Here is a 56,028-nt window from a genome sequence, read left to right on the forward strand (position 1 = left end):
CGGTCCCACGCCGGCGGTGTCGGCGATGCGCTCGGCCGCCACCCCTGCGGCGTACGCCACCGGCGCCATGGCGACGGTGACCCGCTCGCAGGTGGCACACGCCGCTCCCCCGGCGGCCTCCGGCAGCCCGCCGTCGATTCCTCCCCTGGCCGCTCCACCCGCGCCCACCCCGGACCGGGTGTCGGCCGCTCCCGGCTCCGTCCCACCCGCCCGGATCCCGGCGCCCCGCCAGCACCTGTCCGGTGCCATGCAGGTCGTCGACCCCGGCTATCGCCGGACGAACCATCCGATCCTGCCCGCGCTCCGGGTGGCGGTCTCCGAACTGCTGCGCGACTATCCCCATGTGCACCACGTATGGATCTCCGAGGCCCGGACGGTCTCCGGGTCCTGGGGGCTCATGCTGCTCGTCAAGGTGCACACGGCGACGGGCGAGGACATCGTCCGGGACGTGCACCGCCGGGTCCGCGCCCGGCTGCCACAGCTCGCGGCAAGCGGGGCTCCGGTGCTCATGGCCCGGATCACGGACGCGCACACAGAACGCCGGATGATCGAGATCGGCGCCCACGTGGTCTGCCCGGACGCCGGGGACTGACGCTTGGAGAGCTGAGCGGGGAGGAACCGGCGGTCCTCGGCCGCGCCCCCGCTCAGCTCCCACGGGCGCCGACGGGCTGGGCCGCCGGCGTGAGCCTGCCCCCGGTTCCGCCGGGGACGCGTGCGCTGACACGGTCGGACCGAAATCTCGGATGCGGACCTTCCACCCGAACACTTGCTCGGCTTGAATGTCGGCATGGTCTCCTCGGCGGCGACGCCCCCCGCGACCGTCTCCCACGGTGTACGCCTCGGATATGCGGTCGGCTCGTTCTGCACGGCCAACTTCACGGCCATCCCCGGCCTCCTCCTGCTGTACTACATGACGAACGTGCTGGCAGTGCCCGCCGTGCTCGCCGGCCTCGTCCTGTTCCTGCCGAAGGCGTGGGACCTCCTCGTCAACCCCCTGGTCGGCCGTTGGTCGGACCGCACCTCCTCACGCTGGGGGCCGCGCCGGCCCTGGCTGCTGGCCGGGGCCGCCGTGCTCCCGGTGTCCTTCGCCGCGATGTTCAGCGGGCCGCCGCTCACCGGCATCCCCGCCGCCGTCTTCGTGGGTGTCGCGTTCCTGTTCGCCTCCACCGGATACGCCCTGTACGAGGTTCCGTACAAGGCGATGCCGGCCGAGATGACGGGCGACTACCACGAACGGACCTCCTTGCTGCAGTGGCGGATGATCTTCGTCGCGGTCTCGGTGGCACTGAGCGGAGTCGTCGCGCCGATGCTCGCCGGTGACTCGGCCGACGGCTATCGCCTGATGGGCATCACCTTCGCGGCAATCCTGCTCACCGCGATGATCGGGTCGTTCCTGGGTACGGCTCGCGCCCCGTTCATCGGGCGGCAGCGATCGGACGGTAGCCTCCGGTCCCAGCTCGCCGCCGTCAGGACGAGCAGGCCGTTCCTGTGGCTGCTCGGCCTCAGCTCGGCCCAGAACCTCGCCGCGGGGGTCCTGCTCGCCGGAGCCCCCTATTTCGCGGCCTACGTCCTGCACGACACCGCCGCCACGAGCACGCTCTTCGCCGCGCTCGTCGGGCCGATGCTGGTCACCATGCCGCTGTGGGTGCGGCTGGCCCGCAGGCTCGACAAGCGCGGCGCGATGATCCTGGCCGGGTCGCTGTTCCTGGTCGGCGCTTCGCTGCTCATCGCCACCCCCATGTTCGGCTCCCTCTATGCCCATCTCGCCGTCGTGTCGATCGGGCTCGGATACGCGGGCCTGCAACTTCTGCAGTTCTCCATGCTCGCCGACGTGATCGCCCACGACAGCACGGTGAGCGGCGAGCGCCGCGGAGGCGTCTTCACCGGACTGTGGACGGCCGTCGAGAACGCCGTGTCCGCCTTGGGCGCCACCGTCTACGGCGCGGTGCTCGCCACAGGCGGCTTCATCTCCTCGAATCCGGAGAACCCGGTGGCGCAGCCGGACAGCGCGCACACGGCGGTCATCCTCGGCGTGACCTTCGTGCCCGCCCTCATGTCGCTGGCCGCGGTGCTGATGACGCTGAGATACGACCTCACCGCCGACCGGCTCGCGGCCCTGGCCGACGACGACACGGCCTCCGGCGGTACGGCGCCCGGCGACACGTCCGAAGCCGGGGGCACCACCGCCTGACACGGCTACGGACGGTGCTGCAGCGTTCGCAGGGAGGCATTGGAACGTAGGTATTTTCGTGACTTTTGTGATTTTTTCGGACAATAGAGGTTGAAGACACCATAATGCGGTTTCCAACCAGCCTTCGGGCCGCGCACCTCGGACCTTGTCCTGATGAGGGCGCGGCTCAGGGAGTGTCGCGCAGGTCTCGCCTCGAGGAGCGCCCGCAGCAGTCGACGAGATCCCGCGACCCGACCTGTCCCCTCAACTGGAGGAAAGATCGTGAACAGAGCGCTCGGAGCGGCCCTGTGCCTCGGTAGCCTCACCGTGATCAGCCTGCCGGTCGGCGCCGCCCAGGCGACGACCGAGCATCTCGGCTGCCGGGTCGCCGCCGCCAAGCCGTACGTCACGGAGAGCGGGAAGATCAGCGCCGCCGGTTACCGGATCGGATGCACCGGCCCGGCGAAGGTCCGGGTCAGGCTCTGGAAGGCCGTGACAGGCCCGGACCGTGCGGTGAAGAGCGGCGCCAAGGTCACCGAGAGCGGGCGCCTCACGCTGACCGTGCGCTGTGCGAACGGCGTGTTCTACACGACCGTCACCGACTTCCGCGGCAACACGTCACGGTCGAGGGCCACCCGGGTGAACTGCGCATCGACGCCGCCCAACGAGAACGGCGGAGCCTCGACGAGCAGCGGTTCGACGGGCAGCGGTTCGACAGGCGGCACCCAGAACGGGGGCACTACCAACGGCGGCTCCACCGGCAGCGGACCGGCGGGCAGCGGTCCGACGACGGGGCCGGGTGACGTGGGCACCGATCTCGAGAACGAGGTGGTGCGCCTCACCAACGTCGAGCGGGCCAAGGTCGGCTGCGGACCGCTGACGCACGACGCCAAGCTGCACACGGCGGCCTACGGCCACTCGGCCGACATGTCCGCCAAGAACTACTTCAGTCACACCTCTCAGGACGGCAGTTCCTTCGCCGATCGCATCAGGGCGACGGGGTACTCCTACACCGCGATCGCCGAGAACATCGCCAAGGGCTACCAGACCCCGGAGGCGGTGGTCCAGGGCTGGATGAACAGCTCCGGCCACCGCACCAACATGCTCAACTGCAACTACACGGACATCGGCGTCGGCTACGCCAAGACCGGCGGCCCGTACTGGACCCAGGACTTCGGCAAACACTAGCCCCCCAGCCGTGGCGGGTGGAGGTGGACACGCTCATGGTGGGGGGGACACGCTCACGGTGGTTGTGAAGTCTGGGCGCTGGAATGAGGTGGAATGCGAGGGTCTTCTGGACACTGTGCCCGGCCAAGTCGGATACTCCAGTCATGAGCTCTCCCCCGGTTCGCGCCTCGGACGGGGACCGCGACCGCGCCCTCGACGAGCTCCGCAGCCGTGCCGCCGAAGGCCGTCTGTCCATGGACACCTTCATCGGCCGCGTCGACATGGCGCTGCGTGCACAGAGCCGCGGTGAGCTCGATGAGCTGGTCGCGGATCTCCCGCAGCGCGGGCGTTGGCGTAGGCGGATCACGGAGGCCGTGGCCGCGGTGTCGGATCTCAGCCATCGGGTCGAGTCCGCCTGGCGGCGTCCTCGCCTGCCCAAGCTGGCGCTGCCCACCGACGACCGTACTCGGTACGTGGTGGGCCGCGGGCCCGCCTGCGACCTGGTGCTGGCGGATCTCACGGTCTCCCGGGCGCATGCCGAACTACGCCGTGACGGCGGCTCGTGGCTGCTGGTCGATCTCGGCTCGATGAACGGCACCCGGCTGAACGGCTGGCGCCTGGTCGGACCGGCCCGGGTACGGGCGGGCGACGAGATCGCCTTCGGCGACTCCGCGTTCCTCGTGTCCGCTGCCGCCTGAGCGCACGACGATGAGAGCGGCGCCGCCCGGAAGGACGACGCCGCTCTCGCGCGTCAGACCGAATCGATCAGCTCGGTCAGGACTGCTCGCCGCCCTTGAGCCAGCTCATCATCGGGCGGAGATTGGCACCGGTCTGCTCGATCGGGTGCCCGGCCAGCTCCTCGCGGTAGCGCTTGAAGTTGGTCTGGCCCGAGTCGAACTCCTCGACCAGCTCACGGGCGAAGCGGCCGTCCTGGATCTCGTCCAGGATGCGGCGCATCTCCTTCTTGGTCTCCGCGTTGACCACGCGCGGGCCGCGGCTGTAGCCGCCGTACTCCGCGGTGTCGGACACCGACCAGTACATCTTCGAGACGCCGCCCTCGTACATCAGGTCCACGATCAGCTTCATCTCGTGAAGGCACTCGAAGTAGGCGACCTCGGGCTGGTAGCCCGCCTCGATCAGCGTCTCGAAGCCGGCCTTGATCAGCTCGGAGACGCCGCCGCACAGCACGGCCTGCTCACCGAACAGGTCGGTCTCGGTCTCCTCGGTGAAGGTCGTCTTCAGCGCGCCGGCCCGGGTGCCGCCGATGCCCTTGGCGTACGACAGCACGAGCGGCCAGGCGTTGCCGGTGGCGTCGCGCTCGACGGCGACGAGACACGGCACGCCGCGTCCCGCGGTGTACTGGCGGCGGACGAGGTGGCCGGGGCCCTTGGGCGCGACCATCGCGACGTCCACACCCTCGGGGGCCTCGATGAGGCCGTAGCGGATGTTGAGGCCGTGGCCGAAGAACAGCGCGTCGCCCTCGACGAGGTTCGGTGCGACGTGCTCGGCGTAGAGGTGCCGCTGGACGTGGTCCGGGGCGAGGATCATCGTGAGATCGGCCTCTTCGACGGCCTCCGACGGCGTGAGCACGCGCAGCCCGTCGGCCTCGGCCTTCTCCCGGCTCTTGGAGCCCGCCGGCAGACCGACCCGCACGTCCACGCCGGAGTCGCGCAGGCTCAGTGCGTGGGCGTGGCCCTGGCTGCCGTATCCCAGTACGGCGACGTGCCGACCCTGGATGACCGACAGGTCGGCGTCGTCGTCGTAGAAGATCTCAGTCACATGCTTGCCTTTCCGAATGATGGTCGCGACAGACGTCGCCGGTCGCGACACGTGCTTTCGACTCCGACAGCGGCGCAGCGCTCACGCGCTGCGCTCAAGCGCCCGGAGCGAGCGGTCGGTGATGGAACGGGCACCGCGGCCGATGGCCACCATGCCCGACTGCACGAGCTCCTTGATGCCGTACGGCTCCAGGACCCGGACGAACGCCTTCAGCTTGTCACTCGTGCCGGTGACCTCGATGGTCACCGCGTCAGGGGCCACGTCGACGCACCGGGCCCGGAAGAGGTTGACCACTTCCAGGACGTGGGAGCGGCTCTCGGCGTCGGTCCTGACCTTGAGCAGCATGAGCTCGCGCTGCACCGATTGGGCGCTGTCGAGCTCAACGATCTTGATGACGTTGACCAGCTTGTTGAGCTGCTTGGTGACCTGCTCGAGCGGCAGGGCCTCAACGTTGACGACGATCGTCATGCGGGAGATGTCGTCGTGCTCGGTGGGCCCGACGGCCAGCGATTCGATGTTGAAACCGCGGCGACTGAACAGCGCGGCCACGCGCGCGAGCACGCCCGGCTTGTTCTCGACCAGGACGGACAGCGTGTGAAGGCTCATGCCGCCCCTCCTTCGGCGCAGGTCTGGTTGCCCCGCTCGCTCATTCTTCGCTCTCCCACTTCGGCGCCATGTCACGGGCGTACTTGATGTCGTCGTTGCTGGTCCCGGCGGCGACCATCGGCCAGACCATCGCGTCCCGGTGGACGACGAAGTCGACCACGACCGGCACGTCGTTGATCTCCATCGCCTTGCGGATGGTCGCGTCGACGTCCTCGGGCCGCTCGCAGCGCAGGCCCACACAACCGTACGCCTCCGCGAGCTTCACGAAGTCGGGAATCCGCCTGACCTGCTGCAGGTCGGTGTTGGAGTACCGCTCGTCGTAGAACAGCGTCTGCCACTGTCTGACCATGCCGAGGCTACCGTTGTCGATGACCGCGACCTTGATCGGCACGCCCTCGATCGCGCACGTCGCCAGCTCCTGGTTGGTCATCTGGAAGCAGCCGTCGCCGTCGACGGCCCACACGGTCGCGTCCGGCCGGCCCATCTTCGCGCCCATCGCGGCCGGAACGGCGAAGCCCATCGTGCCGGCCCCACCCGAGTTGATGAACGTGCCCGGGTTCTCGTAGCCGACGAACTGGGCGGCCCACATCTGGTGCTGGCCGACGCCCGCGACATAGTACGCCTCGGGGCCGACGATGGCGCTCAACCGCTCCATGACGTACTGCGGGGCGAGCGAGCCGTCCGCGAACTGCTCGTAGCCCAGCGGGTAGGTCTCCTTGTAGCCGTTGAGTATCCGCCACCACTCGCTGTAGTCGCCCTTGCGGCCCGCGGCCTGCTCGCCCCGCACCGCCGCGATCAGGTCTCCGATGACCTCGCGGCAGTCACCGACGATCGGCACGTCCGCGTGGCGGTTCTTGGAGATCTCCGCCGGGTCGATGTCGGCGTGGATGACCTTCGCGTTGGGCGCGAAGCTGGCGAGCCGGCCGGTCACCCGGTCGTCGAACCTGGTGCCGAGCGCGATCAGGAGGTCCGACTGCTGGAGCGCGCCGACCGCCGAGACCGTGCCGTGCATGCCGGGCATGCCCATGTGCTGGGGGTGGCTGTCGGGGAACGTGCCACGCGCCATGAGCGTGGTGACGACGGGGATGCCCGTGAGTTCGGCGAGCTCACGCAGCTCGGCCGAGGCACCGGCCTTGTGCACGCCGCCGCCGACGTAGAGGACCGGCCGGCGGGCCTCCGTCATCAGCCTCGCCGCCTCGCGGATCTGCTTCGAGTGCGGCCGGGTCACCGGGCGGTAGCCCGGGAGTTGCATGACCGGCGGCCAGGAGAAGGTCGTCGTGGCCTGGAGCGCGTCCTTGGCGATGTCCACCAGCACCGGCCCCGGACGGCCGGTGGAGGCGATGTGGAATGCCTCCGCGATGGTCCGGGGGATGTCCTCGGCCTGGGTGACCAGGAAATTGTGCTTGGTGATCGGCATGGTGATGCCGGAGATGTCCGCTTCCTGGAAGGCGTCGGTCCCGATCATCGGGGAGGCCACCTGTCCGGTGATCGCCACGATCGGCACCGAGTCCATATAGGCGTCGGCGATCGGGGTGACCAGGTTGGTCGCCCCGGGGCCGCTGGTCGCCATGCAGACGCCGACCCGCCCGGTCGCCTGCGCGTATCCCTCAGCGGCGTGGCCCGCGCCCTGCTCGTGCCGTACAAGGACGTGCCGGACCTTGGTGGAATCGTAGAGGGGATCGTAGGCGGGGAGGATGGCGCCGCCCGGGATCCCGAACACCGTGTCGACCCCGACGTGTTCCAGTGCCCGCACGAGGGCCTGAGCACCTGTCATTTGTTCGGTCATCGGCTCGTTCCTTGTGGAGAGCTTGTGGCTGGTGGTGTCTGCTGGCACAAAAAACGCCCCATCCGCTGTGCGGAGTTGGGGCGCGCGCAGGACCGAGGGCTTCGTCAGGCTGCGCGCCTGCGAAGTACTACGAGGATCCCACCGCTATGCATGCCTCCACGATGTCCGATCGACCCTGGCGGAGTCAAATCATGTGGAATACCCGTCTCGCCATCCGAGATGCGGGCGGCAGGCCCCGGTGGGGGGCGTCAGCCGGTGTTCTGCAAGGTGGTGCGTTTGAGAGAGTCGATGCGGCGGGCCGCCGTGGGGCGGCCGACCAGGTAGCCTTGGCCGCGCGTGCAGCCCATCTCACGCAGCAGATCCAGCTGCTCGGGGCGCTCGATGCCCTCCGCTACGACGATCAGTCCCAGGTCGTGCCCGAGCCGCACGATCGTACGGGTCAGCAGCGTGAGGGTCTCGTCGCGGCCGAGTCCTGAGACGAACGACGGGTCAATCTTGATCATGTCTACGGGGACCTGGCGGAGGAACGCGAGCGAGGCGTAACCGGTGCCGAAGTCGTCGATCGCCAACCGCACACCGAGGGCGCGCAGCTGCGACAGCCTGCCGATGGTGTCCTCGGCGTTCTCGACCAGCATCTCCTCGATGACCTCGAGGGTCAGCGCGTCGGCGGGCAGCCCGCTGTCGGCCAGCGCCTCCGACACCGTCTCGACGAACCGCGGAGCGGTGATCTGGCGGACCGACAGGTTGAGCGACAGGCCGATCTCCCATCCCTCGGCCCGCCACGCGGCGACCTCGCGGCACGCCTCGCGCAGGATCCATTCGCTCAGCGGCACGATGAGCCCGGTGTCCTCGGCGGGCCCGAGGAACTGCTCCGGCGGCACGAATGTGCCGCCACGGCACCACCGGACCAGCGCCTCGACCGCCATGACCCGTGCCGAGGCCAGGTCGACCACGGGCTGGTACTCGATCGCGAACTGGTTCTCCAGCAGCGCCCGCTGCAGGTCGGAGGCGATTTCCAGGCGGCGCAGGACGTCGGCGTGCATATGGGTGGCGAAGACCTCCACCCGCCGCCCGCCGAGCCCCTTGGCCCTCGACATCGCCACGTCGGCGTTGCGCAGCAGGTCCCCCGCGGTCAGCCCGTCCTCGGCGAAGGCCACGCCGACGCTCGCGGTCAGCGCCATGTCCCGGTCGGCGACCCGGAACGGCTCCGACGACACCGTGCGGAGAAGCCGCTCCGCCAGGTCGACCGCGGTCTGGGCGTCGCTGCCCGACATACCACTGCCGGCCATCCCGCCCTCCAGCAGCACGGCGAACTCGTCGCCGCCCCATCGGACCAGCGTGCCGTCCGACCGTACGGCTGAGCGCAGCCGCCGGGCGGCCTGACCGAGCAGGTAGTCGCCGCTGGCATGGCCGACGGAGTCGTTCACGGCGGTGAACCCGTCGAGGTCCAGGAAGATCACGGCGGCGCCGCCGGCGCCGCGATGGGTGAGGACCTCCCTGACACGCTCCTCGAAGTAGGCCCGGTTGGGCAGCCCGGTCACCCCGTCGTGGAAGGTGAGGTGGGCCACCTGGTTGCGCAGCGCGACCTGGTCGCTCATGTCGCGTACGGTGACCAGGATCAGCTCGTTGTTCCGGACATGTGGGGTGGCGACCGACTCGGTCGGCCGCCAGGTGCCGTCTGCCGCCCTGATCCGGCAGGCGATGCGGCAGATCTCCTGAGAACGCGCGCCGCCGTCCTCGTCGGCGCCGGCCAGGCGGCGCAGCAGTGCCTGGAGGCCCGGTACGTCCTCCGGATGGATGTAGTCGAAGATCGAACGGCCGGTCAGCTCGTCCGGGCGGTAGCCGTACATCGCCTCGACGTCCCGGCCGATCTCGTCGATCAGGCCGTCGTGGTCGCAGACCAGCACGACATCGCCCGTGTTCTCGGCGAGCCGGCGCAGTTGCCGTTCGCCCACGTCGACCAGGCGGCGCATTCCCGCGGTCTCGACAAGCAGCACGAACAGCCGGCCGAGCAGCACCAGCACGGTGGAGCCGGCCGCCACCGCGAGCGTCCCGTCCGGGACGGCCACGCCGTACAGGGCCACCACGACGGTGGCGACGGCCACGAGGACGAGCGGAGTCGCCGCGGCCAGCACACGGGGGGGCACGGCGGCCAGCGTGGGGGGCGGCTTGCGCGGCCGCTCGCGCTGCGTCCAGGGGGCGGCGGCGAGGACCAGGAAGGCGGCCGGAGCGACGAGGCCGGCCGCCAGCGGCGGCACGTCCCCCTGCAGCCGGGCGAGCGCCGTGGCCAGCTCGGAGACGGTGACGGCTCCCAGCACGCCGATGCCGGTGAGCCCCACGACACGGTTGCCCGAGCGGGACGCGACGACGGCCGGCGCCACGGCACATGCCGCGAGAAGGCAGACCACGGGAAGCGCCATCGTGAAGAAGAAGGCACCGGCGTCCTGCGCCTCGCGGAATGCCGGCCCGAGGAGGGCCACCCAGCCGACCGCGAAGATCGACGCCGCGCTCAGGTAGGCGTCGGTGCCCTGTCTGAGGACCCCGCGGCTGTACGCGGGCGGTTTCACGGACAGGCCGGTCCCGATCGCCAGCAGCAGCGATCCGGCCAGCATCAGCAGGTCGGCGAAGGTGAGCACGAACGGGGTGCCGTCGGCGGCCGGCCGCACCCCGACGCCGAGCAGCCAGGTCAGCGAGCCGGCGGCGAGCCAGCGCCAGGCGGCGGGCTGCCGCCGGTGGGCGGGCGCGACCCGGGCCGCGGCCGTGATGAGCGAGCCCGCCGCGAGAAGACCCGTGACGACCCCGGCGACGGCCACTATCAGGGTGGACGCTCCCCCTGTGATCAGGGCGGCGACGATGCCCGCCATGCCGATCCCGCTCGCGGCGGCGACCGCGGCCCAGGGATGACGCATGCCGTTCACGCGTGTCGCCTCCGCTCCTGTCGGATCCGCGGCGGAATACTCCGCGGCGGGTCCGGGGAACGTCGTGTCGTCCGCCGTCTCGCGGGTGGGGGATGGAGCCGCGCCTGGGTCGTCATCTCCGGTGGGGTGCGATGTCACTGCCCCTCCCGTTCCTAGAGACTCGGCCGTCCCTCGATTCGGCCGTCCTCGACTCGGCTTTACTCTCCCTGTCACAGGATCAGTGTGCGCACAGCCACTGATCGAGAGCGGGACAACACCCGAGTCGTCACCGATCTGATAACCAGCCGTACACGATGGAGTTCACGCTACGCACCCAAGGTCACGGGGTAGGCACGTTCCGGAATCCTTTGAACCGATGCCGTGTTCGGCGCCTGATCAGTACTGACCGGTGATCACGTTGGCGAGCGGGTGGCCGGTCAGGTAACGGATGATCTGCTCCCTGACCAGTTTCCGGGTGCGCCGGGCCGAGGCGGGGGTGCTGCCGGCGACGTGCGGAGTGATGAAGACGCCGGGGGCGGTCCACAGCGGATGCTCCGGCGGCAGCGGCTCCTCGGGAGTCACGTCGAGGACGGCCCGCAGCCGCCCGGCGAGCAACTCCGGCAGCAGCGCGTCGGCGTCGACGACGGAGCCGCGCGCGGCGTTCACCAGGACCGCTCCGTCCTTCATCGCGGCCAGGAACTCGGCATCCACCATTCCCGCGGTCGCGGGGGTGGCGGGCACCAGCAGCACGACCACGTCGGCCGCCGGGAGCAGCCCGGCCAGTTCGTCCTGGCCGTGCACGTCACCGTTCCCGTTCTGTCTGGCGGTCCGCGCCACCCGGATGACGTCCACCTCGAACCCGGCCAGGCGCCGCTCCACCGCCTCGCCGATCGAGCCGTACCCGACGATGAGCACGGTCGAGTCGGCCAGCGCCGCGGTGTGGTGGTAGTCCCATTCGCACCGCTGCTGCGCGAGGGCGAAGCCGGGCAACTCCCGCAGGATGGCGATCATCGCGCCGACCACCCACTCCGCCGTGCCCGCGTCGTGTACGCCCCGGGCGTTGCAGAGCACCGCGTGCTCGGGCAGATGCGGCAGGTACGCCTCGACGCCCGCGGTCACGGTCTGCAGGAGGCCCAGCTTGCCCATGCGGCCGAGCAGGTCCGGAATTCCGGGTAGCCAGCCGAGCCGCGGCACCCAGATCTCGACCTCCTCCGGCGCACCGGGCAGGGTTCCGTTACCGTCGTAGATCGAGCAGTCCAGCCTCGGGAGGCCCTCCGGAAGATCGGCCAGCGCGTCCATGATGTCCTGCGAGGGAACCCAGACCTTCATGGCATAAACCTTAGATCAATGCCGCGGGGAACCTTCCGTACCGGTCACGAGTATGGGTGGAGAAGGAGGTTCGAATCATGGTCGCAAGGGGCAGGGCGAAGGCCGGTTCCGAACATGCGGTGAGGCGGGCCACCGCGCCGCGCACCGCCATCACGATGGTGGTGATCGCCGTGCTCGGTACGGCACTGGCCGCGTGCTCGGGGACGGGCGGCGGATCGGCGCCTCCCACGTCGAGGGTCGCGACCGCGCAGCCGTCGGCGGACGGGAGCGATCCGGCCTCGGTCGACGGACCGCGCACCCTGGTCACAGGGCTCTCCGTGCCCTGGGCCATCGCATTCCTCCCAGGTGGGGACGCGCTGGTGACCGAACGGGACTCGGCGCGGCTGCTTCGGGTGACGCCGCGGGGCCAGGTGCGGCAGGTCGACGTGATCGAAGGCGTGTCCCCGAGCGGGGAGGGCGGCCTCCTCGGAGTGGCCGTGTCCCCCGCGCACTCCACCGATCACTACGTTTTCCTCTATTTCACGGCTGATGACGACAACCGGGTCGTCCGGTACCGCTACGGCGACCGCGGACTGTCCGACCCGGTGGCGATCGTGACCGGCATCCCGAAGGGGGGGATCCACAACGGTGGCCGCCTTGCCTTCGGACCCGATGGGCACCTCTACGCGTCGACCGGTGAGACCGGCGACAAGGGCCAGGCCCAGGACCGGGACTCCCTCGCCGGCAAGATCCTCCGGATGACACTCGATGGCAGGCCCGCCCCCGGCAACCCCTTCGGCAGCCTCGTCTGGACGTACGGCCACCGCAACGTCCAGGGCCTCGCCTGGGACGGCGACGGCAGGATGTACGCCACCGAGTTCGGCCAGAACACCTACGACGAGATCAACCTGATCGAGAAGGGCCGCGACTACGGCTGGCCCGACGTCGAGGGCGTGGGCGGCAAGCCCGGGTTCACCGACCCGCTGCTCACCTGGTCCACCGACGAGGCGTCCCCGTCCGGCCTCGCGTACGCCGAGGGCTCGCTGTGGGCGGCGGCCCTGCGCGGACGGCGACTGTGGCGCGTTCCGCTGGGCGGCTCTGGCCGGCCGGGCCGTCCCGTCGCCCTCTACTCCGGGGAGTACGGCAGGCTGCGCGCGGTGGCCACGGCCCCCGACGGGACGCTGTGGGTGAGCACCAGCAACCGGGACGGCCGGGGAGACCCACGTGACGGCGACGACCGGATCCTGGTCATCCCGCCATCGAGGTCAACGGGCTGACCCGGGCCAGGTCGTGTTCAGCAGATCACCTCGGCGCGGGGCTCGTACACGGTCCGGAACTCCTGCCGGCGCACGATGGTGCCGTTCTGCCGCAGGACACGCGTCACCTGGGCGGTGAATCCGTCCTGGCCGGGGGTGGGAACGCAGGCGCCGCCTGCTCCGCTGACGGGGGTGAGATGCGTGGTGGCACCGGTGACCGGTCCCTGGAGTTCCACATCGAACCGTTTGGTGCTCCAGAGCACGATCCGCAACGCGCGTTTGGTGACGTACGCCTGGACCAGCACGCCGTGGGGCGAGTCGTTCCGCCACTTCAGGTCCGGCAGCGGGGAGGAGACGGCGGCCTCCAGACCGACTGGAGCCCCCGGCTGATGGACATCCGGCGGCACGTAGTCGACCACCTCCAATCCCGCGCGCACCACGGCGTTCAGCATCGCCGTGGCGAACGAGGAGATCCCGGGCACGTCCGTTCCGCTCTGCCCGCGGATCATCGTCGCACTCGCCACGCCGCCGAACCCCGACGCGGCGTCCCGCCTGCCGAGGACCTGGTTCAGCGAGAACGTCTCCCCCGGCCCGACCAGGCGGTTGTTCACGAGCCGGGCGGCGGCGCCGACGTTGTCGGTGCTCGGCGAGCAGCAGGCATTGGGAACGGTGAACCTGGCGATCTCCTCCTTGATCCCCGTCTTCGACGCGTCCTCATCCGAGACGAGGGGCGGCCCATAGGCCGTCGGCACTCGGACAGTGCGGCTGCCGCCGCCGTCGAGGGCACTGATCACGTCGGCGGCCAACCGCTCGGTGTCGATGCGTTTGCCCGGCCGGGCGTGAACGAGTCGCGGCCCGCCGCCGGCGATCACGAAGGTCGCGTCCCTGGCCGCCTCCCTCCGATCGATGAACCACCGCCCCGCGGCTTGCCGTTCCAGTCCGGCGAGCGCATGTCGCGCGTCGAACGCCGGACGCAGGGCGCCGTGATCGGGCACGAAGGTGAGGTGGTCCGCGATCATGGCGGGCGGAAGCTGGACGGAGGTCACCCCGTCGGTGAGCGTGAGCGGCGCGGCGACCGCCTGCCTGGCCCAGTCCAGCGCGCGTCGCACCTCGGCTCTGGAGATCTTCGGCCGGTCCACCTGGGTCACCACGGAAACCGTGACCTCCGGGGCGAGGTAGGCCTTCTCGATCTGCCGGGCGACCGTCTCCCGGTCGATCCGATAGCCGACCCTCGGATACACGGGAACCGGGGTGAGTCCCCGGAACTCGACGCCCCCTTCCCGGCCCGGGCTCTCCACGACCGAGACGATCTCCTCGTTCACCGCGGCGGCCAGGGTCGGCCGGTGAACCGAGGTCACCGGCCGGATCTCCCGGCCGCCGGTCAGCGCGTTCCAGACCTCCACCGGGCTGGGGAACCCCGTCTTCACCCGCGCCAGCGTGGCCCCCACGTCGAGGCTCAGGCCGGCGTCCTGCGGATTGACCGTGAGCCGCCGGGTGCCCTGCCGTACGGTGATCGGCGTTCTGGTCTGGGCGTACAGCCTCTCACGCAGATCCTTGGCCGCCTGATCCCTGGTCTGCCCGCCGATGTCGACGCCGAGGACGGTGGTGCCGGGCAGGATCCGCCCCGTCATCACGAAGGCCGGCACCAGATAGGCGAGAAGAAGCAGGCCGATCACGCCGACCAGGATGTAACGGAAAAGGGCGCTCTTCGGCTCTGGATCAGGGTCGAGCACAGGCGGTGGGGGCTCCTCGCGCACCGTCCTGTCGGCGACGGGCCATGGTTCCACGGTCGGCGGGGGCGGCGGCAGGCTGTTCTGGTGGTCGGACCGGACGGGCGTGACCGGGTGCGGCGTGCGGTCACCGAAGATGTCGGCCGACACTCCGCGGGGTAGCGACGCCGAGCCGGGGCGTACCGGATGCTTCCTCTCCGCCGTGGACGACGATTTGGACGACGATGACGGAACGGAAGCCGCACCCCGCGGCGTGGTCACGGGCCCGGCCGGCGGATCCGGCTCGGCAGACGTAGCCGGGGCAGGCTCGGGAACGGGCGTGGCTGCCGACGGCGTCGCCGCCGCGAACGGATCCGACGGCGGATCGATTGACGCTCCGGCGTTCCGCACGCCTCGGTCTCCTCCAGCTCGGGGCAAATTTCCTTCAGTTAACCGTAAAGCACCCTCCTCTGGACACACATCAGCCCCCCACGTTGCCACCCCCCACCCCCACCCCCACCCCACCCAGGCCGTGATCTTGCGAATACTCGCACGCAACGCCAGGAGCAGGCACTTCTCGTTCGTGATCTTGCAGTTTCTCGCAGTCCCCTCCCCTGATCAGCGAAAACACCGTCCGTGATCTTGCACTTCCAAGTGCAAGATCACGGAACACCTAGACGCAGGTCAGACGGCCCACCTGCGAGTATCTGCAAGATCACAAAGCCTGTTCGGGCAGGTCAAGGCGCCTCTTTGCGAGAATTCGCAAGATCACGGGAGGGGGTTAGCTCTGGACGCCGAGCTTCTCCAGGATGAGCTCACGGGCCCGACCGGCGTCGGCCTTGCCGCGGCTGGCCTTCATGACACCGCCCACCAGGGCTCCCACCGCCGCGATCTTCCCGCCGCGCACCTTGTCCGCCGCGTCGGCGTTATCCGCCAACACCTGGTCGATGATCGCCGACAACTCGCCCTCGTCGCTGACGATGCGCAGGCCGCGCTTCTCGACGACCTCGTCGGGGCTGCCCTCACCGGCCAGCACGCCCTCGAGAACCTGGCGTGCCAGCTTGTCGTTCAGCGCCCCGGAGGCGACCAGTTCGGTCACCTTCGCCACGTCCGCGGGAGTGATCGACAGGTCGGCCAGGGCCGTACCGGACTCGTTGGCCCGCCGGGCCAACTCGCCCATCCACCACTTGCGGGCGTCCGCGGCCGGAGCGCCCGCCGCGACCGTGGCCTCGACCAGGTCGATCGCGTCGGCGTTGTGCATGGCGGCCATGTCCAGGTCGGACACGCCCCACTCCTGCTGGAGGCGCTTACGCCGTACGGACGGCAGCTCCGGCAGCGCGGCCTTCAGCGAGGCGACCCACGCCGGGTCGGGCGCCATCGGCAGCAGATCGGGCTCGGGGAAGTACCGGTAGTCCTGCGCCTCCTCCTTCGAGCGGCCGGAGGTCGTCTGGCCGGTGTCCTCGTGGAAGTGGCGGGTCTCCTGGACGATCCTGCCGCCCTCGGCGAGGACGGCGGCCTGGCGCTCGATCTCGCCCCGGACCGCGCGCTCGACGCTGCGCAGCGAGTTGACGTTCTTGGTCTCGGTGCGGGTGCCCCATTCCGCCTCTCCGCGCGGCATCAGGGAGACGTTCACGTCGCAGCGCAGCGAGCCCTGCTCCATGCGGACGTCGGAGACGCCGAGCGAGCGCATGACCTCGCGCAGTTCGGTGACGTACGCCTTGGCGATCTCGGGGGCGAGCCGGTCGGTGCCCGGGATCGGCTTGGTGACGATCTCCACGAGCGGGATGCCGGCCCGGTTGTAGTCGACGATCGAGTAGTCCGCGCCGTGGATCCGCCCGGTGGCGCCGCCGACGTGGGTCGACTTGCCGGTGTCCTCCTCCAGGTGGACCCGCTCGATCTCGACCCGGACGATCTTCCCCTCCACCTCGACGTCCAGGTAGCCGTCGACGCACAGCGGCTCGTCGTACTGGCTGATCTGGTAGTTCTTCGGCATGTCCGGATAGAAGTAGTTCTTCCGGGCGAACCGGCACCAGGTCGCGATCGAGCAGTTCAGCGCGAGGCCGATCCGGATCGTCGACGCGATCGCCTCGGCATTGGCCACCGGCAGCGAGCCGGGCAGCGCGAGGCACACCGGGCAGACCTGCGTGTTCGGCGGCGCGCCGAACGTCGTGGAGCAGCCGCAGAACATCTTCGATCCGGTGCCCAGCTCGACGTGCGTCTCCAGCCCCAGCACCGGCTCGAAGCGCTCCAGCGCCTCGTCGTACGGCATCAGCGTCTCGGTAGTCATCGTCAACCAGCCCTCTTGTCTTTCAGATCGTCTAATCCGGGCTGTTGAGGCCCGGATGCGAATGCTTCCTGGTGGTCCTGTCATACACGGCGATAGCCCAACACCTGGAGGGCGTTCTCCATCGCGTGCCGCCAAGCGGCGAACGCTGGCACCTTCCTCAACCGGTCAATGTCGATGCTCTCGGCCAACGCCGTGAAGTAGCGCTCCACCTCAGCCCCGTCCGGCCGAGTGCGGCGGTGCCGACGGACGATCGAGCCCAGCACCTCGACCAGCACCCTCTTGGGGTCGTCCTGATCTTCGATCAGGTCCGGTCTGCCCGGAACCAGCTCGCAGACCTTGGACAGCGGCACCGAGAGCACGTCCGCCAGCGCATCGGGGTCCGCGATCAGCCACGCCTCGGTCTCCTTCACCGGCACCACGGGCACGAGCGGCTCATCCGTGCCGGACTCCACCAGAGCCCGACGCACGGCTTCAATCTTGTCTGCGGCCTTCCTCCGCGGAAAACCGTCATGATGGTAGAACAGGAGATCGAAGGAACCGCGCTCGCGGCCTACCGCCTCCACAACCATCTCAGGGCGTTGATGATCGACAGAGAGACAGCGTATTTCCGCGATCTCCACAGCCTCCAGGCACGCCTCTCCGCAGAGCTGATCCGTCGCCCGTTGCAGCAGGACGGGCAGGACCCACCGGTCTGAGACCCCTTCGCATACCAGCACGCAGGTGAGGTACCTCATGGCGAGACGGTCTCCAGTCCCGCGCGAAACTGGTCGAGTTCGCCCTCCGTCACGCGCGGGACCTCCTCCCCCGGCGGCCTGGCTGGGCGGCCCGGCTCCACCAGCCGTCTTGCTCGAGTGATCCGGGAAGCGACCCCGTCTTCGATTTTTGTGACATTGTCCAGGAAGACGATGTTCTCCCGGGGGACGGCGTCCAGGACGACAGGCGAGTGGCTGGTCACCAGGGCCTGCCGCAGCGGCCAGGACAAGTCGTCCCACGCGGGGTCGCTGACCAGTCGCCGCATCGTGGCCAACAGCTCCCGTAGCCGCTCTGGGAACACGCCGTTTTCCGGCTCCTCTATCGCGACGACACCGGAGCGGTCCGGGTCGTTCAGCGCGGCCAGCAATGCCAACACGCGCAGCGTTCCGTCGGACGCCACGTCCGCCCCGAACCTGGGGATGTGGCGGCCTTCGAACTCGATCCGAATATCTCGGCGCACCCTGTCCTCGACGACGTGGAAGGAGGTCACTTCGCGGACAATCCGCACCAGGTCGGCACGGATATCCGCGAGCACTCCCTCGGGGTCGCCGTCCGAGGCGCTCGACTTACGGAGCCGCGCCAGGTAGGCGGGCAGCCCTTCACCATTCGGCAGCAACTCTGGGCGGCCGCCCAGGACGCTCAGTCGCCGAAGCGCCGCGTCCTCCAGCTGGAAGGCAGCGATCGAGCGCAGCTCGCTACCCACTCCTCGGACAACCGATCCAGCTTGCTTCATCCCCAGGGCGCTTTGCGTCGGGCTCAGCCCCGCGAGCTCTCTTATTTCGCTGAGACTCCGGAACTCGGGCACCTGGTTTCCGGGCCGGACGTGAGCCTCGCGCCACGCAGGAGAGGCGTTGAGCGGGCACCGGTCCCCCCTCTCGGTGGGGAGAGGAACGATGGACTCGTCAGCGATCCTCGGAGACAGGCCATCGGCCTCCAAGCTGATCGTCAGCTCGTAGCGCCAGCATGTACCGAACCGTCGCCGCTGCTCTTCGGCCTGTTCCAGCAGCGCACGTATGGGCGGCCTTTGCTCGAAGGTCGTGATCATCTCAATCGCGAAGCGCATGGTACCGGTACTGGTGCCGTCACCACGTCTTCGGAAGAGCCCGACGGCGTCGCCACGCACTGCCTCTATCGCGTCATACAGGTCACCATGAGCGAGAACAGCAAGGAATCGCAATGCGTCCAACAGGTTCGACTTGCCGCTGGCGTTGGTGCCGATGAGCACGAGGAATGGCGGCAGATCCAGCGAAAAGTCCTCGAAGGACTTGAAGCCGTCGATCTCGATGCGGGTGATCACGCCACCGTTCCTCCTCTCGGAAGAACATCTAGAGTGCGGGAGCCTTGACCCCCGACAGCGAGCCGGACAGATCTGCTGCTCACAGGTAACCAAGTCCCTTCAGAGCTTGCTGAGTCTCGTCCAACCACATCCTGTAGGCCGGAACAGCCGCCAGTTTCTTCAGATCAACGTGTCGCGCCAGCGAGGAACGGCAGTCGTCGTCTTCCATGCCCGTGCCGACTACCACCTGCCTGAGCACGACCTTGGGATCTTTGACCCCCTCCACTGCCTTCGGCAGAGTTGGGAGCACGTTCACATTCGCTCCCCTGACCTCGCGGAAGGCCTCCGCGTCGGCGAGCATCCACGCCTCGGTCTCGATTTTGGGTACGAGTACCACCGGCCGCACCGTCTTGTCCCAGCATTCGAGCGTCAGCAGCTTGTCCGCTTTGGATCGCTCCCTGTGATCGTGATGGATGAAGACGATGTGGCACCCATCGGCCAGCCTCTCGACCTCTTCGCGTACACGCATCTGATCGGCGACGGTTCGAATCTCGGCGACCTCGACCTCCATCAATTCGACGTCGTGTTTGAGCGATGCGGACGTCAGGAAAGCCCTCAACTGCCGCTGGATGAGGGGCGCCAAGAACAGTTCGTCGCTTCTCCCCTCGGCGATCAGACCCGGGACCAGTGGACGGCTCACAACGTGTCCTGCTGCACGTATGACAGGACCTGCCGGACCTGCCGTGGGGAAACGTAGGTCCCCTTCTCGCCGGATTCCGCTACTGGACGAGCGACCGTGACGGTGGACGGCGCCTTCCCTTGACTCACTCTCAGAACCGGATCGAAGAACACCACTGAACCAGAGAAGTCCGTACGGAACTCGGACAGCAGGACCGGCGAGTGGGTGGTGAGCAGCACCTGCCGTGTCAACGGATCGAAGATGTCGGAAGAGGGATCTGAAACCTCCCGACGCAGCCGACGGACCAGCTCGCCGATCCTGCTGGGGTGCAGGCCGTTCTCGACCTCCTCGATAGCCAGGGTGGAACCCGAGTCCTTGTCGTGCAATGCGGTGAGGAGGGCGATCGCACGGAGCGTGCCGTCGGAGAGCAACGGAGGCGGAGTGCGGGCTCCCTCCCGGAACACGACGTCGAAATCGGCCTCCTGCCTGCGCGAGTCGAACACGCTTACGATCTCGCTCACACCCGGAATGATCGCCGCCAGATCGACTCCGACCCGCCACAGCCTGTCCTCACCCAGCAGCCGGTACAGCACCGCTGCGAGGTTCTCGCCAGACGTCTGCAGTGGCCGCCGGTCCGGAGCCTGCGCCGGCGTCCGCATGACCGCGGGATCGAGCGCAAGCGGCGGCCACGTGGCGGACTCTCCCCTGAGGAGGGACAGCAGAAGGGAGTCCGGGCCGGCTGTGAACGGTACGTAGTCGGGATTGCCGTCGGCGAGATAGGCATCCCGAGAGCTGCGAAGTGTCTCCCGCACGGCATCACCGGTGCGCCAGCGGTCGACCCACCCCACATTCTCCAGTTCGCTCGCCCAGACCGCTGCATAGCGCGCCGCAGGCGCGCCGTTCTCCCATCGGAACCGCACCCCGCAGCGCAGTGCGAGCGGACCATAGGGAGATGCGGCGATCATACCGATGACGATCCGCATCTCGTCCGCGACCTGCCCCGTCTCATCTCTGTGGAACAGGTCGCGCGCTACCCCTCTGGGCTGTCCCAGCAGGGCATCCTGCACGCCGTTGCGCACCACGTCGGACATGAAGCGGAGCGCGTCGAACAGATTAGACTTTCCCGACCCGTTACGGCCGACGATCAGCAGGAACGGCGGGATGTCGAGCTGGAAGTCCAGGAAGGACTTGAAGCCGTCGATCTCGATGCGGGTGATCACGCCGCCGTTCCCCTCCCCTCGGAGCTAGAGCGCGGGGGCCTTGGCCAGCAGCGGGCCGCCCCACCGGCTCTCGTACGCCTTCTCCACGGCGGCGCCGACCCGGTAGCACCGGTCGTCGCCCAGCACCGGGGCCATGATCTGCAGCCCGACAGGCAGGCCGTCCTCGTCGGCGAGGCCGCACGGCACGGAGATCGCCGCGTTGCCGGCCAGGTTGCTCGGGATCGTGCACAGGTCGGCGAGGTACATGGCCATCGGGTCGTCGGCCCGCTCCCCGATCGGGAACGCCGTCGTCGGCGTCGTCGGCGACACCAGCACGTCGACCTGGTGGAAGGCCGCCTCGAAGTCCCGCATGATCAGCGTGCGGACCTTCTGCGCCTGCCCGTAGTAGGCGTCGTAGTAGCCCGACGACAAGGCGTAGGTGCCGAGCATGATGCGCCGCTTGACCTCGGGGCCGAATCCGGCCGCCCGGGTCAGCGCCATGACCTCCTCCGCGCTGCGCGTGCCGTCGTCGCCGACGCGCAGGCCGTACCGCATCGCGTCGAACCGGGCCAGGTTGGACGAGCACTCGGACGGCGCGATCAGGTAGTACGCCGGCAGTGCGTACGCGAACGACGGGCAGGAGACCTCGACGACCTTGGCGCCGAGGGACTCCAGCAGTTCGACGGCCTCATGGAATCGGGCCAGGACACCCGCCTGGTAGCCCTCGCCGCCGAACTCCTTGACCACGCCGACCCGCAGACCGGCGACGTCCGCCTGCCGCGCGGCCTCGACCAGCGGCGGGACCGCCGCGTCGATCGACGTCGAGTCGAGCGGGTCGTGGCCGGAGAACGCCTCCTGCAGCAGCGCGGCGTCGAGCACGTTGCGCGCGAACGGCCCGGGCGTGTCCAGCGACGACGCGAACGCGATCAGACCGTACCGTGACGAGCCGCCGTAGGTCGGCTTCATGCCGACGATGCCCGTCACGGCGGCCGGCTGGCGGATCGAGCCGCCCGTGTCCGTGCCGGTCGACAGCGGCGCCTCGTACGCCGAAACGGCGGCCGATGAGCCGCCCGACGAGCCGCCGGGGATGCGGGACCTGTCCCACGGGTTGCGGGTCACTCCGTAGGCCGAGTTCTCCGTGGAGGAGCCCATCGCGAACTCGTCCAGGTTGGTCTTGCCCAGGATGACCAGCCCGGCCTCGCGGAGGCGGCGGGTCACGGTCGCGTCGTACGGCGGCCGCCACCCTTCGAGGATCTTCGAACCGGCCGTGGTCGGCATGTCGGATGTGGTGAACACGTCCTTGTGCGCCACCGGCACGCCCGCCAGCGGGCCCAGCCGCTCGCCCCGGGCGAGCCGCTCGTCGACGGCGCGGGCCTGGGCGAGCACCGACTCCGCTTCGACGTGCAGGAACGCGTTGATCTCGCCGTCGACGGCGGCGATGCGGTCGAGGTGCGCCTGGGCGACCTCGACGGCGGACGCCTCGCGGGAGGCGACCAGGCGGCCCAGCTCGGCCGCGGTCTGCTGGATCAGGCTCATGCTTCCTCCCCCAGGATCCGCGGCACGCGGAAGCGATCCTCCTCGACGGCGGGCGCACCGGACAGCGCCCCCTCGGGCGTGAGGCCGGGCCGTACCTCATCGGGACGGAACACATTGGTCAGCGGCAGCGCGTGCGAGGACGGCGGGATGTCCTCGGCCGCCACCTCGGAAACGCGGGCGACCGCGCCGACGATCTGGTCGAGCTGGGCTGCGAAGTGGTCGAGCTCGTCGTCGGCCAGCGCCAACCGGGACAGCCGGGCGAGGTGAGCGACCTCATCGCGGGTTATGGCGGACATGAGTCGTCGAACCCGTTTCATGGATGGAGAATGGACCTTGGACCTTCCCATCCTAGGGCTCGCCTGGGCCGACGCGTCCGCTCCGGCGTTCCGCCCGACACGACATACGGCACGAGCCGTACGGACGTGCGAGGTCAGCGCGAGGCGAGCCGGGCGGGGTCTTTGGGACGTTCGATGAACGCCTCGCTCAGGCGAGTGCGCAGCCAGACCGTCGCCTCGTCGGGAGGCATCGGTTTGGCCAGCCACCAGCCCTGTCCCGCGTGGCAGCCCATCTCGTGCAGTTGGGCCGCGACCTCCGACGACTCGACCCCCTCGGCGACCGAGTGCAGCCCGAGGGAGCGGACCAGATCGATGATCGACTGGACGATGCGCTCGTCGTCGGCCGATTCGCCGACCCGCCGGATGAACGACGCGTCGATCTTCACCTCCGAGACCGGCAGCCGCTGCAGGCGCACCAGGGAGGAGTAACCGGTGCCGAAGTCGTCGAGCGCGAGCTGAACGCCGAGCTTGGCCAGCGTGTGTACCGCGTCCGCCGTGTAGGCCTGATCGGTCATCAGGATGCGTTCGGTCACCTCGAGCCGGATCGCCGCCGGCGGCAGGCCGAACTCGCTCAGACCGGCTTCCAACTGCTCGGGGAGGCTGGAGTCGAGCAGGTCGCGCGCCGACACGTTGACCGAGATCGGCACCTCGATGCCGTCGCGCCACCACCGGTCCGCCTGCTCCAGCGCCCGTTGGATGACGTACCGGGTGATTTCGCGCATCAGGTAGGACTGCTCGGCGAGCGGGATGAAATCAGCCGGAGAAACCAGGCCGCGCGCCGGATGCCACCAGCGCAGCAGCGCCTCCATGCTCTCGACCCGCCCGTCGGCCAGGCTCACCTTGGGCTGGTAGTGGAGAGCCAGTTCCCCGCCGTCGAGTGCCTGGCGCAGGTCGCCCAGCAGGCTGAGCCGCTCGGGCGAGTTGCGGTCCTTGTCCGGCAGATAGAACTCCACACCGGTACGGCCCTCCTTGGCCAGGTACATCGCCACGTCGGAACGTTGCAGCAGCAGTTCGAAGTCCGGCGCGTGATCGGGGTAGAGGGCGATGCCGACCGAGGCGTCGATGTCGAAGGTCATTCCCTCCAGGCGCACCGGTTCCGTCAGCGCCACCCGCAGCCGCGAGGCGACCTCCTTCGCCGCATGGGCGTCCCTGATGGAGGGCAGCAGCACGGCGAACTCGTCGCCGCCGAGCCGGGCCACCACGTCGCCCGGCCGCACGCTGTGGGTGAGGCGGTGCGCCACGATCTGGAGCAGGCGGTCGCCCACCGGGTGGCCGAGCGTGTCGTTGACCTCCTTGAACCTGTCCAGATCAAGCAGCAGCAGGCCGACCCTCTCGTCTTGTCCGGCCTCGGCCAGCGCCTCCTCCGTGCGCAGGATCAGCATCTTCCGGTTGGGCAGGCTGGTGAGACCGTCGTGGGTGGCCTGGTGATCGCGGCGCAGCGAGAGCGTGGTGGTGAAGTAGATGGCGATCAGCGGCGCGATGAACAGGGGGATCAGGGCCGGCGAGTGCTCCATCACGACGGCTACGAGCGGCGCGAGACCGAGCAGCGCGCCGTATCCGAGGGACTGCGGGCCGATCGAGGACCGGATCACCCGGCCGACCGGCCTGCGCTCGTGCAGCGCCACGGCGCCGCACACGAGCCAGCCGCGGACCATGAAGTACGCCAGACCCGCCAGCACGATCGCGGGGATGCCGGCGCCGTCGGGAACCCACGGCGAGCCGGGGCTCGGGTGGATGCCGAACGCGCCCAGCACCACGGCGGCCGCGGTGCACGCCAGCGTCACCATGGCGAGGTTGAACAGGATGCGGTGCCAGGCCCTGTGATGCGCCAACCCGGTGACGATCACCGCCACGGCCTGCATCAGCGCCGCCGTCGGAAGGTCGTAGTGCATGAGCGCGGCGAAGGTGAACATCGTCGAGGTGGGGGTGCCCCCGACCAGGGATGCGGAGGAGTTGACCATGACCGGCCGCAGCTCGCCCAGCACGACGAGCACCAGGACCAGCCACAGCAGCGGCGTCCGGGCGACCTCCACCAGTCCGCCGAGGCCGGGCCTCACCTGCGCGATCACCAGCGCCAGGATGCCCGCCGCGGTGACCACGGTGAGGTAGGCCCACAGAGGAGAACCCGGGCGTGGACCCGTGTCCCGGGTGTCCAGCGGGCCCGGATTCGGACTCGCGATCCCGCCGATCTCGGGCACGGGCCGGAGACTACGCGGGAAAGCGGCAAACGGCAGAAGACTGCGAGATTGCGTCATGAGTAAGAAACCCCCCAAGAGGTCACTATGGGAGGGTACGGCCTCTGGGCCACTTCGCGAAACCGGTTGCGTACCGTCCGTTACCGGAGATTTCGGGAGATGCGCCCTCATGGGCCGTCCAGCGATCGGGCAGAGCTGAAAGTTTCAGGCCCACGACAAGACCGGCGGATCCAACGTCACCGTCACCAACCCGAGCTATCGAACAGCTCGACGACAAGGGGCTCCGAGCCCGGTCGCGGCCGCATCACGTTCGCCGGGCTGACCGGCTACTGGGTCCTCCGCCTGGACAGCCAGATACGGGTGCCCAACCGCATCGTGCTGGACGACGGGCCCTTCATTCACCCGTTGCTGGAACTGCTCGACGAAGGACTGCCGACCGGCGTCATCCTGGTCTCGGCTCAGGACGCGACGTGCTCAGCGAGGCGGTCGGCATCGGCGCCCTCCTGCGGTGGTGAGCACTCCTCAGCCGATCGGCAGGCCGGTGTAGTTCTCCGCCAGTTCGGTGGCGGCCGCCGTACTGGTCGCGATGCGATCGAGCTGGGAGAGCTGCAGCCGGGTGTCGAACGGCGACTGGGCCGGATCGGTATGCAGCGTCGTCGTCATGAAGTAGGAGAAGTGCTCGGCCCGCCAGGCCCGCCGCAGACAGGTGGCCGAGTAGGCGTCGAGCAGTTCCGCCGACCCGGTCGCGTGCAGGTGGGCGAAGGCCCTGGCGAGGACGACGACGTCGCTGAACGCGAGGTTCAGGCCCTTGGCCCCCGTCGGCGGCACGATGTGCGCGGCGTCACCGGCCAGGAAGACCCGGCCGTGCCGCATCGGCTCGGCGACGAAGCTGCGCATCGGCAGCACGGACTTGGCGGTGATCGGGCCGCGTTCCAGCTTCCAGTCGCCGTCGACCGCGAACCTGGCGTCGAGCTCGTCCCAGATCCGCTCGTCGGGCCACTGCGCCGGGTCCGTGCCGTTCGGGACCTGGAGGTAGATGCGGCTCACCGTGGTGGAGCGCATGCTGTGCAGCGCGAAGCCCCGCTCGGAGTGCGCGTAGATCAGCTCATCGCATGACGGCGGCACGTCGGCCATGATGCCGAGCCACGAGTACGGATAAGTCCGCTCATAGGTGGCGAGATCCGGCATGGCGGCCCGGGTGATGCCGTGGAAGCCGTCGCAGCCGATCACATAGTCACAGGTGAGCGTACGCTCACCGCCCTCGTGGGTGAAGTGGACGGCAGGTCGATCGGTATCGATGCCGGTCACCGCCCGGGCCTGCGCCTCGAACAGCAGCGGGCCGCCCCCCTGCCGGAACTGCAGGGCGATCAGGTCCTTGACGACCTCGGTCTGCGCGTAGACCATCACGCGCCGACCACCGGTGAGCGAGGGGAAGTCGATCCGGTGCGAGCGGCGGTCGAAGCGCAGCTCGATGCCGTCGTGGACGAGACCCTCCCGGTCCATCCGCTCCCCCGCGCCGCACTCGCGCAGCACGTCGACCGCGCCCTGCTCCAGGATGCCGGCACGCTGGCGCTGCTCGACGTAGGCCCGGTCGCGGCTCTCCAGTACGACGCTGTCGATGCCGGCGAGGTGCAGCAGCCGGGCGAGGAGCAGCCCGGCCGGGCCGCCGCCGATGATGCCGACAGTGGTGTGCATCAGCCTTCCCTTTCTTCGCTCAGAATCCGGTCGGCGACCGCGAACGCCGAGTTGGCGGCGGGAACCCCGCAGTAGACGGCCGTCTGGAGCAGGACCTCCCTGATCTCCTCGGGCGTGAGACCGTTCCGCAGCGCGGCCCGCACGTGCAGGCCGAGCTCGTCGTGGTGGCCGCGCGCCACCAGGGCCGTCAACGTGATGCAGCTGCGGGTCCGGCGGCTCAGTCCGGGGCGGGTCCAGATCTCCCCCCAGGCATAGCGGGTGATGAAGTCCTGGAAGGGCGCGGTGAAGTCGGTGGTGCCCGCGACGGCCCGGTCCACGTGCCGGTCCCCCAGCACCGCCCGCCGTACGGCCATGCCCGCGGCGTGCCGGGAGGCGTCGTCGCGGGGAGGCGCTTCAGCGGCGGCGGACGCGAGATGTTCGAGCATGGCGGCGAGCACCGGCGCCGGGCGCTCGACGTTGGCGAGGTGCGCGGCGCGGGCGACCTCGACGAGCGACGCGCCGGGGATGCCGTCGGCCAGTTCGCGGGCGTGTGCCGGCGTGGTCGCGGGGTCGTCCCGCCCCGCGACCACAAGGGTGGGTACGGCGATGCGCGCCAGGTCACCGCGCAGGTCGTAGGAGGCGAGCGCGTCACAGCCGGCGGCGTAACCGGCGGGGTCGGCCGCGCGCAGATCGTCCAGCAGCGCCGCCGCGCGGGACCCCGGAAAGCTCGGAAAGCCCGGAGTGAACCATCGGGTGGCGCTCATGTCGACGAGCGGGGCCGTGCCCTCGGCCCGGACCAGGGCCGCCCGCTCGTGCCAGGCCGGGGGCTCGCCGAAGCGCGCCGACGAGCAGACCATGGCGAGCGAGGCGACGCGCTCGGGGTGATGTAGGGCGAGCCAGGCGCCGACCCCGCCGCCGACCGAGATCCCCGCGTAGTCGAAGCGATCGACGCCGAGGGAGTCGGCCAGCGCGAGCACGAGCCGCCCCAGATCGGCGATCGTGGTCGCACCCGGGGTGGTGTCCACCACGTCCGCCGGTGATCCGCCGTGTCCGGGCAGGTCCCAGCGGATCACCCGCCGGTCCCGGGCCAGCGCGGGCACCTGGGGGTCCCACACGGCCAGGGACGTCCCCATCGAGGGGCCCAGCAGTAGCGGCAGGTAACGGTCCTCGGGCGAGGGCCCGTCGACCCGGTGGTGAAGCATGCCCGTCATCGTCTCTCCTCAATGCCCAGTGGGAGCGCCCGGTGCGAGGCCCGGTGCGAGGTCCAGCGCGCGGTCCACAAGAATGCCTGCCAGACCCGTGTACCCCGCCGGATCGGTCAGTTCGCGCAGCCTCTCCTCGCCGAAGGCCGCCGCCACGGCCGGATCGGCCAGGAGCGCCGCCACCAGCCCGGCCCCGCCATGTTCCGCCCGCGTCTGTACGGCCCGTGGTCGTACGGCACGTGTTTGTACAGCACGTGTTTGTACAGCACGGGCGGCCGCCTTGACCGCCCGCGCTGCGTGTTCCCGGCCGATCTCGGCCGCGAGGGCGGCGCTGAGCCGCTCCGAGACGATCAGGCCCCCGGTGAGGTCGAGGTTGTCGCCCATCCGCCGCGGATGCGCCCGAAGCCCCTCGGCGAGTTCCGCGGCGGTCGCCGCGGAGCCGCCGACCAGGCGCAGCGCCTCCCGCATCGGCTGCCACTCGGCGTGCCAGGCCCCCGGCGGGCGCTCGTCCTCGGCCGCGAGTGATCCGTACAGCACGGCGGCCAGGGCCGGGACCTGCCGGGCGGCCGAGGCGATCAGTGCCGACGCGACCGGGTTGGCCTTCTGCGGCATGGCGGAGGACCCGCCGCCGATGTTCTCAGAGACCTCGCCGATCTCGGTGCGCGACAGCACGAGCACGTCGGCGGCGAGCTTGCCCAGCGCGCCGGAGCCGAAGGCCAGCGCCCCGGCGAGGTCGGCGACGGGCGTGCGCAGCGTGTGCCACGGCAGCGCCGGCTCGGCCAGTCCGGTCTCCGCCGCGTACGCCGCGAGCAGCCGCAGCACGCTCTCCGGACGCCACTCCTGGAGGGCGTACTCCTGGGATGCGTACTCTTGGAAGGCGGCCAGCGTGCCGGCGGCACCCCCGAGTTGGGCGGGCAGCGCGGCCCGGGCGGCGGCCAGGCGGTCGCGGGCAGCCGTCACGAGGCTCCGCCAACCGGCCGCTTTCAGGCCGAACGTGGTCGGCACCGCGTGCTGGGTGAGGGTCCGGCCGGGCATCGGAGTGTCGCGGTGTTCGACGGCCATGCGGGCGAGGGCGCCAGCCGTACGGTCCAGGTCGGTCAGGATCGGCTCCAGCGCCCGCGCCGCGACGAGCATCGCGGCCGTGTCCCAGATGTCCTGGCTGGTGGCCCCCCGGTGGACGTACGGCGCGGCCTCGGGGTCGTGCTCGGCCACGGCCGCGGTCAGATCGGCGACCAGCGGGATCACCGGGTTGCCTCCGGAACGGGCCCGCAGCGCCAGGTCGCGGACGTCGAACCGGGACGTCTGCCCGGCCGCGGCGGTGACGGCCGCCGCGGCGGCGGACGGGGCGAGCCCCAGCGCGGCCTGTGCCCGGGTCAGCGCGGCCTCGGCGTCGAGCATGCCCCGGACGAACGCCGCGTCACCGGTGAGCGCCTCGACCCGCGAACCGGCCACGATCGGAGTGAGCAGCCCGACATCCTGTCCGTCAGCCGGATGCCGGTCACTCGAAGGCAAGGAAGACCGTCTCCTCGTGGACCCCGTCGGCCTGGAGCCGTACGTCGAAGCGGTAGACGCGCTCGTGCTCGGGCACGGCGAGCAGGGTGGCCCGGCGGTGCGGCGGCAGCGAGGCCAGCAGCGGCTCGCCGTCGACGTCGGTCAGCTCGGGCAGGTAGGCCCGGGTGAACAGGTGGTGCAGCAGGCCGCGTGCGAAGACGCAGACCGAGATGTACGGCACGCCGCCCGGCGGAAGCGTGCGCAGCAGATAGTGGCCGTCGGCGTCGGCGGCGACCCGGCCGAACCCGGTGAAGGCGAGGCCGTCGCGTCCGATCACCGCGCCGGTGACCGGGTCACGGCGCAGGGAGCCCGGTGCGCCCGCGCGTGACCCGTCGGGAGCGGGCTGCCAGAACTCCAGCAGCGCGTCCGGGATGGGCGCGCCGGCCCCGTCGTGCACCGTGCCGTGCAGGGTGATCGTGTCCGGGTGCCCGGCGGGGGCGACGTCGCCGCCTCCGGCGAACGGCAGGGCGTACCCGTAGAACGGACCGACGGTCTGGGACGCCGTGGGCGGCGGGCTCGTGCTCATCGGCCCTCCTCCGTCCAGGTCGCGGCCGGGCCGTCCAGGACGATGTCCCAGCGGTAGCCGAGCGACCACTCATGGGTGGACAGGTTGTGATCGTAGTCGGCGACGAGGCGACGGCGCGCGGAATCGTCGGTCACCGCCTGCATGATGGGATCGAAGTCGAACAACGGGTCCCCCGGGAAGTACATCTGGGTGACCAGTCGCTGGGCGAAGGCCGTGCCGAACAGGGAGAAGTGGATGTGCGCGGGCCGCCAGGCGTTGTGGTGATTGCGCCATGGATAGGGGCCGGGCTTGATCGTGACGAAGGAGTAACGCCCGTCGTCGTCGGTGAGGCACCGTCCGACGCCGGTGAAGTTCGGGTCGAGCGGGGCGGGGTGCTGGTCGCGCTGGTGGGCGTACCGCCCGGAGGCGTTGGCCTGCCAGATCTCGACGAGCTGGCCGCGCACCGGGCGGCCGGCCCGGTCGAGCACCCGACCGGTGACAAGCATCCGCTCGCCCAGGGGCTCACCGAGGTGCCGGCGGGTGAGGTCGTTGTCGATCTCGGTCACGTCGGTGACGCCGAAGACCGGGCCGGTCAGCTCGGCCGCCTCGGGATCGCGCGGCACGACGAGAGCATGCTTGGGGTGGCGCAGCACGCTGCTGCGGTAGGGCGGATAGTCGCGTTCTGGGTGATCGCGCCGCGGCCCGCCCTCCGCCACGGCCTTGCCGTACGCGTCACGGATCTCGGCGATCTCCGCGCTGATGGTCTGCTGCGTTTCGAGTCCCGGTGGCTGTGGTGGCGTTCCGGGCGGGTTCGTCATGGTCGTCTCCCTTTCGAGACCGTGGTATCTCGCATGACTGTGTCATCTCTCGAAGCCGCGGCATCATCCTCAGGTCGTGCATGGCTCGGTCAGGCGGCCTTCAGCGCGCGGAGCGCGGCCAGTTCGGCATCGGCCGGCGGCGCGGTGACGGCCACGTCGGCGACGGTCTTCAGCGGCCAGCCGGTCGCGGCGCGGGCCTGGTCGACGGTGGCGCCGGGGTGCAGGTCGGTCAGCACCAACTCGGCGGTCTCCGGGTCGGGGCGCATGACGCCGAGGTCGGTGATGACCGCGACCGGGCCGCGTCCGCGCAGGCCGAGACGCCCGCGGTCGACAGGTCCGCCGCCGTGGCCGACCGAGGTGACGAAGTCGAGCCGGTCGACGAAGTTGCGGGTGGAGTGGCGCAGCACGATGAGCACCTCGCCGCAGTCCGCCGCGATCTCCGGCGCACCGCCCGCGCCGGGCAGCCGTCCCGGCGGCCGGTCCGGGCCGCGGTCGACGAGCGTGGTGTTGATGTTGGCGAAGCGGTCGACCTGGGCCGCGCCGAGGAAGCCGACGTCGATCCGCCCGGCCTGCAGCCAGTAGTTGAACATCTCGGGCACCGACACGACGGCGTCGGCCGTGTCGGCGAGCTCGCCGTCCCCGATGGACAGCGGCAGCCTGGTCGGCTTGGCGCCCAGCGCTCCGGACTCGTAGATCAGGACGAGATCCGGGCGGACGGTCCGGCGGGCGAGATTCGCGGCGGCACTGGGCAGGCCGATGCCGACGAAGCAGGTCTTCCGCACGCCGGCCAGCGCCCTGGCCGCGTTGACGGTCATCAGCTCGTCGGAGGTCCAGTCGCTCATCGGGCCGCCGCTCCCGTCAGGACGTGCTCGCGGATCCAGGCGGTGAACTTCTCACGATCACGCGCGATCGGGTCCCACGCCTGGTAGAAGTCGTTGTCCCGGACCGAATACCCGGCGGCGTACGACGGGTGGGCCCCGCCCGGCACCTGCGCGACGGCCGTCACCACCCAGCCGGGCAGGACGACCCCGCCGGGGCTCGGGGTGAGCTCGTCAACGATCTCCTCGACCGTGACCAGCACCCGCCGGGCCGCCAGCGCGGCCTCCTTCTGCACCCCGGTCAGCCCCCAGAGTTGCACGTTGCCCTCGCGGTCGGCCTGCTGGGCGTGGATGACGGTGACGTCCGGGTTGATCGCTTTCACGGCCGCCAGTTCCTCGCCGGTGAAGGGGCAGGTCACCGTGGCCACGGTGTCGGTGCGGCTCGTCAGGTCGGTGCCGCGGTAACCGCGCAGCACCGCGAACGGCAGACCGGAGGCGCCGGCGACGTAGCGGTTGGCCATCCCGGCGTGACTGTGCTCGTCCAGCTCCAGCGGGCGCGGCCAGCCGTTCTCGACGGCGTCACGGAAGCGGTGCAGCGAGCCGACCCCGGGGTTGCCGCCCCAGGAGAAGATCAGCTTCTTCACCAGACCGGCGCCGATGAGCTGGTCGTAGATCACATCGGGGGTCATCCGTACCAGCGTGAGGTCGGTGATGCCCTGGCGGATGATCTCGTGGGCGGCGGCGAACGGGATGAGGTGGGTGAAGCCCTCCATGGCGACGCAGTCGCCGTCGTGGATCAGCTCCGCCACCGCCTCGGGCAGGGTGCGGATGTCAGCCATTTCCGTCGTCGTCTCTCATCCTCATGCCGTACTCGTCTTCACACGTGGTCCCGCACGACCCGGCGGAGGCCGAGATCGGGTATTTGTTCGCCTGACGAACTCTAGTTCACTATTGTCCTGGCTAAGTTTTGTCCACCACCGGGCAGGTGTCAACGGCCGCACGTGGTGGGAGCGGGTACGGCGCGGCCGCGGGGAGAGACCACGATGACAGAGGCGACGACCGGCGAGGCCCTGCCGGCGGGCGATCCGCCGAAGGAGGCGGTCGGCCCGCTGGTCCGCGGACTCGCCGTGATCCGGCGGCTCTCCCTCGCCGGGGGGCGCCGCACCGTGAGCGACCTGACCCGGGACGCCGGCCTCGCCCGATCGACCGTCGACCGGGTGCTCGGCACGCTCGTCCGGCTCGGCTACGTGCGGCCGGCCGGCCGCGACGCGGTGCTCGCCCTGGCGCTGATGGAGCTCGGCAACGCCTATCTGGCCGCCTCCCGGCTTCCCGGACTGCTCGGGCCGTACGCCGACCGGCTCGCCGACGAGCTCGATGAGTCGGTATCGCTCGCCGTTCCGGACGCCGACGGTGTCCGCTTCGTCCACCAGGCGCCGCGGCGGCGCAGGATGACGGCGGTTTTCCGTGTCGGCGACCTGCTCCCCGCCGAGTGCGCCGCCCCGGGGGCGCTGTTCGCGGCCGGCTGGTCCCCCGCCGACTGGGAGAGGTGGCGCACCCGGGTGGCCTCGGACCCCGGCTACGCCGGTTTCCCCGTGCTGCCCTCCGACCACGACGGCGGTCTCGGCGCGGACTCGTTCGAAGATCGGGTCGTCCGGGCGCGGCAGGAGGGTTGGTCGATCGACGACCAGCTGATCGAGCCCGGGCTGGTCGCGGTAGCCGTACCGGTATGTGACGCCACCGGCCGCGTGCTCTGCGCGGCGAGCGTGGTCAGCCATACGAGCAGGCACGACACCGCGTCGCTGCGCGACGCGATGCTGCCGAGGTTGCGCGAGACGGCCGCGGCGATGGAGCACGCGCTCACCACTCCCCCCGCTCCCGGACCGGTGGGTACCGCACGAGCCTGTGTATCTGACAGCGGCTCAGAGTTCGTCGAATCCCTCGCCCGGGGCCTTGCCGTGCTCACCGGATTCACGACCGCGGGGATGTCGCTCTCCGCCCTGGCCGAGGCCACCGGGCTGCCCCGGGCGACCGTACGGCGAGCACTCATCACGCTGACCCACCTGGGTTATGTGGCCGCCGAGGGCAGGGTGTTCCGGCTGACGCCGCGCGTGCTCGACCTCGGGTACGCCTGCCTGGCCCGGCTGACGCTGCCCCAGATCGCCCAGCCGCACCTGACCTGGCTGGCCGGCGAGGTGCGTGACTCGGCGTCGATGGCCATCCTGGCCGGGGACGACATCCGGTACGTCGCGCGGGTGCCCACCGAGCGGATCATGAGCGTGGACATCACGGTGGGCACCCGCTTCCCCGCGTACGCGACGTCGATGGGCCGGGTCCTGCTGGCCGGGCTGGGCGAAGCCGACCGTGCCGCCTACCTGGCCCGTGCCGACCCGCGCCCGCTCACCCGCCACACGGTCACGTCGCCGGTACCGCTCGCCGAGCTGCTCGACCAGGTCAGGCGGGACGGGTACGCCCTGGTGGACCAGGAACTGGAGGAGGGGCTGCGGTCCATCGCCGTCCCGGTGCGCGACCGCGCCGGCGAGGTCGTCGCGGCCGTCAACGTGTCCACACACGCCCACCGGCAGACCGCCGAGCGGACCCGCGAGGCCGTACTGCCCCCGCTCCGGGAGGCCGCCGCCCGCATCGAGCACGACCTCCACATCGCCACCCGCTTCGCCCGCATCCCCACGGCCTGACTACTCCGGGCCACGCTGATCGCCACGGCGTCGTCGTTGTCACCAGAGAAGCGGTCCCGAGGCATTGCCGGCGTCACGCTGCTCACTGCGGCCTCCGCCGCACTCACTGTCAGGCGAGCGGCCCAGGCCTACTCGTACCGCGGGGAGATCCCTTGAACGGCGTCGGCGAGAGCGGCCAGGCCGTCCTCCTCGCGCTTGCGTTCGTGACCGATCCATTCCTTTCCCTCGGCGGCAACGCCTTCGAGAACGTGCAGGGTGTTTCCGAGCCCGGCGGCATCGAGCGTCACCCGTGACACGGATCGCTCGTCCTCCCCCGGTTCGGCGACGGCCTGGAGAGCCTCGATCATCTTGACCTTGATCGGTTCGCCGTTGACAAGGGTGAGCTCGAATGATCTGCCCCCGTCGTCGGCCTCGGTGGCATGGACCGCCGCGATGGCGTCGTAGCGATAGTTGATCCTCCCCTTGTCATGGAAGCTCGCCTCGACGAAGTCGAGGTCGGCGGTCATCTGCCGTACGCCGTCCGCGGTGAGCAGGAAGATCAGGAGACTGTATCTCGTATACCGCCAGGGTCCCTTGCTGACCCGCGCCCGCTTGTAGGACTTGCCGGGCGCCTCGATGAAGGCATGGGCGACGACATCGCTCGGCTTCAGTTTGTAGTGCCCCATCGCCTCCTCCATCAACGCCTTGCGGTCGCAGTCCAGCCAGTGAGCCATCTCAAGATCGGACGGTCTGTCCGCGAGCTTGGCGGTCCATCGTTCGAAGGCCGCCTCGCGACCGGCCAGGGATCGCCGAGCGTCCTCCTGTTCTGCGGCGAATCTCCTGTGCTCCAGGACGATGCGCAACCAGCCCAGGGCGGCGACCCGGCCGGCCGCCGCGACGATGACCGCGGCGACCACGGCGTGAAAAGGCTGGACCTGCAGAGCGGCCCAGATCATCGTCGCTCCGCCCGCGGTTGACGCGGCGACCCCGAGCACGAACAGGCCCTTCGTGGACGGCGCGACCCGGAGCCGGTCGCGATAATCCCACAGCGTGCCCCTCTCCCAGCGCTGTCTCACGTCGCTGACGAGATATCTGACGAGCCACGCGACCTTTTCGGCGTCGGTCCTGCTCTCGCGGTAGATGTCGACCACCTCATCGCGCAGCGTCCGGCGGATCCCGGCCGTGTGAGCCAGCCACTGCGCCCTTTCCGTGTTCCGCGGGACGTACCTCGCGAAATAATGGTCGAACTGCCGGTCGATCTTGCCTGCGAAGCCCCGTTGCGCGGCGGCGGGCTTCGGGCCGACGGCCAGATAATCCCGATCCTTGTCCCGGCGACGTTCGACCAGAAACCGCCACTCCACGCCGTTTCGCCAGCACACGTAGCAGCCGACGCCGAAGAGCAGCAGGGCGGGGAGCGTCGACAGCCAAGCGTGTTGCCATGCCAGGACCCCGACGAAGCAGACGGCGGCCAGTGACAGCGCGGAGGCCCCGATCAACCGGCCCCAGTCGCCGATCGTGGCCGCCTCCGGATTCGGCCGCCGTACCCGCGCCCCGGCGGGACTGGGCTGGAAGAACTTCCAGATCCGGTCCAGGCGCCGCTGATCGCACCGGTCTTTCCGCGCCGACTCGAACGCTCGCGCCCACAGATCGTCCTGAATGGAACCGTTCAGGAACATCTCGAGATTCTGCTGGATCTCGTCCCGTTGGACCTGGCCCAGTCGGTTGAGCTCCGCTTCGACGGTGGCGGGAACGACGTCGCCTTTCTGCAGAGACGTCAGAAGACAACTGATCACGCCGATCGCTTCGGTCCACTCGTCGGTGCCGCCGACGATCCGCCCCTGAGCGACGCGCAACATGGCCAGGTCTTCCTTCGGCACCTGCCGCAACGTACGGCCGCTCAGCAGGGCGAGCAGCAGATAGAAACACGAACGGCTCGTGACGTAGCCGTCAGCGACCGCTTCGCCTATGTGCTCCCTCGCCTTGGCGGGCACCCCACCGCGCAGAAAACGGAGGCCCACCTCGAATTTCCGCTCAGGCGAGTCACCGGGGAAGATTTCGTAGAAGTTGACGGCGTGCACGGTCTGCGCCTGGACACCGACGGTGGCCGAGCCGTCCGCGATGTTCGTCGTGCTCCCACCCGGAGCATTCACGAGACGCCTCGGACCGCGGCGATGACGGCCGCCACCTTCGCCGCCAGATCGGCCACGTCCACCAGCAGACCGCGTAGCTTCTTGAGGGCGATCATCGCCCGGCTCTTGCCCTGTTCCGTGCTCGCCGCCAGGGATTCGGAGACGACCGCGAGCTCCTCCTGCGCCGCGGTGAAGGTCTCCTCGTCCACTTCTCCCGCCGTCCGAGCCTTTCTGAGTCGGGCGTGAAGGTCCGCGAGCCGCGCCGCCGGATCGAGGCCGGACTCCGGCGATCGTCCGATCGAAACATCGCCATGGATGTGCCCGGCCTGCACGCCCACCCAGGCGTTGCCGCCGGCGACATTCCTGATGTCTCCACCCATCGGCTCGTCCTCCGCCCTTCCCGTCCTGTCGGCAGGCCGACCATGATGTGGTTCCCGAGCGAGTTCCTCGGCCAGTGCCGTGGCGAACGCCGCCGCGTTCACCACCGCTCTCCGCTGCCAGTCCGCGCCGTCGGTGGCCGCTTTGGTGCCGTCCGCCCGGTCGCTCACGCCGCGGACGATGACCACCGGCAGCGACCTGTTCAGGTGGGCGGCCTGCGCTGCCCCGGCCGCCTCCATCTCGATCGCGAGCGCGTCGTTGTAGGTCCGCCGAACCCACTGAGCGTGCGCGGAGATCGCCGAATCCTGCACGACCTCGCCGGCCGCGATCGGTCCGAAGCGGACGTTCGGAGCGGGTACGCCATCGGGGAGGCGGCGCTTCCAGGTGCCGTCGCGATAGAGGTGACGGGCGATCTGATCCGACTCGTGCGAGATCTCCCAGACCCGAGGACGCGCCTTGAGTCCGTCGTCCTCGCTGGTGCCGCCGTGATAGGCGTAGACGTGGGTCGCCACCACCACGTCGCCCAAGCCGACTTGGGGCCACAGGGCACCGGCGACCCCCACGAACAGCAGAGCGAACGGATCGAACTCGGCGATGGCCCGCTCGGCGAGCACCGCCGCCGGATGGTTTCCCTTGCCGACCAGCCCAAGGACGGCCGGACACCCGCCATTGGCGAGTCGGCCGACCTCGAAACGGGTACCGGCGCGGTGGCGATGCGGCCGCACGTCGGTCAGGTGCTCCCTCACGGCCTGGTACTCAAGGTCCAGCGCCGTGAGAAACACGATGGGACGCTCCTTGCTCATGGGTTTGCGCCTCCTTCGGACATGATCTGAGCTGTACGGCCGTCTTTACGGCCATCAGGCCCCCTCGTCCACGGCCTGCGCCGAACGGACCATCGGGGGATAGAGCTCCTGAACCGGGCCGGCCTTGAACAGCCGGGCGGGTCGGCCGCCCTCCGTCCGCCGCATGGGACCGGCCGCGACGATGAAGCCACGCGCGCTCTGGACCTTGCGGTAGAAGTTCCGGGGGTCCAGCCGGATCCCCCACACCGCCTCGTAGACCTGCTGGAGTTCCGAGATGGTGAAGGTCTCGCCGCAGAAGGCCGTCGCGAGTGCCGAATGCTCCAGCTTCACCCGCGCCCGTTCGACGCCGTCCGCGAGAATCCGCCGATGGTCGAACGCCAACTCCACGTTTGAGGACATGGCGTGCTCCACCGGCCGCCAACTGGCCTCCGCCGCGTCGGTGCCGGCGACGGGCTCCGGCAGACGCGGCGCGATCGCCAGATAGGCGACCGACACCACACGCCCGCGAGGATCACGCCCCGGTTCTCCGTACACCCCCAGCGGCTCCAGATGCGGCACGTCGGCCAGGCCCGCCTCCTCGAACAACTCCCTGTGCGCCGCCGCGACGATGTCCTCCTCCTGATCGCGGAGAAAACCTCCCGGCAGGGCCAAGGCGCCGCGAAAAGGCTCGACACCACGTTCGATGAGCAGCACATGCAGACGGGAGCCACGCAGAGTCAAGATCACTAGGTCGACCGCGAGCAGAACCCGCGGGGCCTCCCATCGATCGTCGTCCATGCGCACACGCTAGCTTCTTGTCAATCTGACAGGAAGCCTCGGTAAGCATTCACTATCCATCTCCGACATGTGACTCGGCCGCCTCTCGGCACCGGGCATCAAATTGGACAAGAACGCCGTTATCTCCCTGACTATCGCTACTGTTGATAGCTGGTAATTCTCCTTTTCGCGGTGGTTAACCGTGGCCTATCCGGCTATGTCTGCTTAGCCTTGACGGGGGCCGTCAATCGCATCGCTGAGGGGAATCCGCCGTGCCTCGTAACCGCCGCACCCGCTCCCCTATCGCGTGGCGCCGTACGCCAAGGGAGGGATGTCGTGGACGGATTCGTCGGGGTCAATCCCACCAACCTTGAGGAGCTGGCGAAGCGCCTGCACCGGCTGCACGAGGTGCTGTCACGCAACGGACCGCTGATCCGGCAGACGATGCAGCGGTGGGGCGGCGAGGTCAGCCTCGCCCCGCTGGCCCGCCTGACCGACGCGGCCCTGGACGACGCCCGCGACATGCGCGCACGTACAGCACGGGCGCACGATCTGGCGAACCTGAAAAGCCTGGATCCGACGACGCTCAGGCCCCGCGGGGAGTGGGTGCTCACCGGTCTGCCGCCCAGATATCTGGATCTCGACTGGACCGCCACCGGGCAGAGCGGCACCCAGGCCGTACAGGACGTGCAGGCGCTGAACGACGTCCTGGCCACCGCCTCCAGTAGTCCAGAGCGGGCGCGTCCCGACCTGGCCCAGGTGGCGCAGCGCATCACCGAGCACCTCGGCGACAAGGACTACCTCGCGACCTTCTGGGCGCAGGGCGGCGCGGCGGCGCTCAAAGCCGCGAGCACCCTCTACGAGGGCCCCGGCGGCTCGCTGCTCAGCGCGGACAGCGTGAGCCTTCTGCAGGCGCTGGGCACCTCGCTCGCCGCGGCAAGCAGGATGCGGACCGGCACGGGCAAGGACAGCCGGCCGCTGCTGTCCGCGGCGACCAGGGCGGCGATCACCAAGAACTCCGATCCCTGGTCGACCGGCATGCTCTTCAAGTACGGCCCCGACGGCACATCCTGGGATCCTCAGTTCCTCGCCGAGGTCACCCGTTCCATGCTCGACGCCCGCGCGACCGGCAGGACGCAGGTCGGGCCGGCCGACAAGGCCCTGCCCGTTCACAGCGGCGACCAGCAGGCTCTCGCCGACTTCGACCCCGTGGCGGCGGTGCTGGACCGTGCCGCCGAGAACGGCCTGGCGGCCCGGCACGTGCTCGGCGACCAGGCCAACGGGGTGAAGTACGCCACGATGCTGGTGAGCGACGACTGGCGCACGCTGGGTTACGACGGCTACAGCATGGACACGCCCCGCCGGGGACCGCTCCAGGTCGACATGAGCTCACACCCCGCCGGCTTCATCAAGGCGGCCGTGTCCGCCGAGCGAGGCGCCACGGAGGACGCCAAGGAGTCGGCCTGGGCCGTCGTCAACGTCGTGCAGGCCACCGCCGAGTTCGCCAGGCTCCATCCCGGCGACGTCCTCCCCCACCCGATCCGCCAATCCCTCATCCACACCGCCGACCGCTACCTCCCCGACCTCGCCGCATCTGTCAACAGCTACATGAGCGGGGCTCATCCACTCAGCGATCAACCCGATGCCCCATGGGCCGCTTACGTCGACCGAACCGCGTTGACCGCGTTTCTCAAGCAGGCTCTGCACGACCCCAAGGACCTCGGCTCCTTTCAGGGAAAGATGGAGGCCAGGATCAGCGCCAGCGTGGCCGCGTCGATTCGGAACCCCGGCGAGGACTATCTGCGCCAGATGAGCAGTCTCAACGGCCTGATTGCAAAAGTCGAGAAGGACCTGAAGTTCGACGACGCCCAGCAGAGAGACGAGCAGGCACAGCGACTCAAGACGTTCTTGTCGATCGCATCCGGCGGTTACGGAGCACTGAGCTTCTCGAACGCGTTCGGCAAGGGAACCGCATCTCAGGTATTCCTCGCGATAGCGCAACCCCCTGCCAACGACTCCATAAGCACCGACAACGCCATCAAAGCCCTGAGGATCGGCGAGGAAGACTTCCGTGAAACCCTGCTGCACGTCAAAATCCCCGTGATCCAGGGCCTGGTCGCGGCCGGTGCGATCAAGCTTCCGCCAGATACCTCCTGGTGCAAAAACGGAGTCATCACCCCTAACGTCGATCTGACCATTTGGTACAACGCCCACGAAAGAGTCGTGTACGGTGGTCGCCGACTGGGAGAGTGGGTCGGGGATGCCGAGCATGCCATGGAGGTGCAACGGTGAACAGCCGATCCGTAGTTTTGTTTTCCACGTGCGCCCTGCTTATCACCATTGGTTCGGCAGCATGCGGGGATTCACGCTCTACCGACCAAGGCCGCTCTGCGGAAGCGTACGTGGAGGCATACGCTTCCGCCACATTAAAGGCGGCTCAGTGTCTAGTGGACCATGACGCCATCCCGGAAAGCGAACTACGGAAGGCAACGTGGCTCCAGGGAAAAAAGATCATTCCCAATGTCGACTATACTAATTGGATTAGCACACACGACGGAATAAAGTACGAAGGGCATCGACTGTCCGACTTAATTCAAGAAGCCAGAGACGCCGGAGAGGCATGGAAATGCCCCCTTTGACGCTTTCTGTTACGCCTTGGTCACTTTCACGTCTCCAGACCCTCCAATCCCCCCGCGGTGCGTCCACGCGGGCACACCGTTGATCTCGCAACAGAGAGGTGTCGTTCGTTGTAACGGGCCCAGGCTCCTGAGAGCCCTCACGCGAGAGTTTGGGTACTACAGCATCCAGGCCATGTTGGAGGCCTGGGTCGGGTAGACGAACAGCGCTTGCTTCAGCGCGTCGGCGCGGACGTCCGCTCGGATGGCGAGAGCGAAGACGTTCGCGAGCTCGTCAGCCTCCGGGCCCAGGAGGTGAGCTCCGAGAATCTTGCCGCTGCCCTTCTCAACCAAGATCTTGCACATCGACGCCGGTTCGACGACCCGCCGCGCCGAGTACCAGCCGGAGGTGTCCGCCTGGTTGACGGTGAAAGACAGGCCCTTGGCGTGAGCTTCCTGCTCGGTCATCCCCACCGCAGCCAGTGCGGGAACCGAATAGACCACACTCCCCATGCCGAGGTAGTCCGCCGTACGCTGGTTGCCCTCCAGGAGGTTGTCGGCGACCAGGCCGCCCTCGTACTGAGCGAGGGGCGTCTCGGGCAGACCTCCGCTGTCGGCCGCGTCACCCGCCGCGTACACCGCCGGGTTCGAGACGCTCTGCAGGTGGCCGTTGACCCGGACCCCGCGGCGATCGAACTCGACCCCGGCGGCGGACAGGTCGAGATCGTCCAACTCGGGCGCGCGACCAGCCGCATGGACGACCATGTCCGCCTCGAACACCTCGGACCCCGAATCGGTCAAGGCCGTGACCTTGAAGTTTCCCGGTGTTCCCTCGACACTCGTGACCTTGGTACCAGTCCGGACGTCGATGCCCACGTCACGGGTGCGCTCCAACAGCCGCGCCACGAGGTCCTGGTCGAAGTGTTTGAGCGGCTGAGCCCCCCGGTGCAAGATCGTGACTGACGCCCCGGCCCTGGCCGCGATGTGGCTGAACTCGAAGGCGATGTAACCGCCTCCGACGAACACGATCCGCCGGGGCAACTCCGGCAGGTCGAGAAACTGGTCGCTGCGGGTGAGGTTGTTCTCGCCCTCGATGCCCAGCCTGGCCGGCCACGCGCCAACCGCTACGACCAGGTGGGCGCCGTCGAGTACGTCGTCGCCAACCTCGATCGAACGCGCGTCGAGAAAGCGTGCACGCCCGTGGAAGGGTTCCACCCCTGCTTGGACGAAGCCGTCCTCTCGATGCCGGGGAAAGGGGTCGGTGAACGTGCCCTTGAAACGGATCAGTTCGGGCCAGTCGATGCGCAGGTCCCCGGCGATGCCCCGGCCCTCCATGCGACGTTTCCGATCGATGATCTCGGCGGCTCCCACCAACACCTTCTTGGGGTCACAGCCGCGCAGCCCGCAGGTGCCGCCAAAGGGCCGGGAATCGACGATTGCCACCGTCCGGCCGGCCGCCCGGCACTGCATGGCCACCGCTGAGCCGGCTTCCCCTGTTCCGATCACGACGACGTCAAAGGACTTCTTCATGATCCACCCATCCTGGCTATCCGTTAGATCAGGCACTTATTCGTAGACGGCACCAATGATCTGACGCTGCTGCGCACGTCCTGCTCGCACGCGGACTGCCCGTGGCCGTGCTGTGGGTCCTACCCGGGTCCACGAGTGGGACACGTCCGTCGACCAGGTCATGTACGGCCCGAGCCCCTGTCATCAGAAAGATCAAAGTTGCATAGGGCCAGTTCGGGGCCAACATCGTCGCTACGGTTGCCGTTTGGAACAGGCCCTTGAGCACGTGTTCGGGAAGGACTGGCTTCATTGACCACGCATCGCCTCCGGTTCAGGGTCACCCGTGAGAGGGCCATCGACATCGGAGCCATCGTCTGGGGCGCGGATCCGATCGACGCGCCCATTGCCGGGGGTGTCTCCGGAGAGACCCTGGCGGAGCTCCAAGACGAGGTCGAGGCGATAAAGCACTTCATCCTCGATCTACCCACCGATGTGCCCGTGGCTGTGGAGTACGTGTTCGAACTCCCTGGAGTCTCTCCCAAGGAGCTGATTAGCCAAAGGTAGCCGCTCGTGAGCACTCGAAAGGTCTCACGGGCCGCTATCCGGCTCCAGTCGCGCGAAGGGAACCATGCGCGACGCTCTCGCCTCGCAGCGTCTGAGGAAGGAGACGTTTTCCAGTAGGTGAGCCAAAAGCTCATCCGGGTTCTCACGTACAGGTGATGCCACGACAGGCGATGCGTCGGCACCCGCGTCGATGAATACTGAGACACCCCTGCCCATGAGCTGTACATATTCGGGAGGCGTATCGCGCTCATACTTCAGGACAACATGCATTTCCCCGTCGGGCAGACATGGGAGTACAGCCCGCTCCGCATAGCCCACTTCCGGTCCAGCAATCATGAGCGTAACAGCGGGCATACCGGTGAACTTATATAGCACGATTCGTCCCCTGGTCAAGCTGAAGACGAGCCGGTTCAACGCGCCCACAACCGTAACCACAAGTAGTGGCATAGCCAGTCTCATTCCTTGTCCTCTCAGGGCGCGAGGACCTCCAGGATAAAACAACCGGACTGCCGAGATTCTGACGCCAGGCACGATCAAGGAGAGGAACGTCGTCGTTCACGCCATCTCCGACTCCTGCAGGCGAATGAAAACGCCACGATCCCAGGCAGCGGAGCAGGCCCCGAGGCACGCGCCGTCACACCTCGGGCCGGGTTGGGTGGCCCGCCTGCTGTCACGGGGGTGGTACAGCAGGCGGGCCGTTTGGCGGGTGGAATCTGGCGAGCCCACCGGCGGGGTGGCCTGGGAAGAGGTAGAGGCTCGACTGCGTCGCAGGATCTCGGCGGGACAGTAGGTGTACACCGTCGATTTCGACCCGATCGCCCAGCAGCAGGCCGACGCCCTCCCAACGATCGCGGGCACGGTGCAGACCCACCCCTGCATCCTCAACGTGTTCAGTGCCGACCGCACGGTCTGCTTGGCTGCCTTCCGATCTTGATCTCACCACCGATCCGGAGTTTCAGGTGATGGTGAACCGGCGGCGTAGGGCGCGGAGTGCGACACGGGCAGATCGGGTACGCAGAAGCACCGCGGTGAGCAGGGCGCAGGCGAATCCCACCGCGGCGAACAGCCAGGGATTGTGGGTCTCCAGGACCTGGAGGAGCGCCAGGGCGATACCCGTGGGGACGGTGGCCAGGGTAAATACGACCACGGCGCTGTTGACGTACCGGTTCTCCTCGTCACGGTTCAGTCGGTTGAAGTCGCTGATGTCGAGGAGGATCTGCTCGAACCGCTCGCGGAGCGCATGCTGGCGTTGGTAGGCGGTCAGCACGCGGTTGGGGATGCCGTGCGGGGTCAGGTGCTGCGCCCACAGATGGTGACGGAAAGCGCTGACCCTCCCTTCGAGGTCTGCCATGGTCGCCGTCAACGACGAGTCGAGCGCTGCGGCCATCCGCTTCTCCAGGTGGGTGATCCCCTGCTGCTGCATCAGGCCGAGCAGGATGGCGTCGAGGTAGATCGAGCGCAGGTACAGCTCCGCGTAGCCGAAGAACTTGTCGTCTCGGCCTTGGTCAGGGCGGATGCCGACGACACCCATGCCGTCGCGAAGGACGACCGCATGCCAGTCGCTGGACAGCCGGATGATCTCGTCTTCCCTCGGTTCGAGGTTTCCGGGGTCAGGGGGATAGTCGGCCAGCGTGGTCCGGGAGGCCAAGGTCCACAGCCACTGCCGGGCGGCCGCCCAGCGCCAGTAACGCGGCTGCCGGTACAGGCGCGGCAGACCTCTTGCTCCCGGCGCGACGAAGGAGATCGTGAAGGGCGACCCGGTCGACTCGATCACGGCCTGGCCGTCGAGGAGTACCTGCGGGTCGAAGTCCAGGCGTGGCGCGCCTCTCCGGCCTGCCAGCGCGCGCAGCAGCGCGATCGGGCTTCCATGCCTGGGCCTCAGATGTACGGCCACCAACCCGTGAGCGTCCGGCCCGGCGACAGACGCTCGTAGCGCTTCGACGCCGACGACCTCGATGCCGCCCATGACCCGCCGGGAGGGATCGTGCCAGCGCCTGGGGCGCTCCGCGCTGCCGTACAACACGCGGGCCGCCTTGTCGTTGTAGTACTCACTGCGCGCTTCGGCGGTTGACCGGATCTGCCCTTCCTGGAGGATCAGCGGTCCCGGCGGCCAGGTGGGGTCGGCCGGGAGGCGGGCTTGGTAGATGACGACGAGGGCTTGCCGCGCCAGCCGGGTCACCGGTAGTAGTCCTCCACTTCGGGCAGGTCCAGACGGATGACGTAGCGGGCACGTTCCGGGTCTGCGGGGTCGGTCAGGAATCTGACCCGTTCGCCGACGTGGAGGGTACGGAATCCCTCTGTCACGATGTCGGCGTACATGAAGGTGTGGTGGGTGCCCGTCTCCGCGTCGCGGACGAGGTAGGTGCTCAGCTTCCCGGTGCGCCCGCTGCCGTGCGGTGTGCGTTCGGCGATGTAGCCGACTCGCTGGCCGCCGGTCGCGGGGATTTCTTCGCCGCTCGTCACAGGTCCTCCACGCATCGGAACCCGATCACGTTGCTGCGGCCGTTTCTCCTGGCCAGGCCCTTGTAGGACGCTTGCAGCGCCCGGTAGGGGTTGTCGTAGGAACCGCCACAGATGACGACGTCGTCACGGTCTTCCAGCACGGTCGCGGTGATCTCCCAGACGTTTCCGGCCATTTCGCGGACGCCGAAGGGGGAAACGTTGCCGAGGTGGGCGTCCGCCTGGCCGGGCATGGCGTCGGCCAGTCGCCCGAGGTCGAGCTCCTCCCGCCATGCCTCGTAGGTGACCAAGGGCCGCCCGCTCCAGGAGTCCGCGCAGTTGACGGCGGCCAGGTCGATGTCGTCACCCCAGGGGAACAACCGGCCGTCGGAGCCCCGCGCTGCGGCCTCCCACTCCAGCGAGGTGGGCAGGCGCTTGCCCTCGAACCGGGCGAGGGCGTGGGCGCTCCAGTAGCCGACGCAGACCGCCGGGTGGTTCTCGTACGCCGGGTCCGTGAAGTACGACGCGACGCGCAGCCGCTCCCGCCACGGCTCGTGGGAGAACCCCGGCGGCTGATCCGGGTGGTCCCATTCGCGGGAGCCGTACCGGCGGACGGCCTCAAGGAACCGGTTGTAGCGGGCGACCGTGACCGGGAACCGGTCGAAGCGGACCGGTCGTTCTATCCGGCGCAGCATCAGATGATGGCTCGGTCCGACCAGGTAGACGCCCGCCGGCAGGATTCGGTCATCGGAGAAAACGGCGGACCCTGCTGTCTGGCGAGATCGCAGGAAGAGGAACTCGCGGACCTGCTCGGTGAGGCGCGGCGTGGCTCCGACCTGAAGGGCGGCCTCCCGGTTCACGGGTTCACGCAGGTGCTCGGCCGTCAGCAACTCCTGATAGGCAGAGTGGGCGAAGGCCACAGCGGACGCACCGGCGGGCCGGAACAGTCCCCGGAGGCGGAACGTCGGGTAGCCCAGCCGCCCGCCCTCGAACACCTCGATGCCCAGGCCGTTGACCAGATCGACGAACGTGAAGACGGTCTGGCCACGCAGAAAGGCCGACCCGAAGTACGCGGCAATGCGCTGCCGGACGTGTGCCAGGCCGGCCGATCCGACAATCTGGATGAAATGCCGCCAAGCCAGCTCAGCCAGGTGAGGAGGACCCCCGCCGCTCCCGAGTTCGTCGGCCAGACGCAACTCCAGTGGTGAGGCCGAATCGGCCGCATCGTGCAGGCGCAGCGCCGAGAAACGCGGCACCTGGAGCGGATTGACGCCCTGCGCGTGCAACTGCTGGACCAGCTTCTCCGACACGAGCGCGGTGCCGTCCAGCAACCGGCGCACCTGCGGCGTGTCCTCGAGGAACGACACCCGCGAGGTTGTGATGACCGCAGACTCGGCCGACAGCACCTGCGCGAGCTCGGTGAACAGCTCAATGAATCCCGCCTGGGTCATCGACGGCACCGCCTCGTCGATGCCGTCCAACGCACAGACCACCGAGCCGGAACGGGCGAAGTAGTGGAACGCCTCGAAGATGTAGGCGCTCTCGACCGCCATGTAAGGGGCGAGGCTGCGCGTGATGAACGTGCGGAAGTCCTCGTCCCGCCGCTTCAGGCTCATGTCGAAGTAGAAGCGGTAGCGGCGGCGTCCCGCAGCGACCGGCCCGGCGACCAACTGCTTGAGCAGCGTGGTCTTGCCGCTGCCCGAGCGGCCCACGATGAGCAGGTTCCCACCGGAGGCGGCCACCTCGTCCAGTAGCCCGTCCGCGGCGCCGACCTGGGAGATCCGCTGTTCTCCGGTCTGCTCGTCGGTCGTGAGCAGATCACCGGAGATCGTCAGCCTCGCGCCGGCGGCCGGCTCGGGATAGGAGGCCAGTACGTCGGCCAGATGGCGGTCCAGGTCGACGAACGCGTCCATGAACCGGTCATAGGTGAGGACGCGGTAGTCGTCGCCCAGCGGCTGCGGGGCCCGCTGGACGCCGTTCTCCTCCAGGATCAGAAACCGGGTGAGCTTCGGAAGCTGGGTCTGCAGCAGCTCGCCACCGGTCGCCGCCAGCACCTGGACCACATCGCTGGCGTTCTTGCTCAGCAGCAACTCGACGTACTCACTGCGCAGGCCGCGTTCACGGAAGAAAAGCTGGTAGACCGTGTTCCGAGACAGCTCGAAGCGCTTGACCGGCTTGAAGTCCAGCGTCAGGTACAGCCCGGCGAGGAACTCGGCCTTCGCCGCGACGTCGGTGGCGAGCTTGGGGATGTCACCGGTCAGGACGCCGCTGCCGGTGCTGCTGAACCACGCCAGCACGTCCAGCAGCCGCCGTACGGCGGTAAGCCCGTCCTCGTCAGCGATCTCGTAGCCGTCGTGGGTGGAGCGGTTGCGCAGCCGCTGAATGTCGCGCAGGGCGTCCAGGACGCTACCGCTGCGGATGTGCGGCTGTGCGCCCTTGATGAGCTCGCTCAGCGTCTTCCCGCCCGGATCGCCGGGAACGTTGTGATGCCGCCACAGCTGCTTGAGGATCCGCTCTGTGATCTTCCCGACCAGGGCGATCGCGTTCTCCGGATATCCGTCGCCGAGAGACCTGATCGGGCGTTCGAAGTCCAGGCCGAGGTGACGGGCGATGCGGGCATGGTCGTCCAGTTCGTTGCGTAGCTGATGCAGTCGGGTGTCGAGTTCGACGCTCACCCCTTCACCCCGAGCACGAAGGCGAACCGGTCAGGAAAGGAAAGCTCGGGCCCGGGATGCCGATCGCGGATCTCGGCAATGCCCGCTTCGATTTCCGCGTCATCGAAGCTGGACAGCAGCGACATGTAGCGGTTGCGCACCATCCCTGCGTAGCGCTCCAGGCTGAACGTGAGCGGGAACTCGTCGAAAGTGAGTTCGGCGGCCAGGCCGCTGTCTCCGAGGGCGGCGGCGATGCGCTCCGGGTCCGGCTGACGCTCCTGGAAAAGCTTCAGTGCCGCATCGAACAGCGGATAGTCGATGATCGTCGGCAGCATGACCACGAGGATCCGCCCACCGGGCCGGAGAAAACGGGCGAGCCCGGAAAGGACCCGGGAAGGATCGGCCACATGGTGGATCACCTCTTTGAGGAGGACACCGTCATAGCCGTCATGCGGCAGCCGTACTCGGCCTTCGACGAGGTCTTCGGCCCCTGCGCACAGGGGGACCAACCGCTCGTCAGCGGGGAGTTGCGCCAGCATCGCGGGAGACGGGTCGGCGCAGACGACCGTGCCGGCGCGCTCGGCCAGCCCACGCGAGTAGAGCCCGGTCCCGCACCCCAGGTCGAGCACCCGGTCACCCGCCTCGGGCCGCAGACGCTCAACAACGCACTGGGTCATCCATCGAATGAACTCCGGACTATAGGCCCAGTTCTCGTCAAATCTGTCCGCGAGACGGTCATAGTGCGCTCGCGTGACATCGTCCTGCACGAGACGTTCCTCCCAGCCGAGGCATCAGGGCACGCCAAGGATCCGCCGGGCAGTCAAGAGGAGTCAAGGAGCGGTGATGCTTCGGAAACCAATTACGGGTGAATTGTCCTGGCCTAATACCCCACCAATTCACTGGGTGCACGTTCATCCATCGGCACCCTCGGCCTGTGAGAGCTCCCGACTATTGTGCGTCTCGGCCGGGCGGCGGGCCCGGTTGGCCTTGATCAGAGCTTGAGCACCCGCCTCGACCTCCGCTCTGTCAGCCTGGTCTGGGAAGAACGTCGAGAGGAATCCTTCATGATCGTAGCTGTGAGTGCTACTCACGGCCCATCTCTTCCTTCAGGCAGGTCGACCAGAGCGTTGCCATTCAGGCGACCTCCAGTTCCTGTGGGTGAATGAAGACACCGCGGCGGCGGAAGGATGCCGGCGCGTGGACGAACGCGTCAACGCGGGCTGCCGGGCTGTTGAACGGGAACCAGAACTGGCGGAGACGCCGTGTCTCAGTCCAGGCAGGACCGGCCTGGCCCTCCTGGGCGGCAAGGTGCTCGGCGAGCGCCGCAAGGAAGACGTCCCAGCGGGAGTCTCCGACGCTGGAAGGCTCTGCGGACAGCAGGCCCAGCCGCGTCTCCGGCTGCTCATGCCGGTACTCCTCCAGGAACTCGGCGATCAAGCGCCAGCGTGTTTCCTCGTCTGGATGGCGAGCCAGCCAGCCTGCGAGCACATCAATGGAGGCGGCTCGATACTGCCGCACGGGCCTCATGGATGCCACGTTAGTCCCACACTCTCGTTTCCTGCCGGTTCTCTACCCGCTGGTAGGCCGAGATCGTCCGGCAGAAGCAATCAACTCATCTCGGGCAGCAGAGCCACGGCCCCGAGGCGCGCGCCATCAGACCTCGGGGCCGGGCGGGTGGCCCGTCTGCCGTCACGGGGGTGGTATGGCAGGCGGGCCGTTTGGCGGGGCGGCCTTCCTCGGCGGGAAGGTGTTCGGGGAAGGCCGCCCGCACCCTGCCGTCACCGGCGAAAGCGATCGGCAGGGCGGCTCATCAGACCTGTCACGCCGGGGAGCGTCAGGTCGGGTACGGCCTGAGCCGTACGGCTTCCGACTCCCCTTCGCGCGAGGCCTCTGATTGTGGCGTGGTCAGGATGGGCTACGCGGGCGGGATCTCCATGACACCGAGAGCGGCCAGGCCGATCAGGTGCATCCCGGCGCTGCGGGCCTCGGCGATCGTCATCTCGATGACGGCGCGGTCGTCGATCTGGAGATGGATGCGGGGCTCGTCATCGCCGGGGCCGAGCACGAGATCGAGCCACAACCTCTGCGGGAGACCCGCCAAGGGGATGGCGTGCAGGTCAACGGCCTGTACCCAGGCGGTGTGGATACGCTCGCCGGGATGCTCGTCGATGTGGGCGTCCATGCACCACGGCGGACACGACCGCTCTGGGACCGGCTGGCCCGAAACGAGGTGATCACCGGTGTGGCCGGGCATATCACGTACGTCTCGGACGAACTCGCCGTCCTGCCCGCCACCGTTCGCATGGGGCACAGCCTCGTCGTTGTCGATCCGGAGCCTGACCTCGTTCCGGATCATTGGGTCACCGCCATCTCGGCGAGGCTCTCCTGCGTGGCGATGGCCTGACACAGCGCGCGCAGGTCGTCGCCATCCACCGTCCGGTAGGCGCCGGCCCGCTCGGCCTCCGGCGAGAACGGCCGCTCCCGGCTGGCCCACAGCCGCCCCTCGTCGCTCCTCATGATCCGCCACCCGGCGAACTCCGTACCGGCCGCGGCGGCCTTATCGTGTGACACGGTCAGGAACCTCCGTTTCCTGATCAGGACCCGTCGGCGGTGTGCAGTACCTCCGGCGGGTCCGTTTTTGATCTCTAGCGCTTTGCTCGAAGGGGTCTTCGTTGTCCTTTGGCAAAGGCAGATTTATAGTGTTCTAGAGCACCTGTAATGTCAAGCAAAACTCTAGAGTGCTCTAGAACAGGAGGATGATTATGGAGATCCCGAAGGCCCTTGCGCCCTATCGACGGATCGCCGCGCAGATCAAGGCCCGGATCGAGCGGGGAGAGCTGCAGCCTGGTGATCAAATCCCGTCGGTCCGGGAGATCATGCGAACCGAGGGTGTCTCGACCGCCACGGCTACGCGCGTCGCGGCAGTTCTGCGGGCCGAGGGCTACGCCGAGTCAGTGCCCGGCATCGGAACCATCGTCACCAGGCGACGCAAGCTGACCAGTGGCCCGGACCGGCTTCAGATGCTTCGCGCCACCGGCGACGGTCTACGTCCTGGCGAGCGTACCGAGATCCTCGGAGCGGACCTGGTCCCGGCTCCGAGCCACGTCGCGGACGCGCTCGGTATCGACGAAGGGGACAACGTCGTACGCCGCCGGCGCGCCTACTACGACGAGCAGGGAGTGGTCGCGCTCTCCACGTCATGGCTTCCTGGCCAACTCGCCGATGCCGCACCGGAGCTGCTGCTGAGCCGGCCGCTACCGAAGATGACGTTCGGGCTCGTCGAGGAGCGAACCGGACGGCGAGCGGCCAAGCGTCGAGACATTGTCGCGATCAAGCCTGTCCCCGATGATGTGGCCGCCGCACTGGGCGTCGGTCCTGGGACGCCGGCGTTGACCATGACCAACTGCTATTGGGATCACCAGGGCGAGGTCACCGAGTACGCCGAGGACTACCTCGGCCATGGCCGCGAACTGTCAGCGGACTTCGACCTCAGCTGACCTGGCGCCGATTTCGCTCATGGACCGCGCTGCCGATGCAAGCCGCCCTGATCCGGCTCTTGCCTCCGGCTGTCAGTCGCTGTCTATAGGCTCAGAGACAGGGAGAAGGGCAGGAGCATGACGGCACAACATCAGGAACCGGGAAGCATCGGTCGTACGCCGCAGCAGATTCGCACATCGCTTCGCGATGATCGCAGTCCGCGTGCCATCCGCGCCGCACTCCCCATCGAGGATCTGGACGCATTCGACCGGCAGTACCGCAAGGCCCTGCGAACCGCCGCGGACGATCTGGACCTGACACCACTACACGAGTGCGTGGAGTCCTGGTGGCGGCACGCGGTTCTCCGAGCCGATCCCGTGGCCTACCAGGACATGATTGACCAGGCCGAGGAGGTCCAGCGGCGGGTGGAATCCGGCGAGCCCACCGGCGGAGTGGCCTGGGAAGAGGTAGAGGCTCGACTCCGTCGCAGGATCTCGGCGGGACAGTAGGTGTACACCGTCGATTTCGACCCGATAGCCCAGCAGCAGGCCGACGCCCTCCCGACGGAAGCGATCAACCCGTTCCTCGAACTGCGGGCCACGCTTGAGATAGAACCCTGGAGCGGTGAACCGCTAAATCCAGACAACCCGAAGGCCAACATCCTCACCCAGGCATTCGGCGGCTTGGGGTTGATCGTGTACCTCGTCCTCGACGAACACCGACTCGTACACATCCTCCGGATCGACTGGCTCGGCTGACCGCGCCGTCAGACCTCGGACACCGGCGAAAGCGACCGGCAGGGCGGCTCTCGGGCCCGTCACGTCGGGGAGCGTCAAGTCGGGTACGGCCTGAGCCGTACGGCTTCCGGCTCCCGGGACGGCGAGGGCGGCCGGCCGATGAGGTGCATTCCGGCGCTGCGGGCCTCGGAGATCGTCATCTCGATGACGGCGCGGTCGTCGATCTGGAGATGGACACGGGGTTCGCTTGGAACACGCCCTTGAGCACGTGTTCGGGAAGGACTGGCTTCAGTGACCACGCATCGCCTCCGGTTCAAAGTCACCCGTGAGAGGGCCATCGACACCGGAGCCATCATCTGGGGCGCGGATCCGATCGATGCGCCCATTGCCGGAGGTATCTCTGGAGAGACCCTGGCGGAGCTCCGGGAAGAAGTCGAGGCGGTAAAGCACTTCATCCTCGATCTCCCCTCCGACGTGCCCGTGGCTGTGGAGTATGTGTTCGAGCTCCCTGGGGTCCCCACCAAGGAGCTGACCACCTACCGGGAGACGATCAGTCACCTGAGCAGGCAACTGCGGGAAGCAGGCCTTTCGGACGAGGACAGCGCAGCCTTGCTGGGCACTCCTGGCGCGCTCGCGCAATCCCTGCCGCCGCTCGGCGCCTTCAGCGAAGCGGGAGTGCCCGAACGCGGATGCCGGTGGTGGTGAACGCCGCGATCGCGCCTTCCTGGAGATGCGGTTGGAGGATGTCGAGATGCGAAAGGATGATGTTCACCAGGTCAGGCGGCCGGAGTTCTAGAAGTTCACGGACTAGGATGACTGATGGTTCGGTGGCGCGTGCCTGAGCCAGGAGCGCGCCGAAGTCAGTGTCGGCGGAAACGATGACCCGGCCGCTCGCCACGGCAAGCGCCATGATCGTGGTGTCCGGTGCGCCTTTGGCTTGGAGATCGCGGACGTGCACCGCATCGTGATCGGCTTTGGTGAGCAGTTCAGCGACTCGGGGTGAGAGATTCTCGTCGACCAGGAAGTTCACGCCGACTCTCGAAGGCGGTAGAAGTGGACGTTCGTCGACGCCGCCGCGTACTCGAGAGCCTGCTTGATGTCGTCCCGTTCGAGATCGGGGTAGTCCAACAGGATCTCGTCGAAGGACCAGCCGGCGGCAACGAGTCGGACCACGGTCTCGACGGTGATGCGCAGGCCGCGGATGGTGGGCTTGCCTTCGAGCTTGTCGGGCTCAACGGCGATGCGGTCGAAGTTCATAGTGTCTCCCCTCGCTCCTGATACTGCCAGGTTGGCCACGAGCGGGCGAGCGTCATCGAACCCGCGCTGTCAGCTTGGAAAGCTGGCCCGCCTGCCGTCACGGGGGGGTGTACGGCAGGCGGGCCGTTTGGCGGGGCGGCCTTCCTCGGCGGGAAGGTGTTCGGGGAAGGCCGCCCGCACCCTGCCGTCACCGGCGAAAGCGATCGGCAGGGCGGCTCATCAGACCTGTCACGCCGGGGAGCGTCAGGCCGGGCGGTGATTGCGGCGAGCGTGCTATGCGGGCGGGGTCTCCATGACGGCGAGGGCGGCCAGGCCGATGAGGTGCATCCCGGCGCTGCGGGCCTCGGTGATCGTCATCTCGATGACGGCGCGGTCGTCGATCTGGAGATGGATGCGGGGTTCGTCGTCGCCGGGGCCGAGCACGAGATCGAGCCAGAGCCGCTGCGGGAGGCCCGCGAGAGGGATGGCGTGCAGGTCGACCGCCTGAACCCAGGCGTTGTGGATGCGCTCATCAGGATTTTCGTCGATGTGGGCGTCCATGCACCACGGCGGACACGACCGCTCTGGGACCGGCCGACTCGAAGCCCGTCGATCATCGGAGTGGCCGGGCACGTCACGTACGTCTCGGCCGAACTCGCTGTCGTGCCCGCCACCGTTCGCTTCGAGCACGACCGCGTCGTTGCCGATCCGGGGCCTGACCTCGCCCTCGATCATTGGCTCACCGCCATCTCGGCGAGGCTCTCCTGCGCAGCGATGGCCTGGCACAGCGCGCGCAGGTCGTCGCCATCCACCGTCCGGTAGGCGCCGGCCCGCTCGGCCTCCGCAGAGAACGGCCGCTCCCGGCTAGCCCACAGCCGCCCCTCATCACTCCTCATGATCCGCCACCCGGCGAACTCCACACCGGGCGTGGTAGCGCTATCGTTTCTCAACGTCAGGACCTCCATCCTGATTAAGGGCCCGCCGGCGGTGTTCGCTACTCCCGGCGGGTCCGTTTTTGATCTAACTTGCGCACTCTCCATGAGCGGGAACGGCTGGGAAGGACAGGCGTGCGCAGTTGACGCCGCTACAGGCCTGGAAGCTAACTGTCATCGCTCCCTCACTCACTGTGGTAGACGGACCTCCATCATCCTGTGCACTCTGCACGAGCACAAGCGTTCTGCACATAGATTTTCACGAAGAGTAACGGCAGAATGACGCCATGCCCATGAAGAGTCCTACTGTCCGCCACCGACGCTTAGGCCGCGAGCTGCGGCGACTACGGGAACAAGCAGGTTTGACCGTCGCGGAGGTTGCTGTCCAGCTCGGATGGTCGGGCAGCAAAGTGAACCGCATCGAGAACGCACGGATCGCGCCCAGTACCACAGACATCGGCAACGCCTGCGACCTGTACGGAGCAGACTCTGCGACCAAGGCCAGCTTGATCCAGCTCGGCAAGGACGCGGGACGGCGCGGCTGGTGGACCGCCTACTCGGATGTGTTCACCGGCAGCTACATCGCTCTCGAAGCGGAGGCAACGGCGATCCGTAAGTGGGAGCCTCTGCTGATACCGGGACTGCTTCAGAACGAAGACTACGCCCGGGAGATCATCCACTCCGGACTTCCGGAGCTGTCGGACTCTGAGGTAGCCCGACGCGTAGATGCCCGGGTCGCCAGGAAAATCAGTCTGCTGGGTTCCAACGCCCCGCACCTACACACCCTGATCGATGAGAATGTCCTTCGGCGGTTTGTGGGCGGGGCGAAGGTGATGGGTCGTCAGCTCGACGACATCCTCCAGACGATGGAGCGGCCCAACATCACGGTCCAGGTGCTTCCGCTGCGGACCGATGCCCATGTCGGCCTGGAGGGAGCGTTCTCCGTCCTGACCCTCGGCGACGGCGATCCCGACGTCGGCTATATCGAAGGACCGGCGGGCGATGTGTACATCGAGGCGGCTGATCAGGTACGGAAACTTAAGGTGACGTTCGAGCGCCTAACCAGCGCTTGCCTGTCCCCCAAGGAGTCCGCGGCGTTCATCGCCGCAGTGAGGAGAGATCATGAGCAATGCCCCTGACCTGTCCAGAGCGGAGTTCCGCAAGTCCAGCTTCAGCGGCAGCGGGAACGACTGCGTTGAGGTGGCCAGGAACTTGCCGGGCCTGGTGGCCGTACGGGACAGCAAGGACCGCTCGGGTCCGGTGCTGGCCTTCACTCCGAGCGAGTGGAGCGCCTTCATCGCCGGCGTGAAGCGCGGGGAGTTCACCATCTGATCGCGTAGGTATCCCCGGATCCGTCAGACTGACTGGTCCGGGGATACCTACATACTGAGGGAAGCATGGGGGTCACCAGACAGCTCGGCCCTTCCTCCAGCAGGATCGGTACAGCGAAGCCGACTGGGGAACAGCGGCAGGAGAATGAGTGCCATGGCCGAGCGCAGGGCGTGGTCGGACAAGCGCGCCGAGATCATGAGCCGGCCGGGTGCCGGAGCCGTGTACGAGGCTGCGCGAATCCGTTTCGAGCTCGGCGAGGCCGTACGGCGGCGCCGTGAAGAGCTCGGCC

Annotated in this window: 53 protein-coding genes (2 of these 53 running past the window's edge); 16 read left to right on the plus strand and 37 right to left on the minus strand. The window is 68.6% G+C overall.

Going from position 1 to position 56,028, the window contains the following annotated elements; all coding sequences use genetic code 11:
• The 4 genes from ACFHYQ_RS09400 to ACFHYQ_RS09415 all read left to right on the plus strand — a co-directional run.
• A protein-coding gene (locus tag ACFHYQ_RS09400; protein ID WP_394300711.1) for a hypothetical protein crosses the window boundary here: on the plus strand, window positions 1-592 show its 3' portion. The gene continues 347 nt to the left of window position 1, outside the view; the window shows 592 of its 939 coding nt (coding positions 348-939); its start codon lies off the left edge, out of view; the stop codon is at window positions 590-592.
• Window positions 593-775: 183 nt separating this feature from the next.
• Window positions 776-2,191 (plus strand): MFS transporter, encoded by a 1,416-nt coding sequence (locus ACFHYQ_RS09405; protein ID WP_394300712.1) that lies wholly within the window; start codon window positions 776-778, stop codon window positions 2,189-2,191.
• A 261-nt stretch (window positions 2,192-2,452) separates the two neighbouring features.
• Window positions 2,453-3,358 carry a CAP domain-containing protein gene (locus ACFHYQ_RS09410; RefSeq protein ID WP_394300713.1) on the plus strand — a complete coding sequence of 302 codons (906 nt, stop codon included), beginning with the start codon at window positions 2,453-2,455 and terminating at the stop codon, window positions 3,356-3,358.
• A gap of 143 nt (window positions 3,359-3,501) precedes the next feature.
• Window positions 3,502-4,035: an FHA domain-containing protein gene (locus tag ACFHYQ_RS09415; protein ID WP_394300714.1), complete on the plus strand. Its 534-nt coding sequence runs from the start codon at window positions 3,502-3,504 to the stop codon at window positions 4,033-4,035.
• Between the two features lie 76 nt (window positions 4,036-4,111).
• Here the strand turns inward: ACFHYQ_RS09415 and ilvC are convergent, their stop codons facing one another.
• From ilvC to ACFHYQ_RS09440, 5 genes are all read right to left on the minus strand, one after another.
• Complete coding sequence (gene ilvC / locus ACFHYQ_RS09420; protein WP_512701469.1) at window positions 4,112-5,116, minus strand: ketol-acid reductoisomerase; 1,005 nt, start codon at window positions 5,114-5,116, stop codon at window positions 4,112-4,114.
• Window positions 5,117-5,197: 81 nt separating this feature from the next.
• Window positions 5,198-5,722 (minus strand): acetolactate synthase small subunit, encoded by a 525-nt coding sequence (gene ilvN / locus ACFHYQ_RS09425; RefSeq protein ID WP_204016363.1) that lies wholly within the window; start codon window positions 5,720-5,722, stop codon window positions 5,198-5,200.
• Window positions 5,723-5,762: 40 nt separating this feature from the next.
• Window positions 5,763-7,556: an acetolactate synthase large subunit gene (locus ACFHYQ_RS09430; RefSeq protein WP_394300715.1), complete on the minus strand. Its 1,794-nt coding sequence runs from the start codon at window positions 7,554-7,556 to the stop codon at window positions 5,763-5,765.
• A 200-nt stretch (window positions 7,557-7,756) separates the two neighbouring features.
• The gene (locus tag ACFHYQ_RS09435; RefSeq protein WP_394300716.1) at window positions 7,757-10,564 is read right to left on the minus strand and encodes an EAL domain-containing protein; all 2,808 of its coding nucleotides are present in this window, start codon (window positions 10,562-10,564) and stop codon (window positions 7,757-7,759) included.
• A gap of 237 nt (window positions 10,565-10,801) precedes the next feature.
• Entirely contained in the window at window positions 10,802-11,734 is a 933-nt protein-coding gene (locus ACFHYQ_RS09440; protein ID WP_394300717.1) for a 2-hydroxyacid dehydrogenase, read from the minus strand.
• A 77-nt stretch (window positions 11,735-11,811) separates the two neighbouring features.
• On the opposite strand from ACFHYQ_RS09440, the gene ACFHYQ_RS09445 reads away from it, so the two are divergent.
• On the plus strand, window positions 11,812-12,990 hold the full coding sequence (locus ACFHYQ_RS09445; protein ID WP_394300718.1) for a PQQ-dependent sugar dehydrogenase: 1,179 nt from the start codon (window positions 11,812-11,814) through the stop codon (window positions 12,988-12,990).
• Between the two features lie 17 nt (window positions 12,991-13,007).
• Here the strand turns inward: ACFHYQ_RS09445 and ACFHYQ_RS09450 are convergent, their stop codons facing one another.
• The 16 genes from ACFHYQ_RS09450 to ACFHYQ_RS09525 form a co-directional block, all read right to left on the minus strand.
• Complete coding sequence (locus ACFHYQ_RS09450) at window positions 13,008-14,849, minus strand: VanW family protein (RefSeq protein ID WP_394300719.1); 1,842 nt, start codon at window positions 14,847-14,849, stop codon at window positions 13,008-13,010.
• Between the two features lie 610 nt (window positions 14,850-15,459).
• Window positions 15,460-16,965: an Asp-tRNA(Asn)/Glu-tRNA(Gln) amidotransferase subunit GatB gene (gene gatB / locus ACFHYQ_RS09455; RefSeq protein WP_394300867.1), complete on the minus strand. Its 1,506-nt coding sequence runs from the start codon at window positions 16,963-16,965 to the stop codon at window positions 15,460-15,462.
• Window positions 16,966-17,045: 80 nt separating this feature from the next.
• The gene (locus tag ACFHYQ_RS09460; RefSeq protein WP_394300720.1) at window positions 17,046-17,699 is read right to left on the minus strand and encodes a DUF4276 family protein; all 654 of its coding nucleotides are present in this window, start codon (window positions 17,697-17,699) and stop codon (window positions 17,046-17,048) included.
• Window positions 17,696-19,015 (minus strand): AAA family ATPase, encoded by a 1,320-nt coding sequence (locus ACFHYQ_RS09465; RefSeq protein ID WP_394300721.1) that lies wholly within the window; start codon window positions 19,013-19,015, stop codon window positions 17,696-17,698. Before ACFHYQ_RS09465 ends, ACFHYQ_RS09460 begins: the two co-directional genes overlap by 4 nt.
• 79 nt (window positions 19,016-19,094) lie before the next feature.
• On the minus strand, window positions 19,095-19,694 hold the full coding sequence (locus ACFHYQ_RS09470) for a hypothetical protein (protein WP_394300722.1): 600 nt from the start codon (window positions 19,692-19,694) through the stop codon (window positions 19,095-19,097).
• Entirely contained in the window at window positions 19,691-20,893 is a 1,203-nt protein-coding gene (locus ACFHYQ_RS09475) for an AAA family ATPase (RefSeq protein ID WP_394300723.1), read from the minus strand. The genes ACFHYQ_RS09470 and ACFHYQ_RS09475 overlap by 4 nt, the downstream gene beginning before the upstream one ends.
• 24 nt (window positions 20,894-20,917) lie before the next feature.
• Window positions 20,918-22,408 (minus strand): Asp-tRNA(Asn)/Glu-tRNA(Gln) amidotransferase subunit GatA, encoded by a 1,491-nt coding sequence (gene gatA, locus ACFHYQ_RS09480; protein ID WP_394300724.1) that lies wholly within the window; start codon window positions 22,406-22,408, stop codon window positions 20,918-20,920.
• A complete protein-coding gene (gatC, locus tag ACFHYQ_RS09485; protein WP_394300725.1) occupies window positions 22,405-22,704 on the minus strand; it encodes an Asp-tRNA(Asn)/Glu-tRNA(Gln) amidotransferase subunit GatC in 300 nt (99 codons plus the stop codon). Before gatC ends, gatA begins: the two co-directional genes overlap by 4 nt.
• 134 nt (window positions 22,705-22,838) lie before the next feature.
• Window positions 22,839-24,998: a putative bifunctional diguanylate cyclase/phosphodiesterase gene (locus tag ACFHYQ_RS09490; RefSeq protein WP_394300726.1), complete on the minus strand. Its 2,160-nt coding sequence runs from the start codon at window positions 24,996-24,998 to the stop codon at window positions 22,839-22,841.
• A gap of 462 nt (window positions 24,999-25,460) precedes the next feature.
• Window positions 25,461-26,633, minus strand: coding sequence for a 4-hydroxybenzoate 3-monooxygenase (locus ACFHYQ_RS09495; protein ID WP_394300727.1), 1,173 nt, complete (start codon window positions 26,631-26,633; stop codon window positions 25,461-25,463).
• A complete protein-coding gene (gene pcaDC, locus ACFHYQ_RS09500; RefSeq protein ID WP_394300728.1) occupies window positions 26,633-27,823 on the minus strand; it encodes a bifunctional 3-oxoadipate enol-lactonase/4-carboxymuconolactone decarboxylase PcaDC in 1,191 nt (396 codons plus the stop codon). Before pcaDC ends, ACFHYQ_RS09495 begins: the two co-directional genes overlap by 1 nt.
• A 9-nt stretch (window positions 27,824-27,832) precedes the next feature.
• On the minus strand, window positions 27,833-29,326 hold the full coding sequence (pcaB, locus tag ACFHYQ_RS09505; protein ID WP_394300729.1) for a 3-carboxy-cis,cis-muconate cycloisomerase: 1,494 nt from the start codon (window positions 29,324-29,326) through the stop codon (window positions 27,833-27,835).
• On the minus strand, window positions 29,313-29,891 hold the full coding sequence (pcaG, locus tag ACFHYQ_RS09510) for a protocatechuate 3,4-dioxygenase subunit alpha (RefSeq protein WP_394300730.1): 579 nt from the start codon (window positions 29,889-29,891) through the stop codon (window positions 29,313-29,315). Before pcaG ends, pcaB begins: the two co-directional genes overlap by 14 nt.
• Entirely contained in the window at window positions 29,888-30,688 is an 801-nt protein-coding gene (gene pcaH, locus ACFHYQ_RS09515) for a protocatechuate 3,4-dioxygenase subunit beta (protein WP_394300731.1), read from the minus strand. Before pcaH ends, pcaG begins: the two co-directional genes overlap by 4 nt.
• Before the next feature lie 89 nt (window positions 30,689-30,777).
• The gene (locus ACFHYQ_RS09520) at window positions 30,778-31,530 is read right to left on the minus strand and encodes a CoA-transferase subunit beta (protein ID WP_394300732.1); all 753 of its coding nucleotides are present in this window, start codon (window positions 31,528-31,530) and stop codon (window positions 30,778-30,780) included.
• A complete protein-coding gene (locus tag ACFHYQ_RS09525) occupies window positions 31,527-32,345 on the minus strand; it encodes a CoA transferase subunit A (protein WP_394300733.1) in 819 nt (272 codons plus the stop codon). Before ACFHYQ_RS09525 ends, ACFHYQ_RS09520 begins: the two co-directional genes overlap by 4 nt.
• Window positions 32,346-32,549: 204 nt before the next feature.
• Between ACFHYQ_RS09525 and ACFHYQ_RS09530 the strand changes: the two genes are divergently transcribed.
• Complete coding sequence (locus ACFHYQ_RS09530; RefSeq protein ID WP_394300734.1) at window positions 32,550-34,199, plus strand: IclR family transcriptional regulator domain-containing protein; 1,650 nt, start codon at window positions 32,550-32,552, stop codon at window positions 34,197-34,199.
• 128 nt (window positions 34,200-34,327) lie between these two features.
• Here ACFHYQ_RS09530 and ACFHYQ_RS09535 read toward each other — a convergent pair whose 3' ends face one another.
• From ACFHYQ_RS09535 to ACFHYQ_RS09545, 3 genes are read right to left on the minus strand one after another with little or no spacing between them, the layout of a single operon-like run.
• Window positions 34,328-36,328 carry a hypothetical protein gene (locus ACFHYQ_RS09535; RefSeq protein ID WP_394300735.1) on the minus strand — a complete coding sequence of 667 codons (2,001 nt, stop codon included), beginning with the start codon at window positions 36,326-36,328 and terminating at the stop codon, window positions 34,328-34,330.
• A complete protein-coding gene (locus ACFHYQ_RS09540) occupies window positions 36,325-37,488 on the minus strand; it encodes a 5'-methylthioadenosine/S-adenosylhomocysteine nucleosidase family protein (protein ID WP_394300736.1) in 1,164 nt (387 codons plus the stop codon). The genes ACFHYQ_RS09535 and ACFHYQ_RS09540 overlap by 4 nt, the downstream gene beginning before the upstream one ends.
• Window positions 37,489-37,542: 54 nt before the next feature.
• Window positions 37,543-38,265, minus strand: coding sequence for an NUDIX hydrolase (locus ACFHYQ_RS09545; RefSeq protein WP_394300737.1), 723 nt, complete (start codon window positions 38,263-38,265; stop codon window positions 37,543-37,545).
• 315 nt (window positions 38,266-38,580) lie between these two features.
• On the opposite strand from ACFHYQ_RS09545, the gene ACFHYQ_RS09550 reads away from it, so the two are divergent.
• Window positions 38,581-40,536: a hypothetical protein gene (locus ACFHYQ_RS09550; protein ID WP_394300738.1), complete on the plus strand. Its 1,956-nt coding sequence runs from the start codon at window positions 38,581-38,583 to the stop codon at window positions 40,534-40,536.
• Window positions 40,537-41,039: 503 nt separating this feature from the next.
• On the opposite strand, the gene ACFHYQ_RS09555 is transcribed toward ACFHYQ_RS09550, so the two are convergent.
• Window positions 41,040-42,389 (minus strand): dihydrolipoyl dehydrogenase family protein, encoded by a 1,350-nt coding sequence (locus ACFHYQ_RS09555; RefSeq protein WP_394300739.1) that lies wholly within the window; start codon window positions 42,387-42,389, stop codon window positions 41,040-41,042.
• 288 nt (window positions 42,390-42,677) lie between these two features.
• On the opposite strand from ACFHYQ_RS09555, the gene ACFHYQ_RS09560 reads away from it, so the two are divergent.
• Complete coding sequence (locus tag ACFHYQ_RS09560; RefSeq protein WP_394300740.1) at window positions 42,678-42,932, plus strand: hypothetical protein; 255 nt, start codon at window positions 42,678-42,680, stop codon at window positions 42,930-42,932.
• Window positions 42,933-42,956: 24 nt separating this feature from the next.
• Here the strand turns inward: ACFHYQ_RS09560 and ACFHYQ_RS09565 are convergent, their stop codons facing one another.
• The gene (locus ACFHYQ_RS09565) at window positions 42,957-43,391 is read right to left on the minus strand and encodes a hypothetical protein (RefSeq protein ID WP_394300741.1); all 435 of its coding nucleotides are present in this window, start codon (window positions 43,389-43,391) and stop codon (window positions 42,957-42,959) included.
• Between the two features lie 331 nt (window positions 43,392-43,722).
• Between ACFHYQ_RS09565 and ACFHYQ_RS09570 the strand changes: the two genes are divergently transcribed.
• Window positions 43,723-43,866 (plus strand): hypothetical protein, encoded by a 144-nt coding sequence (locus ACFHYQ_RS09570; RefSeq protein WP_394300742.1) that lies wholly within the window; start codon window positions 43,723-43,725, stop codon window positions 43,864-43,866.
• 21 nt (window positions 43,867-43,887) lie between these two features.
• Here ACFHYQ_RS09570 and ACFHYQ_RS09575 read toward each other — a convergent pair whose 3' ends face one another.
• The 7 genes from ACFHYQ_RS09575 to ACFHYQ_RS09605 all read right to left on the minus strand — a co-directional run bounded on the left by ACFHYQ_RS09575 (window position 43,888) and on the right by ACFHYQ_RS09605 (window position 50,596).
• On the minus strand, window positions 43,888-45,111 hold the full coding sequence (locus ACFHYQ_RS09575) for a hypothetical protein (RefSeq protein WP_394300743.1): 1,224 nt from the start codon (window positions 45,109-45,111) through the stop codon (window positions 43,888-43,890).
• Window positions 45,108-45,395 (minus strand): hypothetical protein, encoded by a 288-nt coding sequence (locus ACFHYQ_RS09580; protein WP_394300744.1) that lies wholly within the window; start codon window positions 45,393-45,395, stop codon window positions 45,108-45,110. The genes ACFHYQ_RS09575 and ACFHYQ_RS09580 overlap by 4 nt, the downstream gene beginning before the upstream one ends.
• On the minus strand, window positions 45,392-48,046 hold the full coding sequence (locus ACFHYQ_RS09585; protein WP_394300745.1) for an SUMF1/EgtB/PvdO family nonheme iron enzyme: 2,655 nt from the start codon (window positions 48,044-48,046) through the stop codon (window positions 45,392-45,394). The genes ACFHYQ_RS09580 and ACFHYQ_RS09585 overlap by 4 nt, the downstream gene beginning before the upstream one ends.
• On the minus strand, window positions 48,043-48,702 hold the full coding sequence (locus ACFHYQ_RS09590; protein ID WP_394300746.1) for a class I SAM-dependent methyltransferase: 660 nt from the start codon (window positions 48,700-48,702) through the stop codon (window positions 48,043-48,045). The genes ACFHYQ_RS09585 and ACFHYQ_RS09590 overlap by 4 nt, the downstream gene beginning before the upstream one ends.
• A 457-nt stretch (window positions 48,703-49,159) precedes the next feature.
• Window positions 49,160-49,552 carry a hypothetical protein gene (locus ACFHYQ_RS09595; RefSeq protein ID WP_394300747.1) on the minus strand — a complete coding sequence of 131 codons (393 nt, stop codon included), beginning with the start codon at window positions 49,550-49,552 and terminating at the stop codon, window positions 49,160-49,162.
• A 388-nt stretch (window positions 49,553-49,940) separates the two neighbouring features.
• Window positions 49,941-50,381: a hypothetical protein gene (locus tag ACFHYQ_RS09600; protein WP_394300748.1), complete on the minus strand. Its 441-nt coding sequence runs from the start codon at window positions 50,379-50,381 to the stop codon at window positions 49,941-49,943.
• Window positions 50,378-50,596 (minus strand): hypothetical protein, encoded by a 219-nt coding sequence (locus ACFHYQ_RS09605; protein WP_394300749.1) that lies wholly within the window; start codon window positions 50,594-50,596, stop codon window positions 50,378-50,380. The genes ACFHYQ_RS09600 and ACFHYQ_RS09605 overlap by 4 nt, the downstream gene beginning before the upstream one ends.
• Before the next feature lie 191 nt (window positions 50,597-50,787).
• On the opposite strand from ACFHYQ_RS09605, the gene ACFHYQ_RS09610 reads away from it, so the two are divergent.
• From ACFHYQ_RS09610 to ACFHYQ_RS09625, 4 genes are all read left to right on the plus strand, one after another.
• Window positions 50,788-51,522, plus strand: coding sequence for a GntR family transcriptional regulator (locus ACFHYQ_RS09610; RefSeq protein WP_394300750.1), 735 nt, complete (start codon window positions 50,788-50,790; stop codon window positions 51,520-51,522).
• A 117-nt stretch (window positions 51,523-51,639) separates the two neighbouring features.
• On the plus strand, window positions 51,640-52,011 hold the full coding sequence (locus ACFHYQ_RS09615) for a DUF6247 family protein (protein ID WP_394300751.1): 372 nt from the start codon (window positions 51,640-51,642) through the stop codon (window positions 52,009-52,011).
• Window positions 52,012-52,260, plus strand: coding sequence for a hypothetical protein (locus tag ACFHYQ_RS09620; protein WP_394300752.1), 249 nt, complete (start codon window positions 52,012-52,014; stop codon window positions 52,258-52,260).
• Between the two features lie 270 nt (window positions 52,261-52,530).
• A complete protein-coding gene (locus tag ACFHYQ_RS09625; RefSeq protein ID WP_394300753.1) occupies window positions 52,531-52,944 on the plus strand; it encodes a hypothetical protein in 414 nt (137 codons plus the stop codon).
• Here the strand turns inward: ACFHYQ_RS09625 and ACFHYQ_RS09630 are convergent.
• The 4 genes from ACFHYQ_RS09630 to ACFHYQ_RS09645 all read right to left on the minus strand — a co-directional run bounded on the left by ACFHYQ_RS09630 (window position 52,901) and on the right by ACFHYQ_RS09645 (window position 54,371).
• Entirely contained in the window at window positions 52,901-53,269 is a 369-nt protein-coding gene (locus tag ACFHYQ_RS09630) for a DUF5615 family PIN-like protein (protein WP_204019156.1), read from the minus strand. The genes ACFHYQ_RS09625 and ACFHYQ_RS09630 overlap by 44 nt on opposite strands.
• Window positions 53,266-53,496, minus strand: coding sequence for a DUF433 domain-containing protein (locus ACFHYQ_RS09635; protein WP_394300754.1), 231 nt, complete (start codon window positions 53,494-53,496; stop codon window positions 53,266-53,268). Before ACFHYQ_RS09635 ends, ACFHYQ_RS09630 begins: the two co-directional genes overlap by 4 nt.
• Window positions 53,497-53,769: 273 nt before the next feature.
• Window positions 53,770-54,210 (minus strand): hypothetical protein, encoded by a 441-nt coding sequence (locus ACFHYQ_RS09640; protein ID WP_394300755.1) that lies wholly within the window; start codon window positions 54,208-54,210, stop codon window positions 53,770-53,772.
• Entirely contained in the window at window positions 54,207-54,371 is a 165-nt protein-coding gene (locus ACFHYQ_RS09645; RefSeq protein ID WP_394300756.1) for a hypothetical protein, read from the minus strand. The genes ACFHYQ_RS09640 and ACFHYQ_RS09645 overlap by 4 nt, the downstream gene beginning before the upstream one ends.
• Before the next feature lie 329 nt (window positions 54,372-54,700).
• Here ACFHYQ_RS09645 and ACFHYQ_RS09650 point away from each other — a divergent pair, with 329 nt between their 5' ends.
• The 3 genes from ACFHYQ_RS09650 to ACFHYQ_RS09660 all read left to right on the plus strand — a co-directional run.
• Window positions 54,701-55,546, plus strand: a complete 846-nt coding sequence (locus ACFHYQ_RS09650; protein WP_394300868.1) for a helix-turn-helix domain-containing protein — start codon at window positions 54,701-54,703, stop codon at window positions 55,544-55,546.
• Window positions 55,530-55,739, plus strand: coding sequence for a DUF397 domain-containing protein (locus ACFHYQ_RS09655; protein ID WP_394300757.1), 210 nt, complete (start codon window positions 55,530-55,532; stop codon window positions 55,737-55,739). Before ACFHYQ_RS09650 ends, ACFHYQ_RS09655 begins: the two co-directional genes overlap by 17 nt.
• Window positions 55,740-55,892: 153 nt before the next feature.
• Window positions 55,893-56,028: the 5' portion of a hypothetical protein gene (locus ACFHYQ_RS09660; protein WP_394300758.1), read on the plus strand. Its footprint extends 110 nt past the window's final position; the window shows 136 of its 246 coding nt (coding positions 1-136); it begins with the start codon at window positions 55,893-55,895; the stop codon falls past the right edge of the window.

The sequence above is a fragment of the Sphaerimonospora cavernae genome (assembly GCF_042435035.1).
Lineage (GTDB): Bacteria > Actinomycetota > Actinomycetes > Streptosporangiales > Streptosporangiaceae > Sphaerimonospora > Sphaerimonospora cavernae.

Bases quoted from the DNA above. Each gene is read 5' to 3' on its own strand.
- ACFHYQ_RS09415 (WP_394300714.1), top strand. From the start codon at position 3,502: ATGAGCTCTCCCCCGGTTCGCGCCTCGGACGGGGACCGCGACCGCGCC.
- ilvN (WP_204016363.1), bottom strand. From the start codon at position 5,722: ATGAGCCTTCACACGCTGTCCGTCCTGGTCGAGAACAAGCCGGGCGTG.
- ACFHYQ_RS09440 (WP_394300717.1), bottom strand. From the start codon at position 11,734: ATGAAGGTCTGGGTTCCCTCGCAGGACATCATGGACGCGCTGGCCGAT.
- ACFHYQ_RS09445 (WP_394300718.1), top strand. From the start codon at position 11,812: ATGGTCGCAAGGGGCAGGGCGAAGGCCGGTTCCGAACATGCGGTGAGG.
- gatB (WP_394300867.1), bottom strand. From the start codon at position 16,965: ATGACTACCGAGACGCTGATGCCGTACGACGAGGCGCTGGAGCGCTTC.
- ACFHYQ_RS09460 (WP_394300720.1), bottom strand. From the start codon at position 17,699: ATGAGGTACCTCACCTGCGTGCTGGTATGCGAAGGGGTCTCAGACCGG.
- gatA (WP_394300724.1), bottom strand. From the start codon at position 22,408: ATGAGCCTGATCCAGCAGACCGCGGCCGAGCTGGGCCGCCTGGTCGCC.
- gatC (WP_394300725.1), bottom strand. From the start codon at position 22,704: ATGTCCGCCATAACCCGCGATGAGGTCGCTCACCTCGCCCGGCTGTCC.
- ACFHYQ_RS09490 (WP_394300726.1), bottom strand. From the start codon at position 24,998: ATGACGCAATCTCGCAGTCTTCTGCCGTTTGCCGCTTTCCCGCGTAGT.
- ACFHYQ_RS09495 (WP_394300727.1), bottom strand. From the start codon at position 26,633: ATGCACACCACTGTCGGCATCATCGGCGGCGGCCCGGCCGGGCTGCTC.
- pcaDC (WP_394300728.1), bottom strand. From the start codon at position 27,823: ATGACGGGCATGCTTCACCACCGGGTCGACGGGCCCTCGCCCGAGGAC.
- pcaG (WP_394300730.1), bottom strand. From the start codon at position 29,891: ATGAGCACGAGCCCGCCGCCCACGGCGTCCCAGACCGTCGGTCCGTTC.
- pcaH (WP_394300731.1), bottom strand. From the start codon at position 30,688: ATGACGAACCCGCCCGGAACGCCACCACAGCCACCGGGACTCGAAACG.
- ACFHYQ_RS09520 (WP_394300732.1), bottom strand. From the start codon at position 31,530: ATGAGCGACTGGACCTCCGACGAGCTGATGACCGTCAACGCGGCCAGG.
- ACFHYQ_RS09525 (WP_394300733.1), bottom strand. From the start codon at position 32,345: ATGGCTGACATCCGCACCCTGCCCGAGGCGGTGGCGGAGCTGATCCAC.
- ACFHYQ_RS09530 (WP_394300734.1), top strand. From the start codon at position 32,550: ATGACAGAGGCGACGACCGGCGAGGCCCTGCCGGCGGGCGATCCGCCG.
- ACFHYQ_RS09540 (WP_394300736.1), bottom strand. From the start codon at position 37,488: ATGAGCAAGGAGCGTCCCATCGTGTTTCTCACGGCGCTGGACCTTGAG.
- ACFHYQ_RS09545 (WP_394300737.1), bottom strand. From the start codon at position 38,265: ATGGACGACGATCGATGGGAGGCCCCGCGGGTTCTGCTCGCGGTCGAC.
- ACFHYQ_RS09555 (WP_394300739.1), bottom strand. From the start codon at position 42,389: ATGAAGAAGTCCTTTGACGTCGTCGTGATCGGAACAGGGGAAGCCGGC.
- ACFHYQ_RS09565 (WP_394300741.1), bottom strand. From the start codon at position 43,391: ATGAGACTGGCTATGCCACTACTTGTGGTTACGGTTGTGGGCGCGTTG.
- ACFHYQ_RS09590 (WP_394300746.1), bottom strand. From the start codon at position 48,702: ATGACCCAGTGCGTTGTTGAGCGTCTGCGGCCCGAGGCGGGTGACCGG.
- ACFHYQ_RS09595 (WP_394300747.1), bottom strand. From the start codon at position 49,552: ATGAGGCCCGTGCGGCAGTATCGAGCCGCCTCCATTGATGTGCTCGCA.
- ACFHYQ_RS09600 (WP_394300748.1), bottom strand. From the start codon at position 50,381: ATGATCCGGAACGAGGTCAGGCTCCGGATCGACAACGACGAGGCTGTG.
- ACFHYQ_RS09610 (WP_394300750.1), top strand. From the start codon at position 50,788: ATGGAGATCCCGAAGGCCCTTGCGCCCTATCGACGGATCGCCGCGCAG.
- ACFHYQ_RS09615 (WP_394300751.1), top strand. From the start codon at position 51,640: ATGACGGCACAACATCAGGAACCGGGAAGCATCGGTCGTACGCCGCAG.
- ACFHYQ_RS09635 (WP_394300754.1), bottom strand. From the start codon at position 53,496: ATGAACTTCGACCGCATCGCCGTTGAGCCCGACAAGCTCGAAGGCAAG.
- ACFHYQ_RS09640 (WP_394300755.1), bottom strand. From the start codon at position 54,210: ATGATCGAGGGCGAGGTCAGGCCCCGGATCGGCAACGACGCGGTCGTG.
- ACFHYQ_RS09645 (WP_394300756.1), bottom strand. From the start codon at position 54,371: ATGAGGAGTGATGAGGGGCGGCTGTGGGCTAGCCGGGAGCGGCCGTTC.
- ACFHYQ_RS09650 (WP_394300868.1), top strand. From the start codon at position 54,701: ATGAAGAGTCCTACTGTCCGCCACCGACGCTTAGGCCGCGAGCTGCGG.
- ACFHYQ_RS09655 (WP_394300757.1), top strand. From the start codon at position 55,530: ATGAGCAATGCCCCTGACCTGTCCAGAGCGGAGTTCCGCAAGTCCAGC.